General features: G+C 47.5%; 43 protein-coding genes, 1 tRNA gene, 1 pseudogene and 1 CRISPR repeat array (2 of these 46 cut by a window edge). Of the genes and pseudogenes, 34 read left to right on the top strand and 11 right to left on the bottom strand.

Going from position 1 to position 57,671, the window contains the following annotated elements; all coding sequences use genetic code 11:
- Positions 1 to 693, top strand: the 3' portion of a protein-coding gene (locus AYK67_RS15665) for an L-idonate 5-dehydrogenase (RefSeq protein ID WP_162265128.1). The gene continues 348 nt to the left of window position 1, outside the view; 693 of the gene's 1,041 nt are visible here — the last part of the coding sequence; the start codon falls outside the window, past its left edge; its stop codon occupies positions 691 to 693.
- A gap of 463 nt (positions 694 to 1,156) precedes the next feature.
- Here the strand turns inward: AYK67_RS15665 and AYK67_RS15660 are convergent, their stop codons facing one another.
- Positions 1,157 to 2,191 carry an IS110 family RNA-guided transposase gene (locus tag AYK67_RS15660; RefSeq protein WP_068089017.1) on the bottom strand — a complete coding sequence of 345 codons (1,035 nt, stop codon included), beginning with the start codon at positions 2,189 to 2,191 and terminating at the stop codon, positions 1,157 to 1,159.
- Positions 2,192 to 2,280: 89 nt separating this feature from the next.
- On the opposite strand from AYK67_RS15660, the gene AYK67_RS15655 reads away from it, so the two are divergent.
- The 10 genes from AYK67_RS15655 (at position 2,281) to AYK67_RS15610 (ending at position 13,979) form a co-directional block, all read left to right on the top strand.
- Entirely contained in the window at positions 2,281 to 2,526 is a 246-nt protein-coding gene (locus tag AYK67_RS15655) for a hypothetical protein (RefSeq protein ID WP_068089015.1), read from the top strand.
- 593 nt (positions 2,527 to 3,119) lie between these two features.
- Positions 3,120 to 3,380 (top strand): DUF4212 domain-containing protein, encoded by a 261-nt coding sequence (locus AYK67_RS15650; RefSeq protein WP_068089012.1) that lies wholly within the window; start codon positions 3,120 to 3,122, stop codon positions 3,378 to 3,380.
- A gap of 13 nt (positions 3,381 to 3,393) precedes the next feature.
- Positions 3,394 to 5,181, top strand: coding sequence for a sodium:solute symporter family protein (locus AYK67_RS15645; RefSeq protein WP_068089010.1), 1,788 nt, complete (start codon positions 3,394 to 3,396; stop codon positions 5,179 to 5,181).
- A gap of 99 nt (positions 5,182 to 5,280) precedes the next feature.
- The gene (locus AYK67_RS15640; RefSeq protein WP_068089007.1) at positions 5,281 to 7,110 is read left to right on the top strand and encodes a DUF294 nucleotidyltransferase-like domain-containing protein; all 1,830 of its coding nucleotides are present in this window, start codon (positions 5,281 to 5,283) and stop codon (positions 7,108 to 7,110) included.
- 59 nt (positions 7,111 to 7,169) lie between these two features.
- Positions 7,170 to 7,691 carry a hypothetical protein gene (locus AYK67_RS15635; RefSeq protein ID WP_068089005.1) on the top strand — a complete coding sequence of 174 codons (522 nt, stop codon included), beginning with the start codon at positions 7,170 to 7,172 and terminating at the stop codon, positions 7,689 to 7,691.
- Entirely contained in the window at positions 7,691 to 9,103 is a 1,413-nt protein-coding gene (locus AYK67_RS15630; protein ID WP_068089002.1) for a 3'-5' exonuclease, read from the top strand. Before AYK67_RS15635 ends, AYK67_RS15630 begins: the two co-directional genes overlap by 1 nt.
- Positions 9,104 to 9,701: 598 nt before the next feature.
- Positions 9,702 to 12,938, top strand: coding sequence for an autotransporter outer membrane beta-barrel domain-containing protein (locus tag AYK67_RS15625; RefSeq protein WP_208976320.1), 3,237 nt, complete (start codon positions 9,702 to 9,704; stop codon positions 12,936 to 12,938).
- 152 nt (positions 12,939 to 13,090) lie between these two features.
- The gene (vapB, locus tag AYK67_RS15620) at positions 13,091 to 13,321 is read left to right on the top strand and encodes a type II toxin-antitoxin system VapB family antitoxin (protein ID WP_068088999.1); all 231 of its coding nucleotides are present in this window, start codon (positions 13,091 to 13,093) and stop codon (positions 13,319 to 13,321) included.
- Positions 13,321 to 13,746, top strand: a complete 426-nt coding sequence (gene vapC, locus AYK67_RS15615) for a type II toxin-antitoxin system tRNA(fMet)-specific endonuclease VapC (protein WP_068088995.1) — start codon at positions 13,321 to 13,323, stop codon at positions 13,744 to 13,746. The genes vapB and vapC overlap by 1 nt, the downstream gene beginning before the upstream one ends.
- 156 nt (positions 13,747 to 13,902) lie before the next feature.
- A tRNA-Met gene (locus AYK67_RS15610) sits at positions 13,903 to 13,979 on the top strand.
- Positions 13,980 to 14,106: 127 nt separating this feature from the next.
- Here AYK67_RS15610 and AYK67_RS15605 read toward each other — a convergent pair.
- From AYK67_RS15605 to zorA, 4 genes are read right to left on the bottom strand one after another with little or no spacing between them, the layout of a single operon-like run.
- The gene (locus AYK67_RS15605) at positions 14,107 to 17,073 is read right to left on the bottom strand and encodes a DEAD/DEAH box helicase (RefSeq protein ID WP_068088992.1); all 2,967 of its coding nucleotides are present in this window, start codon (positions 17,071 to 17,073) and stop codon (positions 14,107 to 14,109) included.
- Positions 17,073 to 18,509: an EH signature domain-containing protein gene (locus AYK67_RS15600; RefSeq protein WP_068088987.1), complete on the bottom strand. Its 1,437-nt coding sequence runs from the start codon at positions 18,507 to 18,509 to the stop codon at positions 17,073 to 17,075. Before AYK67_RS15600 ends, AYK67_RS15605 begins: the two co-directional genes overlap by 1 nt.
- Positions 18,506 to 19,423, bottom strand: a complete 918-nt coding sequence (locus tag AYK67_RS15595; protein WP_068088983.1) for an OmpA/MotB family protein — start codon at positions 19,421 to 19,423, stop codon at positions 18,506 to 18,508. The genes AYK67_RS15600 and AYK67_RS15595 overlap by 4 nt, the downstream gene beginning before the upstream one ends.
- 8 nt (positions 19,424 to 19,431) lie before the next feature.
- Entirely contained in the window at positions 19,432 to 21,591 is a 2,160-nt protein-coding gene (gene zorA / locus AYK67_RS15590; protein WP_156453190.1) for an anti-phage ZorAB system protein ZorA, read from the bottom strand.
- Positions 21,592 to 22,166: 575 nt separating this feature from the next.
- On the opposite strand from zorA, the gene AYK67_RS15585 reads away from it, so the two are divergent.
- The 7 genes from AYK67_RS15585 (at position 22,167) to cas2 (ending at position 29,896) form a co-directional block, all read left to right on the top strand.
- The gene (locus tag AYK67_RS15585) at positions 22,167 to 24,371 is read left to right on the top strand and encodes a CRISPR-associated helicase/endonuclease Cas3 (RefSeq protein ID WP_082735876.1); all 2,205 of its coding nucleotides are present in this window, start codon (positions 22,167 to 22,169) and stop codon (positions 24,369 to 24,371) included.
- Positions 24,372 to 24,654: 283 nt separating this feature from the next.
- Positions 24,655 to 25,314 carry a type I-C CRISPR-associated protein Cas5c gene (gene cas5c, locus AYK67_RS15580; protein ID WP_068088974.1) on the top strand — a complete coding sequence of 220 codons (660 nt, stop codon included), beginning with the start codon at positions 24,655 to 24,657 and terminating at the stop codon, positions 25,312 to 25,314.
- The gene (gene cas8c / locus AYK67_RS15575; RefSeq protein WP_068088970.1) at positions 25,311 to 27,083 is read left to right on the top strand and encodes a type I-C CRISPR-associated protein Cas8c/Csd1; all 1,773 of its coding nucleotides are present in this window, start codon (positions 25,311 to 25,313) and stop codon (positions 27,081 to 27,083) included. The genes cas5c and cas8c overlap by 4 nt, the downstream gene beginning before the upstream one ends.
- On the top strand, positions 27,076 to 27,978 hold the full coding sequence (cas7c, locus tag AYK67_RS15570) for a type I-C CRISPR-associated protein Cas7/Csd2 (RefSeq protein ID WP_068088967.1): 903 nt from the start codon (positions 27,076 to 27,078) through the stop codon (positions 27,976 to 27,978). The genes cas8c and cas7c overlap by 8 nt, the downstream gene beginning before the upstream one ends.
- The gene (cas4, locus tag AYK67_RS15565) at positions 27,962 to 28,594 is read left to right on the top strand and encodes a CRISPR-associated protein Cas4 (protein ID WP_068088961.1); all 633 of its coding nucleotides are present in this window, start codon (positions 27,962 to 27,964) and stop codon (positions 28,592 to 28,594) included. The genes cas7c and cas4 overlap by 17 nt, the downstream gene beginning before the upstream one ends.
- Positions 28,591 to 29,604, top strand: coding sequence for a type I-C CRISPR-associated endonuclease Cas1c (gene cas1c / locus AYK67_RS15560; protein WP_068088958.1), 1,014 nt, complete (start codon positions 28,591 to 28,593; stop codon positions 29,602 to 29,604). Before cas4 ends, cas1c begins: the two co-directional genes overlap by 4 nt.
- A gap of 1 nt (position 29,605) precedes the next feature.
- Positions 29,606 to 29,896: a CRISPR-associated endonuclease Cas2 gene (gene cas2 / locus AYK67_RS15555; RefSeq protein WP_068088956.1), complete on the top strand. Its 291-nt coding sequence runs from the start codon at positions 29,606 to 29,608 to the stop codon at positions 29,894 to 29,896.
- Positions 29,897 to 30,100: 204 nt separating this feature from the next.
- Positions 30,101 to 31,126: a CRISPR direct-repeat array (repeat unit 32 nt; unit sequence GTCGCCCCTCATACAGGGGCGTGGATTGAAAC).
- Between the two features lie 107 nt (positions 31,127 to 31,233).
- Here cas2 and AYK67_RS15550 read toward each other — a convergent pair.
- A complete protein-coding gene (locus AYK67_RS15550; protein ID WP_082735875.1) occupies positions 31,234 to 31,725 on the bottom strand; it encodes an RrF2 family transcriptional regulator in 492 nt (163 codons plus the stop codon).
- Positions 31,726 to 32,009: 284 nt separating this feature from the next.
- Between AYK67_RS15550 and cydD the strand changes: the two genes are divergently transcribed.
- From cydD to AYK67_RS15515, 7 genes are all read left to right on the top strand, one after another.
- On the top strand, positions 32,010 to 33,833 hold the full coding sequence (gene cydD, locus AYK67_RS15545; protein WP_068088953.1) for a thiol reductant ABC exporter subunit CydD: 1,824 nt from the start codon (positions 32,010 to 32,012) through the stop codon (positions 33,831 to 33,833).
- A complete protein-coding gene (locus tag AYK67_RS15540) occupies positions 33,826 to 35,541 on the top strand; it encodes an amino acid ABC transporter ATP-binding/permease protein (protein ID WP_068088950.1) in 1,716 nt (571 codons plus the stop codon). Before cydD ends, AYK67_RS15540 begins: the two co-directional genes overlap by 8 nt.
- Before the next feature lie 125 nt (positions 35,542 to 35,666).
- The gene (locus AYK67_RS15535; RefSeq protein WP_068088947.1) at positions 35,667 to 37,259 is read left to right on the top strand and encodes a cytochrome ubiquinol oxidase subunit I; all 1,593 of its coding nucleotides are present in this window, start codon (positions 35,667 to 35,669) and stop codon (positions 37,257 to 37,259) included.
- A complete protein-coding gene (gene cydB / locus AYK67_RS15530) occupies positions 37,256 to 38,410 on the top strand; it encodes a cytochrome d ubiquinol oxidase subunit II (RefSeq protein ID WP_068088944.1) in 1,155 nt (384 codons plus the stop codon). Before AYK67_RS15535 ends, cydB begins: the two co-directional genes overlap by 4 nt.
- Positions 38,411 to 38,425: 15 nt before the next feature.
- Positions 38,426 to 38,518, top strand: a complete 93-nt coding sequence (gene cydX, locus AYK67_RS15525) for a cytochrome bd-I oxidase subunit CydX (RefSeq protein WP_068088941.1) — start codon at positions 38,426 to 38,428, stop codon at positions 38,516 to 38,518.
- Positions 38,519 to 38,603: 85 nt separating this feature from the next.
- On the top strand, positions 38,604 to 39,920 hold the full coding sequence (locus AYK67_RS15520) for an NAD(P)/FAD-dependent oxidoreductase (protein WP_068088937.1): 1,317 nt from the start codon (positions 38,604 to 38,606) through the stop codon (positions 39,918 to 39,920).
- Positions 39,921 to 39,931: 11 nt separating this feature from the next.
- Positions 39,932 to 40,291, top strand: coding sequence for a DUF5368 domain-containing protein (locus tag AYK67_RS15515; RefSeq protein ID WP_068088933.1), 360 nt, complete (start codon positions 39,932 to 39,934; stop codon positions 40,289 to 40,291).
- A gap of 94 nt (positions 40,292 to 40,385) precedes the next feature.
- On the opposite strand, the gene AYK67_RS15510 is transcribed toward AYK67_RS15515, so the two are convergent.
- Positions 40,386 to 41,753: a hypothetical protein gene (locus AYK67_RS15510; protein ID WP_068088930.1), complete on the bottom strand. Its 1,368-nt coding sequence runs from the start codon at positions 41,751 to 41,753 to the stop codon at positions 40,386 to 40,388.
- Between the two features lie 229 nt (positions 41,754 to 41,982).
- Between AYK67_RS15510 and AYK67_RS15505 the strand changes: the two genes are divergently transcribed.
- Positions 41,983 to 43,503 (top strand): cryptochrome/photolyase family protein, encoded by a 1,521-nt coding sequence (locus tag AYK67_RS15505; RefSeq protein ID WP_068088926.1) that lies wholly within the window; start codon positions 41,983 to 41,985, stop codon positions 43,501 to 43,503.
- Between the two features lie 144 nt (positions 43,504 to 43,647).
- Here AYK67_RS15505 and AYK67_RS15500 read toward each other — a convergent pair whose 3' ends face one another.
- Positions 43,648 to 45,228, bottom strand: coding sequence for a methyl-accepting chemotaxis protein (locus AYK67_RS15500; RefSeq protein ID WP_162265127.1), 1,581 nt, complete (start codon positions 45,226 to 45,228; stop codon positions 43,648 to 43,650).
- A gap of 820 nt (positions 45,229 to 46,048) precedes the next feature.
- Here AYK67_RS15500 and AYK67_RS15495 point away from each other — a divergent pair.
- The 4 genes from AYK67_RS15495 to AYK67_RS15480 all read left to right on the top strand — a co-directional run bounded on the left by AYK67_RS15495 (position 46,049) and on the right by AYK67_RS15480 (position 52,578).
- Positions 46,049 to 47,416 carry a TolC family outer membrane protein gene (locus AYK67_RS15495; RefSeq protein WP_068088920.1) on the top strand — a complete coding sequence of 456 codons (1,368 nt, stop codon included), beginning with the start codon at positions 46,049 to 46,051 and terminating at the stop codon, positions 47,414 to 47,416.
- A gap of 232 nt (positions 47,417 to 47,648) precedes the next feature.
- Positions 47,649 to 49,919, top strand: a complete 2,271-nt coding sequence (locus AYK67_RS15490) for a type I secretion system permease/ATPase (protein ID WP_208976318.1) — start codon at positions 47,649 to 47,651, stop codon at positions 49,917 to 49,919.
- Positions 49,919 to 51,232 (top strand): HlyD family type I secretion periplasmic adaptor subunit, encoded by a 1,314-nt coding sequence (locus AYK67_RS15485; protein ID WP_068088917.1) that lies wholly within the window; start codon positions 49,919 to 49,921, stop codon positions 51,230 to 51,232. Before AYK67_RS15490 ends, AYK67_RS15485 begins: the two co-directional genes overlap by 1 nt.
- Before the next feature lie 29 nt (positions 51,233 to 51,261).
- Entirely contained in the window at positions 51,262 to 52,578 is a 1,317-nt protein-coding gene (locus AYK67_RS15480; RefSeq protein ID WP_068088914.1) for a transglutaminase-like cysteine peptidase, read from the top strand.
- A gap of 596 nt (positions 52,579 to 53,174) precedes the next feature.
- Here AYK67_RS15480 and AYK67_RS15470 read toward each other — a convergent pair.
- The 3 genes from AYK67_RS15470 to AYK67_RS15460 form a co-directional block, all read right to left on the bottom strand.
- On the bottom strand, positions 53,175 to 53,570 hold the full coding sequence (locus AYK67_RS15470; protein ID WP_068088906.1) for a hypothetical protein: 396 nt from the start codon (positions 53,568 to 53,570) through the stop codon (positions 53,175 to 53,177).
- A 15-nt stretch (positions 53,571 to 53,585) separates the two neighbouring features.
- Positions 53,586 to 53,882, bottom strand: coding sequence for a hypothetical protein (locus tag AYK67_RS15465; protein ID WP_068088902.1), 297 nt, complete (start codon positions 53,880 to 53,882; stop codon positions 53,586 to 53,588).
- An 80-nt stretch (positions 53,883 to 53,962) separates the two neighbouring features.
- Positions 53,963 to 54,538: a hypothetical protein gene (locus tag AYK67_RS15460; RefSeq protein WP_068088899.1), complete on the bottom strand. Its 576-nt coding sequence runs from the start codon at positions 54,536 to 54,538 to the stop codon at positions 53,963 to 53,965.
- A gap of 163 nt (positions 54,539 to 54,701) precedes the next feature.
- Here AYK67_RS15460 and AYK67_RS17630 point away from each other — a divergent pair.
- The 4 genes and pseudogenes from AYK67_RS17630 to AYK67_RS15445 all read left to right on the top strand — a co-directional run.
- Positions 54,702 to 54,824: pseudogene (locus AYK67_RS17630) on the top strand (IS6 family transposase); the annotation flags it as partial.
- 204 nt (positions 54,825 to 55,028) lie between these two features.
- Positions 55,029 to 55,850, top strand: coding sequence for an AraC family transcriptional regulator (locus AYK67_RS15455; RefSeq protein WP_068088896.1), 822 nt, complete (start codon positions 55,029 to 55,031; stop codon positions 55,848 to 55,850).
- 204 nt (positions 55,851 to 56,054) lie between these two features.
- Positions 56,055 to 56,657, top strand: coding sequence for a LysE family translocator (locus AYK67_RS15450; protein ID WP_082735872.1), 603 nt, complete (start codon positions 56,055 to 56,057; stop codon positions 56,655 to 56,657).
- Between the two features lie 168 nt (positions 56,658 to 56,825).
- Positions 56,826 to 57,671, top strand: partial view of a glycoside hydrolase 64/thaumatin family protein gene (locus AYK67_RS15445; RefSeq protein WP_068088886.1) — the 5' portion only. It continues 267 nt past the right edge of the window; 846 of the gene's 1,113 nt are visible here — the first part of the coding sequence; the start codon lies at positions 56,826 to 56,828; its stop codon lies beyond the right edge, outside the window.

Below are 57,671 nucleotides of genomic sequence, written 5' to 3'. Positions count from 1 at the left end.
GGCTCGGCAAGCCGCTTTCCGCACTCGCAAGGTATGATGCGACGTTATTTTAGTGTTGGGGCTTTTCAATGCACCAAAGTGGATAGTCAAGTACAGGTTGAGACACTTGCACTCATCGAGCCCTTTTCTGTTGCATTACATGCTGTGGCACAAGCTGGACCGCTGCTTGGCAAAACAGTTATGGTATCGGGTGGTGGCACCATAGGATTGCTCGTGGCACTGGGGGCACAAAAAGCCGGGGCACTCAAAGTTGTTCTTTCGGACCCAACCCCTCACGCGCGTAACATTGCTAAAAGATTAGGTATCGACGCACAGCTCGATAGTTTTTTATCTTTAGAAAGCAAGCAAGAAGCGCTTGGCCATATTGATGTTTGCTTCGAGGCAGCAGGTGTTGAGGCCTCACTGGCAGATTGTATTGAACTGGTCGCACGCCGTGGTTCCATTGTGCAGGTGGGCACGCTACCGCAAATGCAAGGTAGAGCCAATATCAACGCCATCATGACCAAGGAGCTGAGCTATAAAGGCTCAATGCGCTTTGACAAAGAGTTTGCGACCGCGCTGGATTGGGTTGTTAATAGGAAAGTTGACCTCTCGCCTTTAGTTTCTAAGATCGTGCCGTTGCAAAAGGCCCAAGAGGGTTTCGAGGCCGCATTAGCTTCAAATGTTACAAAAGTAATTGTGACTGCAGAATAGTTCGTAATAATTATGTAACTACCTTCTCATTGAGAATGAATTATCAAAAGTTCTGTAGGGTGATAGCAAAAGCTGCACCCTACAATTTATTTCATTTCTAAAACCAATTTAGTTGATAATAGCGTCAGGTTTCATGCTTGAGAATAGAGTATGCAACCAATAGCAAATGGTGTTGTCGAAAAAACTACCGTGCAAGAGTGATTAACTTGTAACTTATCTATTACCAAATCTAGGACTAGCTACAAGCACCAGTATTCTCCACATCAGATTATCGATCGCGTGGATCGCTTCCTCCTCCGCCTTTCAATAAACCTGCGAGAGTTGGAAGAGATGCTGATGGAACGTGGAAATTTGATCTCATATATTGCCCTATCGGAAGGTTTCTGCGTAGAGCCACGTTAAGAAGTGGTGTTACGCGAACGTGCTGATTTTCCCCGATCTCGTTGACCTTATGTTCAGCGGTCTAGCGATTTTGCGTTCTGCCGCGCCAGAGTGCCAGTCGAAATCGCCCGAAAGAATGATGTGCTCCCATCCGCGCAATTTTGTTCGCCAGGGCAACAGCAGCCACCATAGGCGCTTTCCTTGCCAATATTTCTTCAAGCCACGGATGGCGGGGCGCCCCTTTCTTACGTGCCCACCATATAACAGTCGTTGCTCCAATAATCAGAAGTCTGCGGATATCGCGCTGACCCGCTTTAGATGTTTTACCAAGCCGCTGTTTGCCTCCTGTTGAATGTTGTTTGGGAACCAGACCAAGCCAAGCTGCAAAATCCCGCCCGCGTTTGAAAATCGTCAAGGCCGGGGCAAAAGCCTGAATGGCAATCGCAGTGATCGGACCCAGTCCAGGGATGGTTTGCAAGAGCTTTGCCTCGTCGCTGTTTTTGGCCAAAGTTTGGAGTTTTTTCTCCAGCTCCTTGATCTTTTGAGTATGTCCCGCAATTTGCTCAAAATACAGATCAGCCATATCGTGAACAATCTCCGGTATCTGTTCGGAAGCATCTTCAAGGCGTTGTCTTAACTTCTCCAGATGGACAGCACCATTAGCTACAACCAACCCATGCTCTGCCAGGTGCGCTCGCACCGCGTTGATCATCTGCGTGCGCTGACGCACCAGAAGCTCGCGGGTGCGAAACACCATTGACTGGCTTTGTTGAGCCTCGCTTTTCACTTCCACAAACCGCATGGTTGGACGGGCGGCGGCCTCGGCGATCGCGAAAGCGTCATTGGCGTCATTTTTATGTCGCTTAACAAAAGGTTTGACATAGATTGGCGCGATCAACCGCACTTCGTGACCGAGCTCGCGAATTTCCCTACTCCAGTAATGCGAGCTTGCACAGGCTTCCATGGCAACAATGCAAGAAGGGAAACGGCTAAGAAAACTCAAAAACCTCGTCCGGGACACCTTCTTTGAAAAGACCGTCGCTCCATCCGCACCGGATCCATGCAGTTGAAAGACGTTTTTCGACAGATCTACGCCAATAATTGCAACTTCCATCATCAATCCCCCTATTACCCGCTGGTGCTCAACTCTGCACAGTATTGCAGAAATGCGCCGGGTGAGGCATCCATTCCATCACAACCCTGTATATGGAACAGGGAAGCCTAAACCTACGTCTGCCGCAGGGGCGCAACCTGCAAGGTGAAGTTAATTTTGCTGAAAAGCATGTCGATTTGGCCGATAGCGCCCGTCAATTCCAAGTTGGTTTTGAATACGCCTCACCAGTAACTCCAGCAACCAACTTCCACCTTGGCGGCGCATTAATGCTGAACGAGAGTGGCAAGCAAGGAAAAACTGGGGCAAAACTGTTAAGCTCAATTACACATAGGTTCTGATCGCGATCAGATCATAGTGAGGTTTATTAAATCAACGCGCTGTTGAATAAACTGAGTGGTGATGGCTTACCCGCCATCACCACTTTTCGTGTTAAATCTTATGCCCGCATAGGTTGCTTGCTGCAAATTAAGAGCTTTACGAAGCAATCTTTTAGCTTTGATAAGACGTTTAAGCCTGCTGGTTCCTTAGTGTATGCGGGCTTATACATAAGTATTTCCTACGTAAGTAGGCTTGTACAAGCTGTACAAGTCATATCACACTGCTCTTTGACACTAGTATATCTGAGGGCAAGACAGATGACACAAGACAATCAAATCGTTTTGGCGCGCATATCGCAGAAAAAGCTATTTGATATAGCCTTTTGTTTATCAGCAAGTCTTTCAAAGCATCTCTTGGCCTGTGCAAACGCGCGTTGAGCTTGCTCTAGCGTAATAAAGCATTGCGCTGGCTGGTTTGAGATTATTGAAAGGCGTAGCCCTCACAACTTCACGGCAGGCTGGGAGCGCTTGCCCCTTTGACTATTCATTCGTGCTCTTCGGTGCACGAATGTCAGGCAATAGTTTTAGTTGATCCGGGCTATATGGGAGGAAAAATGTCCGAAAAATCATCCAACAACGCTTATTGGTCTGCCAATATGCGCATTATTTCAATCAGCCTCATTATTTGGGCGCTGGTTTCGTTCGGCTTCGGTATTTTGATGCGTCCAATGCTTAGTGGCATTGCTGTCGGCGGTACCGACCTTGGCTTCTGGTTTGCCCAGCAAGGATCCATCATCGTCTTTCTAGCGATCATTTTTTTCTATGCTTGGTACATGAACCGCTTGGACCGTGAACACGGCGTTGATGAAGAATAAGGGCGTTTGAAATATGGATCAATTTACCATTAACCTGCTGTTTGTTGGTGCTTCATTTGCGCTTTACATCGGCATCGCAATTTGGGCTCGAGCGGGCTCTACCTCCGAGTTTTATGCGGCGGGTCGCGGCGTGCATCCTGTTACCAACGGTATGGCTACAGCCGCCGACTGGATGTCTGCAGCCTCCTTTATTTCCATGGCGGGCTTGATCGCCTTTACCGGCTATGACAACTCATCATTCCTGATGGGCTGGACCGGCGGTTACGTGCTGCTGGCATTGCTGCTTGCGCCTTATTTGCGTAAATTCGGCAAGTTCACCGTTTCCGAGTTTATCGGTGACCGCTTTTACAGCCAAACCGCACGCATTGTGGCCGTGATGTGTTTGATTGTGGCCTCTACCACATATGTTATCGGTCAGATGACCGGCGTGGGCGTGGCTTTCGGCCGCTTCCTGGAGGTTGATAACACAACCGGTTTGCTTATCGGTGCTTGTGTGGTGTTTGCCTATGCGGTGTTTGGCGGCATGAAAGGCGTTACCTACACGCAGGTTGCCCAGTACGTGGTGCTGATTACCGCTTACACCATTCCGGCAATCTTTATTTCCATGCAGCTTACCGGCAACCCTATTCCGGGTCTCGGCCTGTTTGGTGATCACGTTGCTTCTGGTGAACCTTTGCTAACAAAGCTTGACCAAATCGTGACCGAGCTGGGCTTTGCGTCTTACACCGAGAATCACCTTGATATCACAAATATGGTGTTGTTCACGCTCTCCTTGATGATTGGTACTGCTGGTCTGCCACACGTGATTATGCGCTTCTTCACTGTTCCTAAAGTGTCTGATGCGCGTTGGTCTGCCGGTTGGGCATTGGTATTTATTGCGCTGCTTTACATTACTGCGCCTGCAGTTGGTGCCATGGCACGCCTTAACATTACCGAGATGATGTGGCCAAACGGCGGCGTTCAGGGTGGTGCTGTAACTGTTGAGCAAATCCAGAATGATCCGAAGTATGACTGGATGGACACTTGGCAGCAAACCGGCTTGTTGAATTGGGAAGACAAGAACGGCGATGGCAAAATCCAGTACTACAACGATAAAAACGCCGACATGCAAACTATGGCCGCTGAAAAGGGCTGGAGTGGTAACGAGCTGACCAAGTTCAACCGCGATATCCTTGTGCTGGCCAACCCGGAAATTGCCAACCTGCCAGGTTGGGTGATTGGTCTGGTTGCAGCTGGTGGTTTGGCTGCGGCGCTGTCAACGGCTGCGGGTCTGCTATTGGCGATTTCCTCTGCGGTGAGCCACGACTTGATTAAAGGTGCTATTAAACCGACCATTTCGGAAAAAGGCGAGTTGATGTGGGCGCGTGTTGCCATGGCTGTGGCGATTATCGTTGCAACCTATTTGGGCCTTAATCCTCCTGGATTCGCGGCGCAAACGGTGGCACTGGCGTTTGGCCTCGCGGCGGCTTCTATCTTCCCGGCGCTGATGATGGGTATTTTCTCAACCCGCATCAACAATAGCGGTGCAGTATGGGGCATGCTGGCTGGTTTGACAGTCACCTTGATCTACATCTTCTTGCATAAAGGCTGGCTCTTCATTCCTGGAACCAACAGCTTCACAGATGCAGATCCGCTGCTGGGTACCATCAAGTCCACCTCGTTTGGTGCAGTTGGTGCAATGGTGAACTTTGCTGTTGCCTACATTGTGGCAAGCATGACCAAAGCAACACCTGAATCCATTAAGGACCTTGTTGAAAGTGTGCGTATTCCACGCGGTGCTGGTGTCGCACAAGACCACTAATAAAACTGCGGGGATGCTGCTTCGCATTCCCGCTGTATTCTAGCGTGTCCTGTCCGGCAAAACCGGGCAGGGCACTTCCTTCTCGGGGGAGGGGTTCCCATGTCGCTTAATCCTGCTGACATTCTTGGTTTTTTACAGTCGGTTCATCCATACGATACGCTTAAGCTTGCTGAATTAGAGGGCTTGGCCGCGCAAATCGAAACATGGGATGTGAGTGACAATGCTGATATCTACCAGCATGGGGCCGATTTGCCCGGTTTGTTTATTGTTTTCCGCGGAACTGTAGAGATTAGCGATGATAACGGCGCACTGCTCAGTCGCTTGGGACCGCGTAATTCCTTTGGTGAGCGTGGCCTGTTGCAAGACGGCAAGGCCGTAACGGCGGCCAAGGCCAGCGAGGCGGCAACACTGCTTGTTGTCCCGGCTTCTGTTTTCACCCAGCTCTTGCGCAATCACCCGACATTTGCCCGCTTTTTTGACCGTAGCTATAAAGCCCCTTCGCAAGGTAACGACCTTGCCGCAATTACCATTGACAGTTTGATGGCGGCCAACCCACTGACCTGTTCAGCACAAGACAGCGTCTTGAGTGCAGCGCAAAAGATGCGCGATTCGAAAGTTTCCTCGTTGTGTGTGACAGATACTGACGGTGCGCTGACAGGTATTCTCACCTTGCGCGACCTTACCTTCAAAGTGGTCGCCGAAGATATGGGGGCGCAAACATTGGTGGATGCGGTGATGACGCCTGGTCCACTGACCCTTGACCCCTCGGCCATTGGCTCGGATGTGCTGCATTTGATGATGGAAAAGCATATTGGCCATGTGCCGATTGTTGAGAGCGGTCGCTTGTTGGGCATTGTTACGCAAACCGATCTCACCCGCTTTCAAGCGGTTAGCTCGGCAGAGCTGGTCAGCCAGATTGCCAAGGCAAAGGATGCGCAAGAAATTGCACAGGCAACGGCGCGTATTCCGGGCCTATTGGTGCAATTGGTAGCTGGTGGAAGCCGCCATGAAATCGTCACCCGGTTGATTACCGATATTGCCGATGCCACCACCCGGCGCTTGCTGGCACTGGCTCACGAAGCACTGGGGCCAGCACCTGTACCCTACCTTTGGCTTGCCTGCGGCTCACAGGGGCGGCGCGAGCAAACTGGGGTGAGCGATCAGGATAATTGCTTGTTTTTGCATGATGATGTGAGCGAGGAACAAAGAGCCGGTTATTTTGCTCAGCTGGCGAAGTTTGTTTGTGATGGCCTGAATACGGCAGGTTATGTGTATTGTCCGGGGGATATGATGGCCACCAACGCGCGTTGGTGCCAGCCGCTCAGAGTTTGGAAAAGTTACTTTGAGGGCTGGATCGCCAAGCCCGATCCCATGGCGCAAATGCTTGCTTCAGTGATGTTTGACTTGCGACCAATTGGTGGCGATGAAACGCTTTTTGCCAATTTACAGGCGCATACCTTGCAAGCAGCCAGTAAGAACTCGATTTTTGTGGCGCATATGACCAGCAACTCGCTCAAGCATACGCCGCCGCTCAGCCTACTGCGCGGTTTGGCGACTATTCGCTCGGGAGAGCATAAAAACGCGCTGGATATGAAGCATAATGGTGTGGTGCCGGTGGTGGATTTGGCACGTATCTACACCTTGCAAGGGCAAATTACGGCAGTGAACACGCGGGCACGGCTAGAGGAAGCACGCGCCAGTGGCCAGCTCAGCAAATCCGGGGCAGGGGACTTGTTAGATGCCTATGATTTGATTGCTGAAACCCGCTTGCAGCATCAAGCCGCGCTGGTACGTCAGGGGATGGCACCCGATAATTTCCTGGAGCCGTCCACGCTTTCAGATTTTGAACGCTCACATCTACGTGATGCTTTTGTGGTGGTGAAAACAATGCAATCAGCTGTTGGCCAAGGCCGTGGTATGCTGAGCTAATGGAATAGTTTGGGTCACACCAGTTCGCAAATAAGACTGGCAGACCTTGGGAGAGAGAAATGTTTATCGAATTAATCGCCACCTTTGTTGCCGGTGTTGCGGGCGCTGGCCTTGTGTTTTTACTCAACCACCTTTTAAAGGGGCGGCTGCCGCGCTGGCTTGCACCTGTTGCGGCGGGGGTGGCCATGTTGCTGGCGACAATCTCCAGCGAATACGGTTGGTACTCGCGTACAAAAGCGAGCCTTCCTGAAGGGCTCGTGGTTGCCCAAACCATTGAGAGTCAAGCAATTTACCGGCCTTGGACCTATGTAAAGCCTTTTGTTGAGCGGTTTGTGGCCATCGACCAAGCAACTATTCAGCATCATTCAGCACAGCCGGACTTGCGCATTGCACAAGCTTACTTCTTTGGCCGGTGGGCGCCATTAAACAAGCTGCCAATCGCCACAGATTGCGCCAGCGGGCAACGGGCGGCGTTAAGTGATGCGATTACTTTTGAAAATGATGGCACAATAAAAGGCGTGGACTGGGTTAAAGCTCCGGCAAACGACCCGATAATTGAAGCGGTCTGCGGAGCAGGCTAATGATTGTTAAACTCGGCCTGCGTCTACGTATATTTCTTTTGTTTTCCGCGGTCGCTGTTGCAAGCCTTTGTATTGTTGGCGGTGCGCTATATGTTGGTTATACCAAAGCGCTTGCAGATGGTTTGCTGACCGGCTTTTTACAGGCAGGCATTATTGCCGGTTTCGGACTGTTAGCGGTAAGTGTTGTTATATGGCTGTTGTTCGACGAGAACGTGGCAAAACCCCTACAACACATTTCTTCGGCCATACGAACCCGTACCCATGCAGATGTTGATGTGGAAATTGACCTAGGGGCGGCGAAATACCTTGGCGATATTGCCCCTGCTGCCATAGCGGCAACAGGGCGTTTTTTTCAAATGCAAACGGGCAGTGAAAGCGCATCGGCTGATGATAAAGCAAGGATAAGGGAAGAGCGCTCACAGCTGGCGCTTTTGCTCTCGGAAATTCCGCTAGCTATTGTTTTACTTGGACCGAATTTTAAAATTTCGTTGTATGATGGTCAGGCGGCAACTGTCTTGGGGCTAGTTCATGTCCCGCGGCTGGCCGCATCGATATTTGATTATTTTGAAGAAGAGCAATTACGGCCTGCACTGATGACATTGGGTCCTCACAAAAGCGAAACAGTTGCGCAGGTTGCTGGTGTTGGTTGCGAGATGAGTTTTCAATTGCGGCTTAAAAAATTGGGCGATGCGGCGGGTTATATGATTTTAATCGATGAAGCCACAACCACATTGAAGCCCAGTGAATCCCGTGGGCTTATCTATGACTTTTCGGCATTACAAACCGGCACAGAAAAAGCGTTGTATCAGCGCCCGTTAAGAGAGCTGAGCTTTATGGTGTTTGATAGTGAAACCACAGGGTTGATGCCCAGCAAAGACGATATCGTGCAAATTGGTGCCGTACGTGTGGTGGGCGGGCGAATTATACCCGGTGAAGAACTGGATTTACTGGTTAATCCGGGGCGTCCTATTCCGCCATCCTCTACCAAAGTGCATGGTATTAGCGACCTGATGGTTATTGGAGCGCCCGATTGTGTTACGGCCACGAGCTTGCTGCATGGTTTTGCCCGCGATGCGGTGATTGTTGCGCATAATGCACCTTTTGATATGGCTTTCGTGAACCGCTACGCCAAGATTTCCGGCGATCAATGGGACCATCCCATTTTAGATAGTGTTTTGCTATCGGCTGTGGTTTTCGGGGCAGAGCAAGAACATACGCTGGATGCCCTTTGCCAACGCTTGGGCATTACTATCGCCGAAGAGGTACGCCATACTGCTTTGGGCGATGCGCTGGCGACTGGTGAAGCACTATGCAAGCTTTTGCCTATTTTGCAATCTCGCGGTTATGACACACTCGAAAAAGTTATTGAACAAACCCGCAAGTATGGCCGCCTTTTAAAAGATATGAACTAGAGCGTAATCCCGAAAAGTGCTAGCGGTTTTCGGGTAAGAATATGCGCCAAAATAAGAAGTTAAAGCAGTTTGAGTGCTTAAATGTAATAGCAAGCTGCTTTAACTTCTTTAAGGGGAGATATCATAGTGTGCGGTTTTTCGGTGCAGTGCGCATAACTATGCGCTCTGCCAGTGTCTTTTGCCCTTGGCAATTACCAACAGACAGTGCCTTGGCTTAAGGCTCTGTATTTATTCTTAAAAAGCGATAGTCAGTCTTCATTTCATACTAAAGTATTAATTAGATTCATCATGTATCGTTGTTAAATTACTTAACGTAATGTAGCGTACATAAATATGATTATGTACCGCGGAGCAGTTTTTAAAACACAAAATTTCAATCCCACAAAATTGAGCTGCTTTTAAGAATAACGAGGTATTTATGCCTAAGAAGAATAATAGATTATGTTTAATCAAAAAGGCAAAACTTCTTAACTCAACGTCGATTATCTATTTGTTAATTCTAGCTTTTTTAGGAATTACGGCGAATAGCCGTTTTGCGTTTGCCGAGGTTATTGATGGCAAAACAAAGCTTGTCGTTGATAGTTAGGGATAGACGCAGATGCAACGCTTGATCTTTGCATACAAAAACACACCAGCCTTAGTTTCCCATAGGCTTGCCATGTTAATCATTGCAGGCGCGTTGACGGTAACTCCCCAGAATAGTCAGGCAGATGTTGTCTTTACCGGTAAAAAACGCGGCTCTTTTGGCGGTAGTTATATGACCATTGGTAACGGGGGGATTGGCACGCTCACAGTTTCTGGCGTGGATGAACATGGCGTCAGAGAAAATAAAACGATTGTCGGCGATTTGAATCTTGGCTACCGTAGTTCTGTTGGTAGCGGTATCGCCCGCGGTGAGCTATACGTGCTTGACGGTGCGCGCTTGACTGTGAACAAAAGTATTCGTGCTAGCGATTACATCGATGGCCGTCCAGCAGCGAAGGAAGGAGCCCAAATACTGGTTTCCGGCGAAGGGTCTATACTATCAACTTTAAGTCAGCTGAGTTTCTATTATGGAAACAGCTCACTCACCGTTGCGAATGGCGGTACTTTTTCTGCGCCCTATTGGATCAGATTTGGAGATAATCGAAACGCCCGGTTTGCCGTCAATATTGGCGCTGCGAAAGGTGAAGCTGCGCAGGCCCCGGGCATACTGGATATTCCAAGCATCTATTTTCGGTATGCCAAGAGCGAGCTGAATTTCAATCACACGGATGATGCTTATATTTTCGATGTCGACATCGGATCGGTACTAGCCAGTGAGGGACCTAACCACACAATCAATCAAATAGCGGGCACAACGATTTGGACCGGCGGTGTGGGTGAATTCTATGGTGGGGCCAATAGTTTTGCTGGTACGACGAATATCACTGGTGGTGCGCTGATCGTTAATGGCGAGCTGCCTGGGCAAATCAAGTTGACGGGCGGAACACTTGGGGGCACAGGCACTGTCGGCAATGTCGAGGCGACAGATGGTACGCTCTCTCCAGGCTTCAACGGGAGCGGCACTTTGAAGATCGGCGGCAACCTTGTATTGGGCGAAAGCACGAAGCTCGCTTTTGGCCTTGGCGCACCCGATGGCACAGCAGGCGTGAACAGCGACCTCATCACCGTTGGCGGCAATCTGACGTTGGATGGCACACTTGATGTAAGCGATACTGACGCGTTTGGTGCAGGTGTTTATTCATTAATCACCTATGGCGGCGCCCTTACAGATAACGGTCTTACAATCGGGCTTTCCCCGGTTGGCTACGACTATGTTCTGAGCACCACTGTAACGCCCGGTACAGTGTCGCTATTGGCCTCGACGCAGGATTTATTGTTTTGGAACGGCACCTCGGCTGCCAACGGCACCGTGCATGGCGGCGCAGGCACATGGAATACGACAAGCAAGAATTGGACCAATTCCGCCAGCTTCGAAAATCTGGACTATGACCCTAACAGCTCTCTTGTTTTTCAAGGCACTGGAGGGACTGTCACTGTGGATAGCGTCGGTGTCTCGGTTTCATCAGGTCTACAGTTTGCCGCAGATGGCTATCAGGTCAAAGGTGGCGATCTTAAGCTCAACGGCGCGACCTCGGTCCGTGTTGGTGATGGTACAAATACTGGTGCAAACTTCTCTGCGACCATCGCCTCTGACATAAAAGGAGCAGGCTCTCTAAATAAAACCGACTTGGGCACACTTATTCTCGAGGGCAACAATAGCTATTCAGGCGGCACAACTCTGTCAGCAGGTAAACTGCTTGTTAATGGCTCCAATGGTGATGTGACCGTCAATGGCGGTAGCATTGGCGGCTCGGGGACTATTGGGGCTGTCGATGTTAATGCAGGTGCTGTGGTTGCGCCTGGAAACTCCATCGGGACATTGAACGCGACTTCTCTTGTTTTCAATAGTCTCTCAACCTATGAGGTGGAGTTGAACGATGGCGGCAACGCGGCGGGCATCAACAATGATCTGCTTGCCGCCAGCGGTGCGGTGACAATCAATGGTGGCACGGTGCATGTTAAGCCGGAGAATGGAACCGACGACGGGTCAACCTATGCCGCCGACACGCGCTATACGATTATAAACGCAGCTGGGGGTGGGTCAGGTACATTTGACGGACCCGCGCCAACTGATGAATTCGCCTTTCTTGACTTCGAGCTTTCTTATGATGCCAACAGCGTTTTTCTAAATTCCAAAATGGCATCCAGCACATTCTGTGTTGGGGGCATGAGCGCAAATCAGTGCGCGACAGGTGAAGGTGCATTCTCCCTTGGCAGCGGAGGTTTGTTCAATTCAGTCTTGAACCTGTCCAATTCAGATGCACCAGGAGCCCTTGATCAGCTTTCAGGCGAAGCCCACGCCTCAATAAAGACGGCTCTAATTGAAGATAGCCGTTTTGCACGAGATGCAGCGCTTGGTCGTTTGCGTTTTGCAATGGACGACACTGACGTCGCTGAGCATGAACAAACAGAAAAAACTATTGGCGATAACTTTACTGCTTGGGGGCAGGGGTTCGGTTCTTGGGCGAATTGGTCTGCTAATGAAAATAGTGCGGCGCTTGATCGCTCAATTCATGGTTTTTTTATGGGCGGGGATAGTCGTATAGGCGAAAATGGCCGTCTGGGATTTTTTGTGGGTCATGATAACGCCAGTTTGAAGGTTGGCGAGAGAGCGTCATCCGCAAGCACAGAGACAGTACAAATTGGTGCTTACGCTGGTACAAAACTGGGCGCATTAGGGCTACGCGCGGGTGTGAGTTACGCATTGCACGATATTGATACAAATCGCGCGGTTGCTTTTGGCAGTTTTTCCAATGATCTAGCGAGCTCTTATCAATCGCAAACCGCCCAGATATTTGGCGAAGTCGGCTATGGTCTTCGTTACGGCTCAACCACTATGGAGCCTTTTGTAAACGTCGCGCATGTTAATTTGTCCTCGAACGCATATGAGGAAACCGGTGGCTCTGCCGCGCTTTTAGCCCACGCTCAGGCTATGGACACAACCTTTACGTCTGTTGGTTTTCGGCTACAAACAATGGCAAATTTGGGAGGTTTTACCGCAGGTTTAAAAGCAGATGCCGCTTGGCAGCATGCATTTAACGACATTACACCTGTAACCAGCCAGTCCTTTGCCGGGGGCGATGAATTTTCTGTTACAGGAGCACCGGTGAGCAAAGACGCCCTATTGCTCAATGTAGGGGCTAAAGTGGATTTGTCAAAGAACGTTGCAATCGATGTTTCCTACAATGGCAGCTATGCCGCCGGTTTCACAGACCAAGGGGTCAAAGCCAAACTTGCAATGCGGTTTTGAGCCGGTTTCATGGCCAATTATTGGCGGGGAGACGATATGGTGCCTGAGTGCAAGAAGTGTATATCCACTTGACATATCCCGAGATGCGGCGTATTTTGTATATACAATAAGGATATATAAATATCGACAATATGCGGCAAAAGGAGGGTGTTATGTTTGAAGGTGCAATTTTCAAATCCAATCGCTCTCAGGCTGTTCGTTTACCAAAGGCGGCAGCCTTACCTGACACAGTGAAGCGTGTTGAAATCGTGGCTATTGGTAATACACGTATAATCACGCCGGTTGGTGAAAGCTGGGCAGCATGGTTTGATGGCCCCTCGGTGAGCGATGATTGTATGGAGAATAGAGAGCAGCCCCAAATGCAGGAGCGTGAGGATTTTTAATGCTCAAATACCTGTTGGATACCAACATTTGCATTTATACAATCAAAAATCGCCCGCAAAGTGTGCGTGAACAATTCGAACGGTACAGCCAATATTTAGCTATCTCCTCTATTACCCTTATGGAGCTGATATATGGGGCTGAGAAATCTGCACGTCCTGCCCAAAATCTAGAAATTATTGAGGGGTTTGCCGCCCGTTTGGCAGTGCTGGATTATGACAGTTTAGCGGCCGCGCAAACGGGACAAATCCGCGCCGAACTGGCAAAACAGGGGCGAACGATTGGCCCATTCGACGTTATGATTGCCGGGCATGCCCGCGCCAGCGGCCTTATTGTGGTAACCAATAACACCAAGGAGTTTGTCCGCGTGCCCGGCCTCAGGCTTGAGAATTGGGTGCAAGACCAAAACAGGGAAACTAATTCCTGACTTATTAACAGCTAGCCCCTTGTTCGAGCTAGTTTTTTCACAATTTTACAGTTTCCACAAAATCGCTAGTAAATCCGCTTGACGCCAACCGCTAAGCCCCTTATACACCCTCCTCACAGAGCGCGACACTCTCAAGTGTCATATAGCGCAACGGATGGCGGGGTAGCTCAGTTGGTTAGAGCAGCGGAATCATAATCCGCGTGTCGGGGGTTCAAGTCCCTCCCTCGCTACCATCCTCTCTTCAAATTAAGAAACGTAAGGCACCATTTGGTGTCTTTTTTGCTTTCCAGATGCCTAGTCAATCTTCTCAAGTCATTTTCTGGTATCAAACACATTAGTTTTGCTGTGATTTTTATTGAGTTAATTGTTTTTTATGACCTGACTATATAGCGCTTCCGAATCTCCCTCGCAAACCGGCGGGGCAAGCATATTTTGCGAAAGATTCCTCTTTTTCTTCAAAAGTTCATCGAGGCGGATATCAAAGGAAGCCTGGCCATAAGTGGGGTGGACTGCCATTGGCACATGTATGGTGACGTCTTTCTTCTGTCCAATCCGATAGGTACGGTCGTTGCACTGGTCTTCAACGGCTGGATTCCACCAGCGGCTTAGATGAATAACATGATTAGCCGCCGTTATTGTTAAACCAATGCCCGCAGCTTTAGGTGATAAAATCATAACGGCAAAACCTTTAGGCAAATTTTGGAAAGCATCAACGTGTTCTTGCCGCTTCAAACCTGTCATCTCACCATTAATGATAACCGGAGGCGCCGCAAAACAAAAATGCTCGGCCAATGCTGTCGAGAGGCTCTGCTGAATGATTCTATCTTCTAGAAAAACGAGTGCTTTTTCGCCTTTACTCTCAATTTCCTCAAGAATTTGAATGGTTTTCGCAAGGCGGGCTGAAGCCTTTATCCACTCTTCTCGTTGCTTTTTATCGTAGAGATCAGATTGAGAATGACCGTTGGGATGTAAGGAAATACTACGCATTTCATGTAGGGTTTGTAAAATAAATCTTGGACTAGCGTCGCTGGATTTTGCCTTTTGAATGATGCCATCATAAGCACGGGCTTGCTCTGTACTCATGTTAATTTTGTAGGACTTAATATCTTTATTCGGTAAATCAGTGGAGATTTGCTCCTTCATACGCCTTAACATAATTGGTGGAGCGTTGCCTTGTGGTTCATCAAGTTTGGACTTCAAGGCATTGAGAGACTCAGCATTTTCATCGCCATAGGTTTTTGAAAAGCTTTTTAAATCCTCCAAATAACCGGGGGCAATCCTATCCATAATACACCATAGGTCCTCAATACGGTTTTCAATTGGTGTTCCAGTCATCCCAACGACGAAATCAATATTGACTGTTTTTGCCGCATGAGAGTTGATTGAATCTGGAGATTTTATTTTCTGGATCTCATCAAATATCCCTATAGAAAAAGCAATTCGGGCAAAGGATTGGTGGTATAAAGCCAGTGTATCATATGTCGTTAGTACCCACTCTGCTTCGCGTAATTGCTCAATATGGAGCAAATCCTCGCCCTTTGTAATATCACATTGTTTTCTTTTTAAACTCTTCAGCCCTTTACCGTAGACCTCACAGCATTGGCCTAGTGTATCGGGAAGCAAATGTATTTCAGCCTCTTTTCGCCAATTGGCAAGTAGTGCTGTAGGCGCAACAATAAGTATTGGCCCTTTCAAGGCACGGAACGAGTTGTTGGCTCCGAGTTTATTTTGGCGTATCCATGCCAAGAAGGCCAAAGCTTGAAAGGTTTTACCAACCCCCATATCATCAGCAAGTAAAACGCCCGGCCAGCCCTCTTTCCAAGCACGGCATACCCAGTCGAAACCAACCATTTGATGGCTCTTTGGTATTGTACCGTTGATATAATCGTTTGGAAACTCAATCGGGAATATGTGGCTGCGCTTAGAAAAATTCGCTGTATAATCATTCGATTCCAAATTTTCCTGAATGAGTAGGACAGCAGCCTCTTTCTTTTCGTCAGGTTCAAGTTGCACTGACTGTTCTTTTTGCTCTATATCACCGAGTTCTACTATGGTTTGAGGCGAGAGGTTCTCTAGGCACTTCTCTACGTCAGCACACTTGAAGCTTTCTCCTTGGAACTGAACGACATCAAGGTCATTCTCTTTAGCTTGCTCAAAGCTGATACGTAGATTTTCTATAGTTTCCGGAGTTGCCTCTTTTGTCTTTGTACCAATGGTGAAGTAAAACCGTTCGGGTAACCATTGAGTAGACTTGCGAGACAGCCAAGGCAAATTAGGCTTTTCCCAAAGTCCTAATCCCTGAATTCTTTCTGAGTATTGTTCTGTTTCAACGAATATTTCCTGAGCTAGAGAATCGCCCTCAGAACCTAATGCCTGCGATAACACAGTTCTAGGATTGCGTAAGAACTCGCGTCGCCCCGCTAGCGGCAGTGTACGGGCGCTTTTGACGATGTCTATTGCGGTTTGTAAAGGCTTTTCGATTAATAAGTAGGCTCCCTTCTCCAGTACCATAGCAGGCGGTGTTTGACCGCGAAGCTGCGAAAACTGGCTATCAAACTTGTCTTGCAGTAGTGGTGGCAACAGATTGGTAGCTTCTTCATTCTCATGATAATTGGCACTGTCTAATTCAGAGGTGTTCGGTCCATCATCAGTTTCCAGTAGTTCAGCCGGCGCTCCTTTGGGCAGCATCACGGGAATAAAGTCAGGTCCGTTTTGTGTCTCCCTAACATCCAACGTAAGTGCACCAGCTTGATAAATTCGTAAGGAATTTAAATATTTATCTGCATCAACCCCGTGATCAAGTTCATTTAAGTATTGTTGCACCTGAGACCAGTAAGGAAGCCGATCTTCGAAGTTCTGTCCTGCACTCGCATTAAATTCACGTGCTGCATGTTGCAGCTCATACATGAATTTGGAAAGCCTGCGCCATTCTCCATTGCTTTGTAAAAATGGGCCTTTAAAATCTGGGGTAATTGTCCGTGAATTGCTGTCTTGCCACACAAGTATCAAGTTACTATCAGTGCTATCAACCCTGCCGTTCATGGATAGAGACAACGAAAGACCAGCTAAAGGAGGTATGCCTAATCGACTCAATTGATTATCCGGCAGTGAAAGCAGTGTTTTGGTGGGAATTAGTACGCCTTCCTCGTATTTTTCACCGGCCCCTTCAGCGAGCAAGTTCATTAGCAAGCGATAGGTAGGCTTCAGCGCTTTCGAAAGTGATCGATCCCAGTCAGCCAAGTTAATGGTTTTTTTTCTACCTAGAATTTTCGGCTTACATAGTTGAACAATCGCTCCCTGAGGGTGGGGGATACCTAAGAAGCCCATCAGTAACTCCTAACCTTGTATTCCCGTTCTTGTATGCGCGTATTGGTCATTGCTTTAATGCGCTCTGCAACGGCTTTCTGCCAACTGTAAGTTTGAGGTGAGCTGTGAATTTGCACAAAATGTTCTGGCGTATTAATGTTGCCCTGGCCGACATAATAACGGACTTCATCTGTATTATACCAATTTTTGTAGAGTTTCGGTGCTTTTCGAGCATCATAATTGCTCCAAATATTCACTTTTCCGTTATGGCTCCAGTCAGCAACAACGCCATTTCCAATTCTTAATAGGAGTACGGCGTGACTGCTTCTTGCTGCTTTTGAGCCACCTTTAAAAAAGCGCCCGAATTGAACTTCTTTTCCATAGTGGTTACGAGTTGCAGTTGCGCCATCATCTGCAAAAATGACCCAAGCCCCCTTAATTAAGTCTTTCTGGTAGACAGCCTCCCAAAAAGCACGTCTATATTGCCACATAGCTTTCTCAGAGGGTTCGTTGGTAATTCGATCAACAATGTCTAAAAATTGGCGTAAAGATTGCTTCGTTAACCATGATATTATTTCTTCTTTAAGAGGCCCCATCTTAACCCAACGCCCGGGATTGAGGCGAGGATCTTCGAACAAACCTATCAATGTATCTAGGAAGCTATCTTTTACCTCATCATCCGGTTTCTGCTGTGATTTCACGAATGGCTCAATAAGAGCTGTCGCAATCTCTACGTCTTGCCCCGCGAATAATTGGCTCTGACTTTCATCTAGTGCATATTGGCGTACAAGTTCAAGGCGTCTCAAGTGTTCATTGCTTGTGTCAGCAGACAGCGATTTGAGTATTGAGCTGGTCACCGCCTGAGAAAAACCGGAAAGGGCACTTTGATCTGAAAGTCCCAAGTCCCGCATAAGTTGAGGTACTGAATAATTTTGCTGTAAGGCAACTTGCGCGATACGCTTAGGACCATTGTCCCTATCATAAAGCGCGTAGTTCTCTTGTAACTGTTGCCAAGGTTGTCCTATTTGAATTGCTCCGATTTGTAACGCTTTTGAAACCGCTGTTAGGCCGGGTCTATCCTTTCGAAACTGTGAAAGATATACAGTTGCCAGTATTTTAAATAGACGTTTTTTACCTTGAGTTAGTATCGCTAGTATTTTTTGCAAAATGACGGGATCAGAAGAAAGTGCTGGCTTTGTTTCCCATAGGCACCAAGCTGCTTTCCGCAGCTGCTTTTTTGTTAAATCCCTGTCGTTACTGAGCGCTTCGATAATATCATATGATATTTTATTCAAGGTCGGAAGATCTGTCTTATCCTGCTGTGCCCATGTCTCTGATGGAAGTTGTTTTAGTTCCTGTCCCACAAAGGTTATTTCTGGCAAATTTAATTGTACAGTAGCATGTGTGAAGCTGCTGACCGTGTCGCTACAAATTTGTTTGAGAGATGTATTCGTCATTGTGCGCCAAGTGTCTTCTTGAGTACTTCAATTTCGCCTTGCATATCTCGGGTGAGTTTAAGAACTTTGTTCAATCGATCTGTAGGATCGACTTGCATAACAAAGCGAATATCAATGCGGCGATTGCGAAGAAGCGTTTGTGCTCGTGAAGCCCTATCAAGGCTGGCTTTCTCTGTGCCAGGTATGGGTCGGGTTGAAGCATAGCCTGAGACAGATAATATTTGCTTGCGGTCAGGATTCATCAAACTACGTAAAGTCGGCGCAGCAGTAAGTAATGCTCTATAGGTTGAAACAGCTCTTTCAGTAGAAAGTTGCCAATTGCGCTTGTCACCAGCTTCAGTGTCCGACCCCTGGCTATCTGTATGGCCTTCAATAAAAACAGTGTCAATTGCACCACCCGGCGGCAACTCTTTACAGCTTTCTACACCTCCCGTATTGATACAGCTTGTATAACTTGGCAAAACTTTTGCCAAAACACGCGAGACTTTTTCGACATTCTTTTTTGCAACCCGGTCCAGAATTGATTGATTGCTTGCAAAATGGATCGCGTTCTCTGTTAGGCGTAACACGCCATTTTCGGGATCTATTTGAACTTCCAGGCCAACAGCCTTCAATTCTTGTTCTATGTCGACAAGCAATTGAGTTCGCTTTTGTCGTGAGGCATTAAGCGCAGTTAAACGAACATCAATTTCATCTTGTAAATTGCTTAGCTTTTTAGTTACATCCTCAATACGCTCAAGTATTTCAGAAAGCTTAGTCTCTGAAGTATCCGTTTGTTCTTGAAACTGGAGCGCGAATACCATGAGCATAATGATAAAGATGAACAGGATACCAACCATCATATCAGTCATCGAGACAAAGTAGTTTTCACTTTCCTCTTCATGATCATACTGTGTTTCATCAAGGGCTAGCATCGCTCAATTTACTCCGCAGCTGGTCGTAAAACGGAGTGTAACTTTCCAACCTCATCAGCAAATTCTTCAACAGAATCTGCAATATCAGTAACATTACTGTTAAGATGCCTCACAGCTTGCGCAAGCGACTTATCGACCTCACTAGAGTATTTGGTAAGTGTTGCACCTTGCTGGCTTGTTGCTGAGGCTAAACTTTCAACGGCATTCCCAAGTTCCGTATCAATACGTTGGAAGCGAACTTCATAATCTTGCCACATCCTTGTCAGTTTTTGCCCTTCATCCTTCAAAGTTGCTGCGAGCTCGTTTGAACCACTCTGACTTTCTCCAAGAGCGACAACTGCCTTGCTCAGGGATTGTTTAAAGTCAAGCGTAGCATTCTCGATTTTACTTACGGACTGAGTAAAGGGGGTAATTGTTTGACGCAGAGTTGATGCTGTTTGACCAATAACATCAGATACCTGCTTTGTCTGAGATGTGGCATCACCAATAGCCGTCGCTTGCGAACCTAGTGCAACGCTTGAACTACCGAGTGCTTTTTCGAACCTGTCAATTTCACTACGCAGTGTTTGCAAGGTCTCAGTTAGCCCATTTTTAAGGGCATTTGCAGTATTTACTGCAACAGAATTAACTGTTTCAATTGCGTTTTTCTGAGCTAATTCCATTGATTGTTGAGTTTGTTGTACTGAACCTGCCAAGTTCCCTTCCAACTGACTCATACCGCTGCTTAATTGTGTTATTTGCCCCTCAAGGTTCTCCAGGACCCGTCCCATGGCGCGCTCTATCTTGTCAGATGCGCCGGTTGCAGCTTTGGTAAGGTCTTGTTCAATTGCCAGATTTGCTTTCTCAAATGTGGCTTGTAAAGCAGATACAATTTCGTGAAGGCTATCACGGCTACTTGCTGCACCATCATTCATTGATTTTGCAGCTTCACCAACGAGCTGATTTAGATTTTCAGCCGCTTTGCTTAAGCATTGGGCAAAGTCTTCTCCACTAGTTTTCATACCTGCTTGCATGTCGCTCAGAGTTTGCTGCATAGCTGTAAGAGAAACAGCCAATTCTCGTAGTTCAGTCCCGGCACTACTCTGTACATCATGAGAAAATTTCTGAAGCATTTCAGTAATGCCAGTTTGGCTAGATTCAGTCACCTTTTCGAGTGCGTTTGAAATACTTTGATTGACAGGTGCCATAGCATGCGTAAATGCAGAATGGATCTGTGGAGCAAGCGACTGCCCCATTTGATTAAAGAACTGCTCGGAGCCGATGTCTTTTAACTGATCCCGTTGCTCCTCCATAATGCTATTCATTTGTACAGCAAGAGCTTGTGGGGCAACATAAAGTAACTTCTTTTCTATCGTCTCGCAAAGAGAGGAGAAGTCGCTTTCAATCCAAATCATATACATTTTGAAAACAATAGAAAGCAGTAGTGAGCAGCCTAACCCAGCAATTGATGTGGCAAATTTAAATGAAGCAATTTGCAGTAGCTCCGTCATCGCCTCTTGCATTTTTGTAACATCATTTGCGCTCGAAGCTGCTCCGGCCTTGTAAAGCGCTAATACAATACCTGCAAAAGTTAATAGTAAGCCTACAGCCACAAAATAACCTGGGATTGATGGCATCATTTTGATGCCTGCAAGTTTATCTCGCACCAGCCCCATATTGAGAAATGTATGGGGACGCACAGTATTTCTTATAACTTGCCGTTCACCTTCTCTCGGGTGAACAAGTGTTTCATCGAACTCACGCCAGACATTACCGATTAGTCTATGAGAACGTAATACGGGATCGATTTGGTTCTCATAGGCTCTTTTAAAATCTTCGGGTCTATCAAATTTATTGATTTTTCTTTTAACCAAATAAACAGACAATTTAATGATTAGAACATGAAGAATAAAAAAGGAAATCGCAAATGATATCGCAACAACTGCTATACCATATGCTAGAGACAGAATAAATTTTGTTTCACTTAGTTGAAAAAGGGCTACTTTTGCCTCTAAAGCATTTAGTTGATTGGCGGCAAGCTTAATTGCCAAAGACATTCTTTCAAGTAATTGCGAGTAATTTATATCTTTAAATGTATTATCAAACCCATACAATACGGCTGCTACAATTACCCAAAATATCAAGAAACGTACCCAACCGTTCCAGATTATTCTTCCTAATAAATACATTTTTCTCTGCCGTTATATAAAATATCTTACACCCACCCTACAGTAAAATCTGAATTATACTATTGTATAATAAATTATATACTGAATACTAGAGATTATATTTCATCGCATTTTGCCGTTGATTTGTGTATTATTGAATAATTACTCTAGGAGATATCAATAGCATTTTTAACTAAATCAAACCTTTAAGGTAATCCCCTCATTTCAGGGGGAGCTCCTTAACATGAAAAACTCAGTGTGTATGATAAGCAAGGACGGACGATCGCCTGAGTAGATGAAAGTGGCTTTGCCACTCATATGCTTGGCACTCTTAGCTATGCCTGCATTGGAGAACGGTATTTTGGGGTCCTCAACTGGCATTCTCTCGAGTTTCTGCCCCCATATTCAACAGATCGATATCTTATTAGACAACTTTATCATACATTGCTGACACTGAGATGAAATTGCATTTGGGTTTATTTAATAGGGGGAATTAGGGGCTTGGCTAAAATAATATTAGCAATATACATTATACCTGCTAGACTAATATACTAGTAAATATTTACATTAATTTTGTAGTTTTTTGTTGAGGATTTGTGGTGATTTATGCGCATTCACTCGAAAACACTGCTGCTGATGAATGGGAGTTACTATCTGACCATTTATCAGCTGTTGCGAGAAAATCTGCCGAAAATGCTGCAGCTTTTGATGCCTCATCACTAGGTGAAGTGGCAGGCTTGCTACACGATTTAGGTAAAATAAAACCGGCTTTTCAGGCAAAACTCAAAGGGGAAAAGAACAGTGTTGGTCACAGTGGTGAAGGTGCTTGTTATGCTGCTGAAAACTTTGGGGTCTTTGGAAAAATGCTGGCCTACTGTATTGCCGGTCACCATGCGGGTTTGGCCAATGGTCTTTTAACGGGTTCAGATAGACCGGTTACCCCGCTCAACGAGCGGCTCAAACAGGCAGAGTTACTTAAAAAACCTGAATGGTTGACGCTGGCTCCTTTGAGATTACCTAAATTATTTGAAGAACTTGACAGTCAAAACAGTTTATTTGAAATCCAGTTTTTTATACGTATGTTGTTTTCAGCTCTCGTGGATGCCGATTTTATTCAAACGGAAGCTTTTTACAGCCCCGAGGTTGAGCGCGGTTATAAGGGCACACTAGAGAACCTCAACCAGCACCTAAAACAAAAGCTAGCCGAATTTCCTCCCGTTCAAGATGGTGATGTAGTGAATGGATTGCGGGCTCAGGTGTTGGCAGCTGCTCTCAAACGGGCCAAAGATCAGCCAGGCCTGTTTTCTCTAACAGTGCCTACCGGTGGCGGTAAAACGTTATCTTCGCTTCAGTTTGCGATTGAGCATGCTGTTCAACACAAAAAGAGACGCGTTATTTATGTTGCCCCCTATACATCCATTATCGAGCAAACTTCGGATGTTTTTCGCAGCTTTCTTGGGGACACAGATGCGATACTTGAGCACCACAGCGCTTTTGATAGTGATACGATAGAAGATGAAAGCAAAGCGGAGAAAATTAAAAATGCGGCTCAGAACTGGGACTCACCGATCATTGTAACAACAGCTGTACAGTTGTTTGAAAGCCTCTATGCAAACCGACCCTCAAAGTGCCGTAAGCTTCATAATATTGCAGATTCGGTGATTATACTGGATGAGGCGCAAAACCTGCCTGTTCATTTATTACGCCCGTGTTTGGCAGCACTAAAAGAGTTGGTGCGAGGCTATGGCTGCTCACTGGTGTTGTGCACCGCAACACAGCCGGCAATCTACAAGGAATGCGGTTTTTCTGCTGCCGAGGCGCTGTCGCAAGAAAATACGCGTGAGATAGCCCCTAATCCTCCTGAATTATTTAACCGCTTGAAACGCGTTCAAGCAAAATTTGTCGGCTTACAAACCAACCGTCAGTTAGTGGCGCAGTTAAGCGGTAAAACCGCACTCATTATTGTAAACAATAAAAAACAGGCACGCGATCTATACAACGCTTTACAGGACGAGGGGGTTTTTCATCTCTCTACCAACATGAGCGCCACGCATCGTCGTCATGTCTTGGATCAGGTGAAACAACAGCTGAATAAACGGCCAACGCTCTTAATTGCAACTGCATTGGTTGAAGCAGGCGTTGATTTGGATTTTCCCGAGGTTTGGCGGGCTGTAGCCGGTCTTGATTCAATAGCACAAGCGGCGGGACGTTGTAACCGGGAAGGTAAATTGGCTTCTGGCCAGTTACATATTTTTGAAGCTGAGGAAACTTACGGGGCGCCTCCGGAAATAAAACTCAATGCCGAAAAAGCGCTGACTATATTGACACAGTTTGACGACCCGCTTTCATTGGAGGCCGTAGAAGCTTATTTCAGGGAAATTTACTGGAGCCGGTCAACCGCTATGGATCAAGGCGGAACACTGATTGAAATTGCCGATGCCGGTTCGGAGCTGAATTTCAACTTCGCCAAGATGGCAGCAACTGTTCGGCTCATAGAAGATACCAGTAAGCCACTCATCATAGGCGGGGGGACTTATGGTCTTACCGAAGAGGCACGCGAACTGCTCAAGCACTGCCAGCACGCTGGGGTGATCGCCCGCAAAATGCAGAACTACTCAATCCAAGTGTCTCCATGGGTTCTCAGTGGTTTAATTGCCAGCGGAGATGCGAAAATCTGCCGACCCAATGATTTTGGGGCGCAATTTGTCATTCTGGAAAATTCAACGCTTTACAGTGAGCAAGCTGGTTTCTCCGAGGAGAAGCAGGGAGAAATGGATATTTTTTATAGGAAGGCTACATGAAGTATTGAAAAAGTAACATAAGGTTGTATATAGTCAATGTACTCATATTTAAGGAGAGCAATATGCAATATCCTAATGAGCATTTTAAGCTATATCGCAGAATAAGTGCTATTTTGCGCCTTGCTCTAGGTGTTCTGCGCTTAATTATGATGCTGAGATTTATTTTGTAATTACTTGTCGCCTATTTGTAGGCGTGGATTGAAACATGTAACCTTCCTAGATTGTTATCAAGCAATGCCTCCCATTTATTTGTGGGGGGCATTCAAAATAGTTGGAGGAGCCAGTGAGTTACGGCGTTAAGCTGAAGGTATGGGGGGACTATGCCTGTTTTACCCGACCGGAAATGAAGGTGGAGCGGGTCTCCTACGATGTATTGACACCATCGGCCGCCCGGGGGGTTTTGGAGGCGATTCATTGGAAGCCGGCAATTAAGTGGGTGATTGACAAGATTCACGTCCTTGAACCTATCCGTTTTGAGAATATCCGCCGCAATGAAGTTGGCTCGAAAATTTCTGCAAGGAATGTCAAGACAGCCATGAATGCAGGAAGCTTAAAGGGCTTGCATATGTGCGTGGACGAAAAACGGCAACAGCGGGCAACAATGGCCCTGAGAGACGTCGCTTATGTGATTGAAGCGCATTTCGAGATGACAGAAAAAGCTGGCAAAGATGAAACCGTAGCAAAGCATCTGGATACCTTTCGCCGTCGTGCCTCAAAAGGGCAATGCTTTCATCGCCCTTGCTTAGGTCTTCGTGAATTTGTGGCCGATTTCGAGCTGTTGGAAGAGTTGCCGGAACAAACATCAGGGCTTTCTCGCGATTTGGGGTGGATGCTCTATGACATCGACTTTGCACGGGATAAAACACCAATGTTTTTCCGTGCCCAAATGGTGGACGGCGTAATAGATGTTGCCGGCGCCCATGCTGCGGGGATGGTACGATGACGGTCTTGCAAAGTCTGGCGCAACTACATGTACGCATGCTGGAAGTTGGCGAGGCACCAAGGCCGGGCTTTTCTTTTGAAAAAATCAGCTTCGAGCTGGTTATTGACAGGGAAGGAAAACCACTTGGGCTCAGTAGCCTACAAGAAATCGTAGGCAATAAAACCAGTGCGCGGGTTATGGCAGTGCCTCAAGCTGTCAAAAGAACAGCTGGCATTAAACCCAACCTGTTTTGGGATAAAACCTCATACGTACTAGGTATGACTGCTATTGAAGATGCAGAGGGAAAAATCCACCCCGGCCAAGGGAAGCGGACGCTCGAAGAACATAATGCTTTTGTGACGGCGCATCGAGAGTTGTTATCCTCCACTGAAGATGAGGGGTTACAAGCACTCTTCAAGTTCTATGGGAATTGGCAGCCTACGCAATTTTCAGAGCTTGGTTTTCCTAATGATGCGCTCGACCAGAATATTGTGTTTCGGTTGGTTGATGACAAAGGGCCGGATAATGGCTTTCGTTTTTTACATGAGCGCCCAGCTGTCTTGGAGTATTTACAAAACAGCCACGAGGATGGTGCCAATGGCTTGTGTCTGGTCAGCGGCGAAGAGGCTCCAATTGCCCGTCTTCACCCGCCGATAAAAGGTGTCATGGGTGCACAAAGCTCAGGCGCTGCTTTGGTGTCATTTAATGGTGAACCCTATGAATCCTATGGAAAAAAGCAAGGGGAGAATGCACCGGTATCAGAAGCAGCCTCGCTTGCTTATGGAACGGCGCTTAACATATTACTGGCGAAAGGCTCGCGGCGAAGTTTGCGTGTAGGTGATACAACGGTGGTCTTTTGGGCAGAAGCTGCCAGCCAAAAAGCCGCTAGTTTTGCCGAACTGCTAATAGGGCAGGCTTTAAACCCGCCAACCGAGGCTGATGAAACCAACAAATTACAAGCCAGTTTGATGAATATTTCGCAGGGGCGTTATGCTGATGCGCCTGAATTTGATGAAAATACCAAAATTTTTGTGCTGGGTTTAGCCCCCAATGCGGCTCGGCTATCTATTCGTTTTTGGCAGCAATCGGGCTTGCAAACTTTTGCGCAAAATATCGCCCGCTTTTGGCAAGACCTTAGCTTGGAACCTTCAGGTTTTAATGGGCCTCCCGCTGCTTGGGCTTTATTATACGAAATCGCTTTGCAACGTAAAGCAGAAAACATCCCGCCACTACTTGGGGGGGAGGTGATGCGTGCTGTGCTGGCTGGCCAACCGCTACCGAGCACACTGTTAAGTGCTGTCATGACCCGTATCCGCGCCGAAAAAGATATTAGCGGGCGCAGAGTTGCCATTTTGAAAGCTGTTATAAATCGAAGAACACAGGAGGAGATTTCGGTGAGTTTGGATAGTGAAACAACCAACTCGGCGTATAGGTTAGGACGCTTGTTTGCATTGCTGGAGCGCTCTCAATCTGCGGCATTGCCTGGGCTAAACGCCACGATTAAAGATCGCTATTTTTCAGCGGCCTCAGCAACACCGGCGCGTATTTTCCCCTTGCTGTTACGCAATAGCAATCATCATTTAGCCAATTTAAAGAAAGCAGAAAACAAGGGGCTTGGCCACTGGTTGGAAAAAGAAATTGGGCAGGTCTGGCTGGGGCTGGATGCGGAACTACCGCGTTCTTTAACCCTTGAAGATCAGGGTCGTTTTTGTGCTGGCTACTACCATCAGCGTTGGACAAAAAACGATGCGAAACAATCCATTGAAGAAAAAGAGATGATCGATGTCTAATTTACAGAACCGCTACGATTTTGTTATGTTTTTTGATGTGAGCAATGGCAATCCGAATGGCGACCCGGATGCCGGTAACCTGCCGCGCATGGACCCGGAAACCAATCAGGGATTGGTGTCGGATGTTTGCCTGAAACGCAAAATCCGCAATTATGTTGCAATGGCCCATGAAGGCGAGCAGCGTCACGAGATTTATATGAGTGAGCGCGCAGTGCTCAATGAAAATAACGCCAAAGCTTATACTGCTTTAGAATTGAAGTCAGAAAAAAAGAAACTTCCTAAAAAGGATGAGGAAGCAAAAGCACTGACCAAGTGGATGTGCGATAACTACTTCGACATTCGCAGCTTTGGCGCGGTTATGACAACCGAGGTTAATTGCGGTCAGGTGCGCGGGCCAGTTCAGCTGTCGTTTGCCCGTTCTGAAGAGGCCGTCTTACCGCTTGAAATCTCTATCACCCGCTCCTCTGTGACCAACGAAAAGGACAGGGATAAAGAACGGACCATGGGCCGCAAACACATTGTGCCCTACGGGCTTTATCGTGTTCATGGCTTCATCAACCCGAAATTGGCGGAAAAAACCGGCTTCTCAGAAGGTGATCTAGACACCTTGTGGGCGGCCCTGCGTGATATGTTTGATTTTGACCGCTCAGCCGCGCGTGGAGAAATGGCTTCCCGCCGGTTGATTGCATTTAAACACGAAAGTGCACTGGGAAATGCACAGGCCCATAAACTGTTTGACCGTGTTAGTGTAGCCAGAGTGTTGAATGGTGAGGAGGTGCCGCTTGGGGATCAACGCAGCCATAACTTACCGGCTGCGCGGCGCTTCAGTGATTACAAAATCAATTTGGATGCGTTGAACCTGCCGCAAGGTATTGAAATTGTCGAGCCGTTCTGATGCCATAGCAATTTCTGCGCTGCAGCATTGGCAGTTCTGCCCGCGTCAATACGGTTTAATTCATCTCGATCAGATTTGGGAAGAAAACCGTTTTACTGCCGAGGGCAGGCTGCTGCATGAGAACGTCGACCAAAGAAGCTCGGAAAATCGGTCGGGACTACGCTTATTGCGTTCGGTTGAGCTGACTTCCGCGCGCTATGGGCTTTACGGTGTGGCCGATATGGTGGAATTACACGGTGGGCTGCCCTTTCCCGTTGAGTATAAGCGCGGTAAGCCGAAAGCCCACCGGGCAGACGAAGTGCAATTGTGCGCGCAAGCCTTGTGCCTTGAGGAACAGTTTGGGTGTAACTTGCCAGAAGGGGCGTTGTATTATGGCAAAACCCGTCGGCGCATGACTGTTATGCTGGATGTGGAGCTACGCAATTTAACCCTTGCGACAATTGAAGACATTCGTAATTGCCGCAAGCATGGCGTTGTACCGCCACCCCACTATGAAAAGCAGCGCTGTGATAATTGTTCGCTTCTGCAACAATGCCTTCCCAGAGTTTTGAGCAAAAAGCGCAACATCAAAGCGTGGCTAAAAGCTCAAATACAAGCTGAAGATGTGCCCGAATGAAGAAGTTTCTTAATACATTATATATTACCAGTGATGGCGCTTGGGCACGTAAAGAAGGTGCCAATATTGTTGTTCAGCTAGACGGAACCGTTAAAGGCCGTGCCCCGTTGCATTTATTAAGCGCGGTTGTTTGTTTTGGAAATGTAGGGCTTTCACCGCAGCTTATGTATGCATGTGCCGAAAGTGGAGTTTCGATTTGCTATCTAAATACCTATGGCAAATTTCTGGCAAGAGTAGAGGGCCCGCTAAGCGGGAATATACTGCTGCGACGGGCACAGCACCTACGCAGCCTACAAGCCCCGCATGAGGTTGCAGGGGCTATAGTGTCAGCCAAAATAGCTAATCAGCGTAGCGTGTTACGGCGCTACCTGCGTGATTATAAAGATGATGACGGGGCCGTTAACACAGCGGAGCAGAACTTAACGCGTATTTGCAATGGTGCACTAGAAACCTGCAACGTGGAGGAACTACGCGGGCATGAGGGAGATGCCGCCCGTATTTACTTTTCTGTATTCGGGAAACTGATAGGTCAAGAGAGTTTTGGTTTTGCAGGTAGATCGCGCCGCCCACCGCGCGATGAAGTGAACGCGCTGCTTTCGTTTCTCTATGTATTGCTCACAGCAGATTGTCGCTCGGCATTGGAAACTGTGGGGCTGGATCCACAAATGGGTTTTCTCCATGCAGACCGACCGGGAAGGCCCTCGCTGGCACTTGATTTAATGGAGGAGTTTCGTGCACCACTGGCCGATCGGGTGTGTTTATCGCTTATCAACAGGCGTCAGCTGAGTCCTAAAGATTTTTCGCGCGAAAGCAGCGGTGCTGTCTATTTAAAAGAGGAGAGCCGGAAAACCGTCCTTGAGGCTTGGCAAGAGCGTAAGCGTGCTGAAATAAAACATCCATTTATTGGCGAGAAAGTGGCGTTTGGCTTATTCCCATTAATTCAGGCGCAGTTAATGGCACGTTTCCTGCGAGATGAGTTGGAAGGTTATCCGCCCTTTGTTTGGAGATAACATGCTGGTTTTGATTACTTATGATGTTAAAACCGATAGTGCTGGTGGTGCAAGGCGGTTGCGGCGCTTGGCAAAGGCCTGTCTGGATTATGGCCAACGTGTGCAGTATTCTGTTTTCGAATGCGATGTTAACCCGGCTCAATGGACTGAGCTAAAAGCGCGGCTTCTTTCGATTTATAACGAAGATAAGGACAGCTTGCGGTTCTACTATTTAGGAACAAACTGGCAGCGGCGGGTTGAGCACTGCGGCGCGAAAGCAACGATAGATTTTGATGGTACGCTGATAATGTGAGTAGTCAACCAACTTAAGATGTATTGTGTGCGAACCCTAAGTGCCCATTAATTAACTGTTAGGTTCGCGCAGGTTCTTTCTCATTGTTAATATAATAGTTTTCTTGTTTGCAACCTTTGGGTACTGAATATTTGACTTATAAAAAGTTAGGTTCGCGCAAACGTCGCTATTTTCTCAGTTGTTAGTGTGTGCTAGCCTCCAGCTGTCGCCCCTCATACAGGGGCGTGGATTGAAACGACGACAATATTAATCACGTAATCACAAGCTATATGTCGCCCCTCATACAGGGGCGTGGATTGAAACCACCTCGTTGCCTAAAGCATAAGCGTTTTTGGTCGTCGCCCCTCATACAGGGGCGTGGATTGAAACCATGGTGTAGCGGCCCGGGCCGTTATTTTCCACGTCGCCCCTCATACAGGGGCGTGGATTGAAACGGCTCCAAGGCTGAACTGAATGCAGAAAACTATGAGGTCGCCCCTCATACAGGGGCGTGGATTGAAACGTGTGTCAGGTAGAGGCGCACGGGGTAGAGCTGGGTCGCCCCTCATACAGGGGCGTGGATTGAAACAGGCAGAAAAACAGCCATAGCGCCAAAGGCCGCCGGTCGCCCCTCATACAGGGGCGTGGATTGAAACATGATCGTATCTATGACAAACTTGCCAATATCATTGTCGCCCCTCATACAGGGGCGTGGATTGAAACAAAAAAGGGCTTGTCTGTGCGCTCTATGGCGCGGGTCGCCCCTCATACAGGGGCGTGGATTGAAACATGTTCCGGCCCCACGGTTTCAACGATTGTTTGTCGCCCCTCATACAGGGGCGTGGATTGAAACGGGGACGAAGCGAGAGCACTAGCACCGCTGATTGGTCGCCCCTCATACAGGGGCGTGGATTGAAACGAACAAGTCAGCCTGACTTACTCGGCAAGTGCGCGTCGCCCCTCATACAGGGGCGTGGATTGAAACTAGAGCCAATTCCGCAGCGCGAGCTGTTAAGTTGCGGTCGCCCCTCATACAGGGGCGTGGATTGAAACTCCCAAGGTCACGATCTGGATATTGCTGCAGCCAAGTCGCCCCTCATACAGGGGCGTGGATTGAAACGTGCATGATATCGCTGCCGGGCAGTCAATCGGAGTCGCCCCTCATGCAGGGGCGTGGATTGAAACACCGTATAAGCTGCCGCTAAAATAGCCGCACCGAGTCGCCCCTCATACAGGGGCGTGGATTGAAACTACGTAAGCTGTATTGTATTGCTTGCTTTCAGCGGTCGCCCCTCGTGTAGGGGCGACAATTTGAGACTAAATCTGCGGATAATCAAGATTATGGAATATAATCGCCATCAGACATTGCAAGAAATCTGCGGGCTGTTTTGTCTTAGTGCTTGTTCGTTGAGTGAATTGCCCATGGACAGTAAGCTATGCAGACCAATATTATCATCCACCAGATCGTCCAGTGTAATTGCATCAAGCGCGCCATAAAATGCCGCTAGGGCCGTTTTTAGTGCGCCACGTAATCGGCAGCAAGGCTCTATCGGGCACTGGTTGGCACCACCGGCAAAGCACTCGGCAAACGGCAATCCTGCTTCAAACAAGCGCAGGATTTTGCCCACACTTATTTGCGAGCTTTCTTGCGCCAAGCAAATGCCGCCGCTGCGGCCTCTTGTTGTGGTTATAATACCGTGCTGTGCCAGCGTGTTAACGACCTGCGCCAGATGATTTTCCGAAGCATTACAAGCTTGGGCAATATCACTTTTTCGTACAAGCCTGTTGCTATTTACGGCGCAATACATCAGCGTTCGCATGGCTAGGTTTGTTCTTGTTGTCAGGCGCATTCCGGTTTCAAAAGCCTTCCTTATTCTTCTAGTTAATTACACTTACACTCAGATTAAGGCAGCTATTTGCGCAAGAACACATTGACAAGTCCAGCAAAATATAAAAGGTAAATCCAATATCTACCTTTTAGTGCCCATGAAACGAAATTCTGTGACAATTTCGGCACATCTGCTATAGGACTAAAGGCGAATTTTATAACAACATACATTTGGCAGCTACCTGAGATTGCGTAAAACGCTCTTATAGCCGCCGCTTTTTTGTTGTTTTTAAAAGAAAGTGAGCCATGGCTGAGCTGCAAAACAATTCATCGACCACGCAAGACGCCCGCCATAAACACCAAAAGAAAACAAATAGCACGAAAACAAACATCACCAATGTCGGTAATAGGCCGAATGAAACGCAAGTGTACACTGGCAAAAAGATGTTGGCGCAACTAGAGAGCATTGCGAAAAAGAGCATTCAAATTGCTGGAGCATTCAGTGTGGCCAGCGCTTTATTATGGTTGTTTCAAGCGGCAATAGTTGCAGACCAATTTGCAGCGCTTATTCACTCTAAACCATCTCTACTTCCGCTTTTATGGGCATTTATCGTATTTTTGGCTCTTGGTGCCGCGCGCAGTCTGCTGGACTTTCAATCTTCCGGCTTTGCACAACAAGCGGGCGAGCGTGTTGTCGCGCATATTCGCAAAGAAGTACTTGCCGGTGAAATTTGCCGCTCACCCTATGATAGCCAAGCGCCGACAACTGCAGCATTAACCAGCCTTTTGGCCGAAAAGGCAGCTATGTTGCACCCTTACCTGCTAGCTTACAAACCCGCGCATATGCGGGCAATGGTAATGCCGCTTGCTATTCTATGCTGTGCCTTTGCTTTTTCTTGGGTGGTGGGGGTAATTTTGCTCATTGCAGGGCCTTTAATACCTCTATTTATGGCCTTGGTTGGCTATGCTGCCCAAGCTACCAGCGAGAAACAACTGAAAGAAGTTGCCTCTCTAAATACAATGCTGTTAGAGCGGCTGCGTGCCTTGACCGACATTAAAGTATTGGGCGCGCGCGAAAGTACGATTGACGCTTTTGAACGCGATGCGCAGTCATTGCAGCGGCGTACCATGGCGGTATTGCGGGTGGCATTTTTATCTTCCACTGTGCTGGAGTTGTTTGCAGCCCTTGGTGTTGCCATGACAGCGGTTTATGTGGGCTTTGCCCTATTGGGAGAATTGAATTTTGGGGCCTATGGCGGCCCCCCCTCTGTTTTTGCAGGTATTTTCCTATTGCTGTTGGCCCCTGATTTTTTCCAGCCTCTTCGTGATTTGGCAACAGCATGGCATGATAGAGCCAATGCATTGGCTGTGGCGGGCGAGCTGGAAGAAATGGCTGCCCGCGCCAAACAAACGATGCTTGGAAACGGTGCCCATGTGCCGCACACTTTGGAGAACGCTAAAGAAGCAAGCCGCAACTGGTTTCCCCTTACCGTTCAAAACCTTTGCTACGAAACGCCGGCAGCGAAGGTTATCCGCTACCCCGATTTTACAGTTCATAGCTCTGGCTCGCTCGCCATTACTGGGCCTAGCGGTAGCGGTAAATCAACACTACTGGCATTGCTTGCCGGCTTTATGCGCCCACAAGCAGGGACAATTTCGCTCAACGGCACCTTATTACAAGAAAGCAATGTGGATGACTGGCGACGCAATTTGCGCTGGGTGCCACAACACTTGCATTTTCAGGAAATAAGTTTGCGTGAGTTGTTGTTAGTGGGGCAGCCCGAGGGTGTGAGTGACTATCAACTGTGGCGGGCATTACAACAAGCCCATGCCAAGCAGGTGGTGCGCCATTTGCCCGAGGGCTTGGAAAGCCGTCTTGGAGAAACCGGAACCGGAGTTTCTGGCGGTGAGGCGCGGCGGCTGTTGCTGGCACGTGCTGCTGTTGGTACGCCTGCCGTGATATTGGCCGATGAGCCAACGGCTGACTTAGATGAACAAACCGCTCAGGAAATACGTCAATCTCTGGTGAGTTTGGCAACGCAAGGGTGCTGTGTCATCGTTGCCACTCATGATGCGGCAATGGCCAGTATGATGGCGCAGTCAATCCGCTTGGAGGGCGAGCATGTATAATATCTGGCGTATTTTCATCGTCTCGCTCAAAGGTAATTACAAGTTCTTTTTACTGGGGCTTTTGCTTAGTTTTCTGGTGCTTCTCGCCGGCTTTGCTCTGCTGGGTGTGTCGGGGTGGTTTATCACTGCCACCGGCATTGCCGGTTTGGCAGGTATTGGCATTGGATTTGACGTTTTTCGTCCCAGTGCAGCCATACGTTTTCTTGCCTTGGGCCGCACTGCCGCCCGTTATGGCGAGCGGGTGCTAACCCATGAAGCTACGTTAAAAGCACTTGCCAAAATCCGTGTTGATTTGCTTGATAAGTTACTCCAAAAGCCATTCATCAAGCTACAGAAAGTCAGGGGAAGCGAGGTCTTAAACCGCCTGACTGCTGATGTGGATGCGCTTGATGGCATTATGTTACGATTGTTTTTGCCGCTACTGGCCGCGCTCGGGTTTTACTTATCGACAACCGCTTTTATGTGGTGGCTCACAACAGCACAAATTGCATTTACCTTATTGGCTATTCACTTGGTTGGGGCCGGCTTGGGCCTCTATTATAGCTATAAGGCGGCTTATTCACCTTCGGCTCGTATGGAGCAAAGCAACCAGCAATACCGGCGCGCCTTGCTGGAACTGCAAGACGCCAAAGTAGAGCTGACAATCGCCGGGGTTTTGCAACAACGCCTTCAAGAGGTGGATGCAATTGCCAAAAGGTTAGAGCATGCGCAAGCAAATGCTGCCAATGTTGAGCGCAAAGCCGGTGTTATACTGGGCTTTACCAGCATGTTGGGCTCGGCCACAACACTTTACCTTGCCGTCTCAGCTGCAAAAGCAGGAATAATCTCCCCTGCATTAGCCGCTTTTGCGTTTTTTGCCAGCTTGGCGCTTAGCGAAGCCTTAGGGCCCCTTCGCAAAGGCATGGCTGCACTTGGGCGCATTCATTACAGCGCAAAACGCGTTGGCACGTTGATGCAAGCAGACAAAGAAACACCCGCGATAAGTAATGGAGTTAAAGCCCCTGCTCAGTGCAAAGTTATTACCCCAAATACGGAGAGTGATGCACAATTGCCTATGCTACGGCTGGAGAACGTGCATTATGCCCTACCAGCACCTGCGGGTTGCCCGGGAGGGGGGAGCACGACGGTAATTGATGATTTTAGCATGCGTGTTAATAGGGGTCAGTCGGTTGCCTTAACAGGATTAAGCGGTGCAGGGAAATCAACTATATTACATCTTTGTGCCGGACTGCTTGCACCTACTAGCGGAAAAATATATCTGAAAGATACATCTTTAGATGGCTTATCTTCGTCACAGCGCACCGATTCAATAGGTTATTTGCCCCAGAGAAGCCATATAATTTGCGGCAGCGTGCGCGAAAGCCTTGTGTTTGGAAATACAAAAATCGCAGATTCTCAGTTGTGGCAGGCTATCGAATCCGTTCAGCTACACAACGTCCTTCACAAGCTGGGTGGGCTAGACGCAAAGCTGGAAGAATCAGCAAAAAACCTTTCTGGTGGTGAAAAGCGCCGCTTCTGTTTGGCACGTGTTATCGTTAGAAACACGTCAATTCTATTGCTCGATGAACCTACAGAGGGCCTTGATCGAGACACGGCGACAAAAGTATTAGAGGGGATCGGAAACGCGCTGCCTGACGCAGCGATTGTTATGGCTTCGCACCGTGCTGCCGAGGCGGAATGGTGTGATTTAAGAATTAGAATGATTTAAATAATTAAGTGGAGTTTCTTTAAATTTGACATAGATCAAAGAATAGTACCTTTGTCCCGTCCACTACTCTAAAACAGGTATTTTATATACACCTTTTATCATACGGGCACAAAGGAGTAGCCACTATGGAACTGGGTATCGTTGAACTCTCGCGTCTCCAGTTTGCCATGACAGCCCTCTACCACTTTCTATTTGTACCGCTAACACTGGGGCTATCTGTCCTCGTAGCGATTATGGAAACTGTGTATGTCATGACCAACCGTCCCATCTGGCGGCAAATGACGAAATTTTGGGGCACACTTTTTGGCATCAATTTCGCTATCGGTGTTGCAACCGGTATCACCATGGAATTCCAGTTCGGTATGAACTGGAGTTATTATAGCCATTATGTGGGCGATATTTTTGGCGCTCCACTCGCCATTGAAGGGCTTATGGCCTTTTTTCTGGAAGCAACTTTCGTTGGTTTGTTCTTCTTTGGCTGGGATAAGCTTTCCAAAGTAAAGCACCTCATTGTTGCATGGCTGGTTGCGATTGGTTCGAACTTTTCGGCCCTCTGGATTTTGATCGCCAATGGCTGGATGCAAAACCCGGTTGGTGCCGAGTTCAACCCCATTACCATGCGCATGGAAATGACCAACTTCTTTGATGTTGTTTTCAATGAGGTTGCGCAGGCGAAGTTTGTTCATACCGTTTCTGCCGGCTATGTAACCGCTTCTGTATTCGTAATGGGTGTTTCTGCCTGGTTCTTGCTCAAGGGCCGCCACTATGAATTAGCCCGCCGTTCGCTCACCGTTGGTGCCAGTTTCGGCCTTGCTGCAGCGCTTTCTGTTGTTGTGCTGGGTGATGAGTCTGGTTACTCTGCAGCCCACTCACAAAAAATGAAAATGGCAGCCATTGAAGTCATGTGGGAAACAGAGGCAGCGCCAGCTTCCTTTACTCTTGTTGGAATTCCCGATACGCAAGCGCGTGAGACCCATTACGCATTGCACATACCCTATGTGATGGGGTTGATTGGCACGCGATCATTACAAACCGAAATTCCTGGCATTAACGAGTTGGTCGCCGAAGCCGATGCCCGCATTCGTTCGGGGCTTGTTGCTTATGATGCGTTAATGACCATTCGCAAAGAGAAGAAAAATACACCGCAAGAGGTGACAAAAAGGTTTGAAGCGCACAGCAATGATTTGGGTTTTGCCCTGCTGTTGAAGCGATATGTGGATGATCCAAGACAGGCAACCGAAGCACAAATCAAACTGGCTGCAGAAGACACTATTCCTCCTGTGGGTCTGTTGTTCTGGTCATTTAGAATTATGGTTGGTCTTGGCTTCCTGTTCATTGCTACTATGGCCTACTTCTTCATTCACGCCTCGGTACGCGGCATGAAATTCCCAAGATGGGCGCTGCGCTTTGCCGTGATTATGATCCCGGCACCGTGGATAGCGGCGGAAATGGGCTGGATTGTTGCCGAAATGGGGCGTCAGCCGTGGACAGTTGATGGCATTTTGCCAACAGCGCTTTCTGTTTCCAAACTCGGTGTCACGGACCTTGTTATCACCCTTGCCGGTTTCGTTATTTTCTATTCGGTGCTGTTCGTCATCGAAATGGGCTTGATGATTAAATACATCAAGAAAGGCCCTTACATGGATGTGGCTGAAACGGAAGCATGGTTCGCCAAGCGTAAAGCACTAAAAGCGCAGCAAGTGGAGGCATTATCATGATTTTGCATCAATTGATTGATTTGGAAACACTGCGCATCATCTGGTGGGCCTTGCTAGGTGTGTTGCTCATTGGCTTTGCCGTTACCGACGGCTTTGATCTGGGCGTTGGTACACTGCTGCCATTTGTTGCCAAAACCGATGTGGAACGGCGTATTGCCATCAACACCATTGGCCCAGTTTGGGAAGGCAACCAAGTCTGGTTTATTCTTGGTGGCGGTGCCATTTTCGCCGCTTGGCCGCCCCTCTATGCTGTCAGCTTCTCCGGCTTTTATTTGGCCATGTTTGTGGTGCTGGCTGCACTGATTTTACGCCCTGTAGCTTTTAAATACCGCTCCAAACGCGACAGTGCTACATGGCGGCGCAACTGGGACTATGCCTTGTTCATTGGCGGCTTTGTACCAGCGCTGATTTTTGGCGTCGCCGTTGGTAATGTTTTGCAAGGTGTGCCGTTTTATCTAACCGAAGACCTGCTGATACCCGTTTATGAGGGGAGTTTCTTTGGTCTGTTGAACCCCTTTGCATTGCTTGTCGGCCTTGTTTCGGTTGCCATGCTTATCATGCATGGGGGGGCATGGTTGTGCCTGAAAACGGAAGGCGTTGTGGCACAACGTGCAAAAACCTACGGTACTATCGGTGCTCTCGCACTTATTGTGCTTTACGCGCTTGCCGGCCTCTGGTTGAGCCTTGGCATAAATGCATTTAGCTTCGCCGCGCCTGCGGTGACAGACGGCCCCTCCAACCCGCTCCTTTCACACGTGGTTCACGAAGGCAGCTGGCTTGCTGCATATAGCGTCCGCCCCTGGATTATTCTTGCCCCAATCCTTGGGTTTGCCGGTGCGCTGGTTGCACTCTTTGCCATGCGTTCGGGTAAGGAGGGGCTAACTTTTATCGCCTCAAAACTTTCGATTGTAGGTGTCATTTCCTCGGTAGGGCTGACCATGTTCCCGTTCATCCTGCCCTCAAGTACCCATCCCGACGCCTCTCTCACTGTTTGGGATTCTTCATCATCGCATCTTACATTATTTGTGATGTTGGTTTCGGCAGTAATTTTTGTGCCAATTATTATTGCCTATACGTCCTGGGTTTACAAAGTACTTTGGGGTAAGGTAACCGAAAAAGACGTAACGGAAAATAACGAAGTTGTTTATTAAGAAGGAGAACAACTTATGTGGTATTTTGCTTGGGTTCTTGGACTTCCTTTGGCCGCTCTATTTGCAGTAGTCAATGCCATGTGGCTAGAATTACAAGAGGAAGACTAAAGACTATATTGCCTGCCAGCTTGCTGGCAGGCATATATTAGGCTAATGTAATAAAGTTAGCCGTTACATATTCTAAGGCAAGGTAATGAGTATAAATTTAAACCGTCGTGGCTTTATGGGCCTCGCCGCAGGGGCGACTGCGCTCGCAGTGTCACATATATCACAAAGCGCAAAAGCTGATCCAATTAAAACCAAGGCAAAAATTGTTATCCTTGGTGCAGGGGCAGCCGGAACAGGACTAGCTAACCGCCTATCCCAACGTCTTGATGGCGCAGAAATAACAATTATTGATGGTCGTAAGCGCCATTTGTATCAACCAGGTTTTACCCTAATCGCAGCAGGTTTAAAGCCCTCTGATTATTCTGTTACCAGTACAAGTGAGTGGTTATCCGGCTCAGTGAACTGGTTACAAGAAGCTGCAGCCGAAATTGATCCGGAAGCCAAAAAAGTAACCACTGACAGCGGTAAAACCGTTGCCTATGATTACTTGATCCTTGCCACCGGCCTAAAGCTTGATTTCGATGCTATTGAGGGTATGTCGCTTGATCTTGTGGGTAAAGATGGCATAGGTGCCGTTTATGCTGGCCCTGAATATGCTGCCAAAACCTGGCAGGCCATGGACAAATTTACTTCTGAAGGGGGGATTGGCTTGTTCACTCGTCCCGCCACAGAAATGAAGTGTGCGGGCGCACCACTGAAATATACTTTCTTGACCGATGATTACGCCCGACGCAAGGGCACTCGCGGTAAAGTAAAAATCCACTATGCTGCCCATTCCAAGTCTTTGTTCTCGGTGCCTATCGTTAACGAAAAAGTACGCATGCTGTTTGACGAGCGCGGTTTTGATACCCAGTACAATCATGTCATGCGGGCGATTGACCCAGGCAAGAAGATTGCTTTCTTTGAGACCAAAGATGGCTTGAAAGAAATGCCCTACGACTTCACCAACGTTATTCCGCCAATGGTCGCACCAGATGTGGTACGTAACTCTGCCCTTCCATGGCAAAGCGGTAAGTGGGTAAACCAAGGTTGGGCCGAGGTAGATAAATACACCTTGCAACATGCGCGCTACCCGGAGATTTATGCGGCCGGTGATATTGCCGGTGTGCCTAAGGGTAAAACCGCTGCCAGTGCCAAGTGGCAAGTGCCAGTGGTAGAAGACCAGCTTATTGCGCAGATTTCGGGTAAAGAAAAAGGCGAGCTTTTGTACAATGGCTACACCTCTTGCCCGCTCATTACCCGCATTGGCCGTGCCATGTTGGTTGAGTTCGATTACAACAATAACCTCACCCCGTCGTTCCCGGGGGTCATTGCCCCGCTAGAGGAGCTTTGGGTTTCTTGGCTCATGAAGGAAATTGCCCTTAAGGCAACCTATAACGCCATGCTGCGCGGACGTGCCTAAGGAGAATAGCTATGAAAGACCTTACATTCAGCACATTATTGGCCGTGTTTGAAGAGATTTTTGGCACGGGTTTATTCTGGGCTCTTATGGCAGGTGCTGTGTTCATCGCGGTCAGCTTTGTCTATATCTTGCTCCGTGATAAAAAAATGAACTCCACACGCTTTCTCTATGCCGAACTTTTGGCACCTGTCGGGGCAATAGCGGCAATTTTGATAGTGCAAATCATGACATCCTCGGGCTTTTCCGATATTGGCGGGCCAATTGATGTGATTATGCTTATCCTCATTGGCCTTGCAGGTGCAGTGGGCCTGACTATTTTGGGCTATGTGGTGTTTTCATTTTTTGCCAAAGGAAAAAGGTCAAGGGCTTGATCTCTTGTCCCTAAAGGCAATACGAAACATCAAATCTAGGCTTTAGATTGAACTGATAGCAGCACCCACACCTAAAATTAGTGTGGGTGTTTTCTTAGGGGCAAGTCGTTGCGCCCTGGAATTGTGTTGCCATGTTCTCAAAGGAACGGACTTGAGCCTCTGACCCTTCAAAAGAGTAGCCCTTGACCTTTTCCGCTATCTGCTTTTTTTCTTCGGGTGATAATAGACAAATACTTTCGCTCAGGAGCGATAATGTTTTGAGCGCAAGAGCACTATCTTTGGGTGAATGAAAAATAAAGTCTGCTGAAGTTTGCTGCTGAAATACATCCAACGCAGATGTGAGCAGTTTACTTCTGGCGTCCTTTCCTCCTACCGGATCAAGACTGGTAGATTCAAGCGTGGATTTTATCAGTCCGCTTGCGATATAACTGACTGAGCGGTCTGGATGCGCGGATAATTGAAAAACGTATTGAAGCTGCTCTGCCTCTAGCACCTCTGTAAATGAGATAGAAAGCTCAGGCTTGACTTTTATCGCCCCCCTCCAAGCTGTCAGATTGCCAAAATCGGCATTGTAATCATTCCTTTTAACATCCCATGATTGGGCAAAGGCTTCTTGAACAGAAGGTTTATTCAGATTCTTACTTAAGGTATCTCGTGCAATATTACGAGTTGCCAAGTCGCCATGTTCCAAAGCGCCTATAGCCGCTTCAATCTCTAAAGGGTTACTGAGCGTTTTCAAACCATCGGCATAGGCATGGTTCATAACGGCTAGATGACTATAAGCTGTATTGATAGCCCCCTTAAGCCCTCCAAGTAAATCTGCTTGCTGTTGTGGGCAAGCTTGATTAGTTTCACTCCATAAACCATAGCTTTTTTGCTCGCTCGTGCTCCAAAGATAAGGAATACCATCGTCTTTAAATGCCAATTGCAGCGTCACCGGTTTTTGCTTATGCATGTGGGCTTTTAGCAAACGGGTAGGAATACAACCCAATGAATAAATCCGCATCGGATGGTCTTTATCGTTTTCGATAGAAATATAAAAGACTTCTGCATCTAGCTGTTGCGGGAAAGCGACAAACTCAAAATTGCCATTACTTTCCGAACGACCGCTTAAAACCGGTCCTTCCGCAAATATAAATAGGTTCTTCACCTCTTTGGTCTGGTGGATTTTACCGCGAACATATTCTAGTTTATTATAGGTATACCCCTGTAATACCGTGAATAAGATGTAGGTTATGCCCGCTGAACCGGTAATAGTTGCGCCTTTAATCCAGTTCACATGAACCGTTGAGCCGTAAACAGCAAAAACAAGGCCCAGTCCGCTACAGATAAGCAAATTAGCTTGTGTATTAAGCCCCTGTTCGCGCCATAGAAAAGCAAAGCCGAAACCAAGAATTATTAGGCTAAACACAACCGCGATAAAAGTTTGCAAAGGTTTTAAATTGCCCAAACCCTCTGACATGGCCTACCTCAATCCAGTTATGCCTAGTAAATACAAATAGTTTACCCAAATATTAATTCCTGAACCCACACATATACAATAATTAGTTTTTATCTATTATTTATAATAGAATTAACCATAGATACTGCATAGATTATCAGAATAAATTCTATAGTGATTATATAAATATCCTAGCGCATATATTTATAATCGACACTTTTTACTAGTTCGAGCCTTGGCGGGTGGTTACATGAAAACACTGCGCTTGATATTGGGCGATCAGCTGTCGCGACAAATCTCCAGCCTGCGCGATATAAGTGCAGACACCGATTGTGTTTTGATCTGCGAAGTATGGGAGGAAGCACGTTACGTACAGCACCATAAAAAGAAAATCGCATTTTTGTTCTCTGCCATGCGCCACTTTGCCCAAGAACTACGCCAAGCCGGCATTACGGTACTCTACACCAAGCTGGATGATGCCGAAAATACCGGATCGCTGCAAAGGGAGGTGCAACGAGCCCTGCAACAGCATCCTTTCGAGCGTGTTATTGTCACGATGCCAGGGGAGTACCGCCTAAGCGATATAATAAGCAGCTGGCAAGATAACTTTGGTGTGGCGGTTGAGCAGCGCGAAGATGACCGGTTTCTATGCACCCCACAAGAATTTGCAGATTGGAGCAAGGAACGAAAACAACTGCGAATGGAGTATTTCTACCGCGATATGCGTCGTAGATATAACGTTTTGATGAATGGCAACAAGCCTGTAGGCGGCAAATGGAATTATGACCAACAAAACCGCAACCCAGCCAAACCGGATTTGACCATTCCGCAAGCTTTTTCAGCACCAATCGATGCTATCACCCAAGAAGTACTCAAACTGGTCGAGCAAAAATTTAGCGCCCATTTTGGCGATCTTCAGCCGTTTTATTTTGCTGTTACCCGAGATGATGCCATAAAGGTTTTGCATCAGTTTATTCAAGAACGGCTGGTTTCGTTTGGCGATTATCAAGATGCTATGGTGCAAGGCGAACCATGGTTGTTTCACGCCCATATCAGCTTTTATCTAAACTGTGGCCTATTGCTACCGCTGGAATGTGTTCATGCCGCTGAGCAGGCCTTTTATAATAACCAAGCACCGTTAAATGCAGTTGAAGGGTTTATTCGTCAAATACTTGGGTGGCGTGAATTTATTAGGGGTATTTATTGGCTCAAAATGCCTGAGTATGCACACTGCAACCACCTGAATGCCAAAGCCCCACTGCCAGATTTTTACTGGACAGGCAAAACAAGTATGAACTGTTTGCGTCAATGTGTGTTGGAAACCAAGCAAAACGCTTATGCCCATCATATTCAGCGGCTTATGGTACTCGGGAATTTCGCATTGCTGACCGGGGTCGCTCCCAAGCATGTCAATAATTGGTTTCTAAGTGTCTATGCCGATGCCTATGAATGGGTAGAACTGCCCAATGTTAACGGTATGGTTTTATTTGCAGATGGTGGCCTTGTGGCCAGCAAACCTTACGCGGCTGGTGGCAGTTATATCAATAAAATGTCCAATTACTGTAAAGAGTGCGCGTACAAGGTTGCACAAAAAAGTGGTGAGCATGCTTGCCCCTTCAACTATCTCTATTGGGATTTCCTTGCGCGAAATCGCACGAAACTAGAGAACAACCCCCGTATCAATATGATGTACAAGAGCTACGACCGCATGGGTGAGGAAAAGCACAAAAATATTGCTAAGATGAGCAGCCGCTTTTTGCAGAACCTGTAAACAAAACACCAACTCTCATATTACTATTAATTACTGACTTTTCTAATCATTTACACCTTATTTTGCTAAGAAAATCAGAAAATAAGGTGTAAACGAAGTTACTAAAGGCAGCCTTCCTAATGTAAATAAGTAATCTGGAATAGGCTATGCTGCCTGTTGCTCTGCGACATTGCTTAAAAATGCCTCTGTCTTGCGCTGAAGCTCTTCAACACTTGCTGCAATATTATCTGCGCTAAGCAGCATTTGCTCGGCAATTGCGCTGGTTTCTTGCGCGCTTGAAGTAACATGCTCAATATTTGTGGTCACGTTCTCTGAACCTTGCGCAGATTCTTGCGAACTAAGGCTGATCTCGGAGGTTGCAGATTGCTGTTGCTCTACAGAAGTACTCACAGCCGTCATGAATTCAACGATCTGGTCAACTTCTTTTGCAATAACCTCTAGCGCCGTTGCATTGTTATTGGTGTGATCCGCAGCCGTTACTACATGCTCTTCAAGTGAAGCTGCCGCTTTTTCTGTTTGCTCTGCCAAGTCTTTGACCTCGCTCGCCACCACGGCAAAGCCAGTACCATGTTGGCCAGCTCTTGCGGCCTCAATTGTAGCATTCAACGCCAGAAGCTTGGTTTTCTCTGCAATGCTCTTGATAAGCTGCAAAAACTCCGAGATTTCGTCATTTAACGAAATCAACTCGGTTGCGTTTTTATGGCAGATATTAGCGCTATTTTTGGTAGAGCCAACAACTTTTACAGTGCCTTCTACCTGGCGGCTAATCTCGACAATCGACGCGGAGAGTTCTTCAGAAGCAGCAGCAACATTTTGCACCGATGCACTGGCCCTTTGTGCACCGTTAAACGCCTCTTGCGCTCCGGTTGAAGCCTTTTGAGCAAAGCCGCTGAAATCATTCGCATTACTTCGCATCGTCTCTGACATACCATTCAGCTCTTTCAACGCCACATCAGAAGTTTCCCGGAATAATGCAATCAGCTCATTAATCGATTTCTCGCGGGCGACGTTCTTTTCAAAGTTTTCGCGAACTTCCGCCTCCAGCTGTGCCTGCTTTTGCGCATCTTCCCGGAATTGAACGAGTGAACGGCCCACCTCGCCCAGCTCATCTTCACGCTCGGCATTTTTGGTATCAAAGTTATAATCACCGGTAGAAATTTTAGTAATACAGGCGCAAAGCCAATGCACTGCCTCGCCTATCCATCGTGCAGCAAAAATACCAAGACCTAATATAATCAGAAGTATAGGCGAAATAATAAGAGCCGGTTTCACTATAACAGCTTTAATAGCCGCATAAGATTCTATTTGCTTGACACCGCTGCCAACAGCCCAGCCCCATGGCTCGAAATGTTTAACATAGCTGAACTTCAGGTATTCTTTGCCATCATCTTCTAGCCAGTTATAAGATATAAATGCCTCACCCTCTCTTATGGATGTGTCCACCAGCTCTTTTAGAAAGCGCACGCCATTAGTGTCGGTAATATTAGAAGTATCAGCACCAATCAGCTCTGGCTTCATTGGGTGAGCTACACCTTTATAATCATCCGAAAAAATAAATAAATATTCATCGCCCTGATAACGCATTGCAGAAACAGCTTTTATTGCCAATACTTTGGCTTCTTCAGTTGTTATTAGCCCTGCTTGAGCATCGCGATAGGCGGAATCTATAGTTGTATATGCAGCTGACACAACAGATTCTATTTCAACCCGTTTATTGTATGTCATTGTATTCACTAGCATAAATACGCAAAAAGCAATAATTGCTATAAACGTAACACATAATATGCCAATAGCACCGTAAACTCTTAGGCGCATGGACTTTGGTAGAAATGACTGCATTACAACGTCTCGTTTTGGGATTCCAGAGCATGAAAAAGTAATAACTACCCTTGAAAAATAATTGATAAAGATCGTGTTATTACCTATATTCAAATAGAATTGTAACAAAATGTAATTTTCTCATTATTTTTTTTTCAGCAAACAAAGACAACTTATACAATATACTAATATTACAAAATTAAATATTTTATATTGGTAACAATATTACAATAATAATAGAATTAATACAAATGGAATATAGTGAATACATTGTTTTTAACGTATAGGCGGAAAAGACTTAATCAGTAATTGAATTGTTCGAAAGAAAATAAGAACTGCTTAATATTTAAAATTTATCACAATATTAACAGGATTAGCAGCAAAGCAATGAATGAATAATTATCATGTATCGCTTGCATATATGACCTTTTATTTGAGTGACGGGATTAGTGAACCTAATAATAACAAGCAACTACTATTTTTAGTAAGTAATATAATTTAATATTCCTAATCTCACTATATTGATCAATTAAAACTGCAAAATATCAATGTAAAATAATATCATTCATCCAATAAATATTAGTATTGTAATTAGTACAGACTCATGATTTTACTATCAATACGTTGGGTAATGAAATGCAGGGCAAGTTACATTAGTGCTTTAAATTGCAAATCTTAATGTTGCTTACATATATATCTCTGCGCAAGAAGCTTAGGGGTTTGCGGAATGATATTGAAATGCTTAGCCGTAATTTCAACAATTACGCTACTGGGTAGTGTCTCAGCCACAGCAATGACATTAAAAGAAGCTGTTGATTACGCTGTGAATACGAACCCCTCAATTCTAGAAGCTGCAGCAAACAGGCGTGCAAGAGGCCAGGATTTGCGCGCTTCGCAGGCCGCTTACATGCCAACACTGGATGTTTCTGGTCATATTGGCGCCGAACGGCGCGAACGCGATAACAATACAAAAGACGATTCGAAATGGCGAAACGGAAAACAAATTGAAGTCCGCGTTGAGCAGTTGTTATTCGATGGCTTAAAATCTACCAATGAAATTTACCGTGAAGGAGCGCGGGTAGATGGCGCTGCACTACGCGTATTGGAGCGCAGTGAGGCAATCGCGCTTGATGCGATTGAAGCATATATTGATGTTATTCGCCATCAACGGGTGCTGCGCTTGTCCAAACAAAATACCGCAAAACATCGTGAGTTATACAAGGATGTCCGCGCCAAGTATGATGGTGGCAATGTAGGTGCTGCGGATTTGGCGCAGGCCGAAGAGCGAGTTGCTGCGACTAAAATTGTAACAGCAACAGTGCGCAAGTCGCTGCTGGACACTATGGCAAAATTTCGCCGGGTGATTGGTAAAGAGCCAACACACTTAAAACCGGTGGGCGCAGTCAAATCTCCGGCACAAAACTTGTCAGCCGCTATCGCCATGGCCGGACACGATAACCCGTTTGTTTTGGCAGCTGATGCCGATGTGGATGCGGCAGGCTTTAAGGCCGAAAGCTCAAAAGGTGTGTTTATGCCTCGCTTTAGCCTAGAAGGGCGTGCCGCTTATGGTCATGATGTTGATGGGCGTGATGGCCGCCAGGATGATTATCGTTTGATGCTGCGCATGCGCTGGAACTTATATAGCGGCGGGCGTGATAGCGCCCTCTACGCCCGCTCCTACGAGCAGCTGGCCCAAGCCCAAGCCCACGCCGATACTGCACGCCGCGAAACAACCGAAGCGGTGGAGCGCTCGTGGGCAGCGCTACAAACAACACGCGAACGTATCAGTGCCCTGCGCGAAACTGTGGCAGCCAATGAAAAGGTCGTTGCTGGGTATCGCGATGAGTACAATGTGGGGCAGCGCACTTTGCTTGACCTGCTGAACGCTGAAAATGCCCTCTTCAAGAGTAGGATAGACCTCATTTCGGCAAGGTCTGTGCTTACATTCAGCTCTTACCAGCTGCATGGCACCACCGGAAACCTGCTTGCGATGATGGATATTGAAGCACCGGCAGAAAGCCTTGCCAATACCCGTGATACGGTGAGCATTTTACCACAAAAACCGGCATTCGAGCTGGAACCGCTACGCCAATAAATGGTGAGCTGTGTAACTGGTGAATATTATGGAATGTACTTGTGGCGTTGCCCGGCACAAGTACTTGCTAACAGGTGCCACCATTGAGCCCCAAAGGTGGCACCTGTTATTAGTAGATGTAACCTACATTTCATAGTGACTATAAAATACTGGTTTCAGCACGAGAGAAACACCCTATTGTTTTATCAGCGCCTAGCCATTGCATGACTGCCCTTGCTTTAAAGGCTCACCTGTGACCAAACCCGACACATCAATGCCTGAGACTCAAAGTCTATCAAAACCCAAAGACCCGCTTGTTGAAGCGCTACGCTACATTGCCAGGTGCTATGGTAATTACGCCACCCGCGCGGTGCTGCTCTCCGGTTTACCTATTGAAGACAATTGTCCTTTACCCATTGAGCTATTGCAGCGGGCTGCAAAGAATGTTGCATTAAAAACCACCCGCGAAACCACAAAACTAAAAGATATTCGTGCTAACGCGCTCCCGGCGCTGCTTGTCCTTGCCAATGGCGAGCTGCGTATTCTTTGCGAAATCAACACCACGCTTGGTTTGGCGAAAACTCTAGATCCTCTGGCAACTGACAAGCCACAAACACTTAGCATTCAGGCGCTTGAGGCGCTCTACGATAACTTGGCCATTTTCTTTCGCCCCTTTGCAATTGATGGTGATAACAGCGGCCATGTGAGCGAGGAAGGCCATTGGTTTTGGTCGGTATTAAGCCAGTATTGGCGTGAGTATGTTCATATTGCCCTTGCAGCTCTGCTGATTAATGCCCTGGCTCTGGCCTCACCCATGTTTGTTATGAATGTTTATGATCGGGTTCTGCCCAACTACGCCTTACCAACCCTATGGGCTTTAGCGGGCGGCGTTATACTGGCATTGGTTTTTGACGGCATTTTCAAGGCGGCCCGCTCAACCATTTTAAATGTTACCGGCAAACAGGCAGATTTGGCGCTGGCTTCAAAAATATTTGCCAGAGCAATGGCCGTAGATATGAGCAAAAGGCCCGGTTCTACCGGGCAAATTGTCAACCACATCAAAGAGTTCGAAACCGTACGCGAATTCTTTACCTCGGCCTCACTCGTGGCATTGATTGACCTTTGCTTTATTGGCCTTTTTGTGCTGGTTTTGTTTTTAATTGTCGGGCCACTTGCTTATGTGCCACTGGCGGCGGTGCCTATTGTCATTGCCATCAATTTGCTGGTGCAAGCCCCCTTAAAAGGCTCGGTTGACAATGCCAGCCGGGAGAGTGCCAACCGCCATGCGGTGCTGGTTGAAAGCATTGCCAATATGGATACGGTGCGTGCGCTGAATGCCGAGGGGCATATGCAGGGGAAATGGGAGCGCTCGGTCGCTGCATCTTCAACCGCTCTGCTGCGCGGGCGGCGCTGGTCTACCGCGGCGCAATCGCTTACCGGACTGGCTCAGGCTCTGGTATCGGTGGTCATTGTAATTTGGGGCGTTTATCTGGTGAATGAAGGCATGGTGAACATGGGCGGGTTGATTGCCGCCATGATGCTTTCTGGCCGGGTGCTGGCCCCGCTGGCATCGGTTGCCGGTGCGCTTACCCGCTTGCGTCAGACCATGCAATCCTACAGTACCCTCAACACACTTATGCAAACGCCTACCGAGCGCGATAGTGAAAAAACCTATGTAAACCGGAGTGTTGGCCGTGGGCGGCTTGAATTTCGCCATGTGGATTTTCGTTATCCTGAAAGCGAGACCGACAGTTTAAGCCAGATAAACCTAAGTATTGCGCCTGGCGAAAAAGTGGGCGTTATTGGCCGCGTGGGCGCAGGCAAAACAACGCTTGGCCGCCTCATGTGTGGCCTGCATTACCCCAGTGCCGGAATGGTATTGGTCGACGGCGTTGATACGCGCCAGTTCGACCCCACGGACTTGCGGGCCGGCGTTGGTTTTCTATCGCAAGATAACGTGCTGTTTTCTGGCAGTTTACGAGAGAATATTGCCTTTGGCCGCCCTCATGCCAGCAATGACGATATTTTACGTGCGGCGCATTTGGCCGGATTGGAAGAGGTGGTTCACAGCCACCCCAAGGGCTTTGACCGCCCGGTTGGCGAAGGCGGGCGCTTGCTCTCCGGTGGCCAAAAGCAAAGTGTGGCGTTAGCCCGTTTGTTGCTGCGTCAACCCAAAATTATGTTTTTGGATGAACCCTCTAGCCATTTAGACACCAGTGCCGAAGAGCGCCTTCTCACCCGTCTTTCAGCCTTTAACGCCTCTGGAATGACGTTATTTATCAGCACCCATAGGCTCTCGCTGTTAAAACTCACGGACCGGCTGATTGCACTGGATGGCGGGCGTATTGTGGCCGATGGACCGCGCGAGCAAGTGCTTGCCGAGTTGCAAAAGCGCGGCGAAAACCGCCCTTCCCCTAAAAACAGTGCGGCTCCCCAAAACAGCGCGGCGTTCCAAAACAGCGCGGCGTCTCCTCCCCCCGAAAAAGCTGCAAAGCGCTCCCTAGCAACCACGGGGGGCAAGTAATGGCTAATTATAACAATGATTTGCGTGAGAGCCTTCGCACACGCCCGCCCCGTAAGGCGGCAATGATTGTTTATCTTGGGCTGTTGTTGATTGGCCTCGCCGCTATTTGGGCCTATTTTGCACGGCTGGAAGAAGTGACCCGCGGTGATGGCCGGGTGATCCCCTCACGGCAAATCCAAGTCGTACAAGCGCCCGAGCGCGGCATTGTGCGGGCCCAGTTTGCGCGTGAAGGCGATGTGGTAGACAAAGGCCAAGTCCTTGTAAGACTTGAAGATACCGGCTTTGCCGCCCAGCTTGGCGAGGTGCAGCAACGCCATGCGGTTTTATATGTGCGCGCACAGCGCCTTTTTGCCGAGGCCACCGGCGAACCGCTTGATTTTACAGGGTTTAAAGGTGATCAAACCAGCCAAAGCTTTAGGGGGCTGGTGAGCGAAGCGCGTTTGGTGTTTGATGCCCGCAAAAAACAGCTGAAAGGGGAAGTGGGCCTCTTGCAAGCGCAAAGCAAACAGCGCGACCACGAGCACCTGCAGCTTCTTGCGGAGAAAAACAAACTGGAAGCCAGTATAAAGCTGCTGGCACGAGAGGTGGAAATAAACCAGGCGCTTTTCAAACGTAAGGTATTGCCCGAAATAGAGTTTTTGCGCCTGCAACGGCAACTGAGCGATTTACAAGGCACATTGGCTGTTACCAATGCCAATATTTTACGGGCAGAATCAGCCCACCTGGAGGCACAGGCCCGCGTGGACAATGCCCGCCAAACCTTTGTAACCAGAGCCCAAGAAGAGTTAACACTTACGCTTTCTGAGCTGGCGGTGACCCGCGAAACGCTGCTTGCGGCGCAAAATCGCGCGAAACGTACAGATTTACGTGCACCTGTTAAAGGTATAGTTAATAATATAAAAATTAGCACAATTGGGGCTGTGGTGCAGCCGGGCGAGACCATTATGGAGCTGGTGCCCCTGGAAGACACACTGCTGATTGAAGCACAAATACGCCCGCAGGACATTGCTTTTTTGCGTCCGGGACAAGCAGTTACTGTAAAAATTACTGCCTATGACTTTTCCATATATGGCGGGCTTGAAGGTAAATTGGAGCGTATTAGTGCCGATACCACCAAAGATGAGCAAGGCAATAGTTTTTTTAAGGTTACCGTAAGAACAACCAAGAATTACCTTGAAAGTGAAACCAAACATTTACCAATAATACCGGGAATGGTGGCAAGCATCGATATTTTAACCGGTGATAAAACTGTCCTGGAATATTTATTAAAGCCAATCAACAAGGTGCGGACAGAGGCTTTACGGGAGAGATAAGCCGCGCACCATATTCATGGGCGTTGGCGATGTTACGACTGCAAATACTTTTACCTCGTTTTTTGTGTTGGGCACTTGTTGTGTTGCGGGCTGGTGCTGGCTATAAAACCAAGCTTCAAACGCCATTACATACGTTTGTTGTAAAAGTGTGCAAACCGGCTGCAAACCGGTTCAATATGTGTTCAAAAAGGCTCATTTTTGCTGCAATTGGCCTGCTCTGGGTGCAAGCCTTTTTCTTGCCTAGCTGCGTCCACGCTTTTGTGCCCGAATTACATGCGCAAGGCATATTAACGCCCCCAAAACACAGCGCGCTAAAGCACACAGAAAATAACAGGTCCACGCGCCATGCGCAGGCGCGTCATGACACGGCACAAGCTCGAAACCCCGATGAAGCAAGGGGGCCTTATAATAGTGCTCCCCATGATTTGCTGTTTACATATCTGATCGAAGATTTTTATCGGGCGGCCAAAACTGAGTTTCAAGCACTCCGCCATATTTTACGGGCAGATTTGCAAAGCTATAAAGCCGCCATTGCGTGGGTGCGCTTGGAAGCAAAAACACACATGGCCTACAAGGCCCGCAAAGCCCACAAAGAGCGCAGGATTGCCATTAGCCGCGCCGCCAGCAAAGCGGCGTGGCAACAGAAGCTGGCAGATGCTCGTGTGCCCCCCCTGCCCCAAAGCAAACCGGCACTCGAGCTGCGCACCGCGCTGGCACCAAACCCGCCCTTAACGCCCGAACGCAAGCACAGTATTTTTCAAAAACCGATGCTTAGCATACGCCAGCGATTGCAGCTGAACCAGATGGCCACAACGCAACAACAGCACAGCTCGACCAAGGCCGAACTGGATAGACGCTGGCAGGAAATACAACGCCGCCAATACAAAACTCTAGAGTACACCCGTGTATCACTGCAACAACCAACAGCGGGCAAACTTATGCCCCTGCCCGCCCCTGCCCGTAAGTTGACGGATAAGCTGCGCGAAATGCCAAGAGGTTGGCAACTGGCTGCCATAAACAAGCGGGTCAACCAGATGATACTATATGAAAGCGACCAGAAAGTTTGGGGCATAGAGGATTACTGGGCAGCGCCACGTGAAGTACTGCAAACACTACGCGGCGATTGCGAGGATTATGCTATTTTAAAATACTGGCTGCTGGTGCATTTGGGTTTTGATCGCGATAAAATGCAAGTCGTGGCGGTTTATGACCGGAAGCTCAAAGAGTTCCATGCCATATTGCAGGTAACTTTTAACGGAGCGCAATACATACTCGATAACCGCAGCCAGCGCTTGCGCCGCCGCGAAGATGTGGGCACCTACCAATGGCTGCATCAGGTGGGGTGAGTTTGAGTTCGCTTGATATTGCCGAAGAGTTGCACCAGAATTATTCAATCAGTGCATCAGCTTGACGAGTTAGCGGTTGGCTCATAACTTTTGCTATCCTATCAGTCTGGCACGAAAGTTAACGTGACAACACCCTTTCGCACCATAATAACCTGCGATAAAGACCAAAAATCAGTCCAGATACGCTTTGAAAGCCTAATCCCCGCCCATAGCAAAAGCCCTATAACCTTATTAAGTGGCACAAAGGCAATCCAGTGGCGCTACGCCAAAACATTAAAGAAAACTGGTATTTTAAAAGGAGAGGATAATTTTGAGTGGTCACAATATTGGCCAGCCCAACTTAAAATGCCCGATATAATTGCGCTAACCATAACAAATACCCACAATAAGCAGGGCCCGATAGACTTAAGTATCAGACCCGCTTTGTTATAGAACAAGCAGCTCGTCAACGGCCAGAAAAAGCGCCGCTGATTATTGTGAGTTTACCTAGTACTCGCAGCCCTTTTTTCCTCAAAATAAGCCAAGCCTCAAACCAACAACACGCTATATAGTAAGATTTTTGCTACGATTTATCTTACCTTAACGTTATTTTATAATCAGCCGTTTCTTTCAAATTCGAAAGATATATCTTGGGGCTTTGCGCCAATCAACTTATAATCGCCACCTTCGTAAGCAAACTTTACACTATCTTCAGATAGCCAGATTACATCCACGTAGGTTTCTGGATCAAAAACTAAATAGTTAGCAGGTAGCGAGCTGAACCAGAAGAAGTACTTCTCCCAAACTATGGTGGTGGTGGTTGTATAGTCAACTCCGGACGTACTTTCTTTTAGTACTTTAAGACAGGTATTGCCTTGAGGAGAACAGCTGGTTTCGACCCAAGTATTTGATATATTTAAAACTCCAATATCGACAACAACTAGAGCCAAACCTAGAAAAATACCTATAAAAAGAACGAGAGGAAATATTAAATATTTCATTTTCCCAATCATATTATGAGTTCCCTATTATTTGTTGAAGTTTTTATTTTGTAAACAGATTTCAACGCCTTTTAAATAACCGTATTCACTACGTGTTCTTTGGTAATCTATTTCGCCCCAATTAGGGTATGTCCCAAATGTGACCCCATCAGACTTGGGTATTATCATATCCCTCAAGGGGAAATTACGCCTGAGTGACTTATGCACTAACGCTACAGCTTCAGGAAATATAGCTAAATAGTCTGCCTGATGAACTCTTCCTGCTTTCTGCTGAAATTCTTTATATGTCTTTCTAAGCGCAGCAGCATTTTGTCCTGCGAGCATATAACCGGCCTCACGTAGCGTTGTATATTTTCCATCCAACAAGAAGCCATGAACAGAAAACGTTGCAAAATCGTTCGGTTTTAAGACGGAAGGGGCATACCAAATTGAATTGAATTCAATGCAGCCTCATCGAGGAACGCCCGTCTTTGCGAGCTAGTAATCCATTTTTCGCCTGTTGCGGCATACAGTGCTTTGTCTGTTAAGACTTTAGCCTGCATTCGTTCTCCAGCAATTAAACTCTTTTTTGCAAGGGATACTAGATACGCGAGCAATTCTTCAGAGTGGTTAGCTCTAGCAACTGTCGACACGCAAGTCACAGCAGTAATGGCGGATTCTTGAAATATGCTTTCGTCATCCACGTCCAGCACTTTTCGAGAAATTTGGCAAAATTTTTCGGAAGTATCCCAGTAAATGCATCCAGTTATCAAACAAGCTTTTAGTAGATCGTCATCTTCCTTCAAGAAACAAATATCGGCAATATCTGCAACTCTTTCTAGGTTTCGTTTTGAGGGGTCTTCACAAAGGCCGAAAGCCAGCATTGCGTGATATGGAATATTTTCATTTTGCGAAAAGATTGCAGATTTAACTGCACCCGCATCATCCTTTAGTAGTCCTCCAGCTTTTGCCCTGAAATAGATTTCACAATAGTCGATCATTCAAATATCTCTTTTGCTTTTTTCGCAACATCCCGCGCAGTGTCTAATGTTTTTTCAACTCGATCAATGTGGTTTGGTAATCCCCCAGCAATTGATCGGATAGCAAAGGGGTATGACTTCAGCTCCGATCAGTTACAAGCACCACTGTTTCCTTCTTTAGACTATCGCTCACGTGGTTTGGCTTTGCCACCACTTTTCGCTCAGCCTGCGCGTGGTCGACGAGATGCTGTTGGAACGCGGGATTATGCTCTCCTATGAAACCATAGAGCGCTGGGGGATTACGTTTGAGTTCGCTTGATATTGCCTATGAGTTGCACCAGAATTATTCAATCAGCGTACCCGATTTTCACCCTATGATGGTACTGGAGAACCACGTGCAGCTGTTTTGTGTGTGGTTGTTTTTGAATTGACGCTTTAGTCAAACCGGGGCGAGATGTCCTAGGGGCGAAGTAGCCTTGGGGCAGCACATGTCGAGGTACTGCGAATTTTGGTGGCAACTGATAAAAACAAGCTGCACCTTTTAAGCTGGCTACAGGGAATTGAGCTGTTTGAAGCCAACTTTGATGATATGGTATTTAGCCGTCACGCCCACGCCGGTTTTGCTGTTGGTGCTATCACCAAAGGTGTGGGGGGCTATATGTGCCGGGGCAGCAACCACCTATGCCCGCCGCGCACATTATCCTTGATGAATCCCGAGGAGCCTCATACCGGCCATGCTGTGGACGGGGCGCTGCATTACAAGATGCTTTATATCAGCGAAAGTACCGTCAGGCACCTGTTGGAGGTGGGCACACCAACCGGCTTTCACCAAATTAACCCCATGGATCATGATGGCTTGATAACCAGGCATTTTTTGCAATTAGCCCGGCAACTTAACCGGCCCGACGCAACCGGCCGACTTGGCATAGAAGAAACGCTCGTAACGCTGCTTGCTTGTGTCTTCTCCCGCCATGGAGGCAGCAGCATACGAGCTGCAGGCAAAGAGAATAAGGCCATTCGCCGCGCCATAGAGATGATGCACGACCATGTGAACACCCAGCCAACAGCGCCCTTAAGCATTAGCGATATTGCCGGTGAAGTTGGCTTGAATGGCAATTACTTCATTCAAAGCTTTTCCAAACAACGGGGCATTTCACCCCGCCAATACCTGATTTTGACTAAAATCCACCGTGCCAAGCAAATGATAGCAAGCGGGGGAAGCCCCTTGCAGGTGGCACTTGATTTGGGTTTTTACGACCAATCGCACTTTATTCGCCACTTTCGGAAAATAAATGGCATTACCCCGCAAAGGCTGGTGGTTCATCACCCCTAAATCCCCATTCTTGGCAAATATAAGTTTTGTACAATTATTCCATGTAGTTGTGAGCTAGGCTGTGCGCTTTGAAACGTAGTGGGCCCGAAAATATTAAGCCGTGCAACTTGAATGCACCAATAAAGCGGGCCGATTGCTTATTCGTTTTCATCTGCACCCCATTTTACATAGGTGCCAAACCCTTTGATACAGAGAGTTAAGGCGATGTCATTCAGCTCTGCTATTCTTCCCATGGCGCTATTTGCGCTTGCTACCTCTGCCTCACCCGGCCCGGTAAATGTTATTCTTGCCATGTCCGGGGCACGCTTTGGCACACTCGGCAGCTTGCCCTATGTTCTTGGCGCAACAACCAGTTTTGTGGCCATTTTGTTGTTACTGGGGTTTGGTGTTCACTCTATTCTGGCGCTGGTTGAGCAATTTACCATACCTCTTACCCTCGCCGGTTCTTTGTATATGCTTTACCTTGCCTATAAGATTGCTGCCGATAACGGTAAGCTTGCCCTTAACAGCACTGACGCCAAGCGGGTTGGCTTTGTATCAGGCTTTGTGACACAGGCTCTCAACCCCAAAGCCTGGATTGTTTCACTCTCAGCCATAACAATTTATGTAGCGCCGCACGTGGATTACAACATCCGTTTGCTAGGCTTTGCCATCATCTTTTTTGTTATTTGCAGTTTATCGCTTACTTCGTGGGCTCTTATTGGTGCCAAACTGGCCCGAATGACGGGCAATTTAGCAGCTTTTAACCGGGTCATGGCCGCAGTTCTGGTGCTGGCAATTGTGCTCATTCTCTACGATTTACTTTAGGGTCATGGCAAAAGCCAAATTTTAAAACAACCTCCATTTACGGGTGTGCTTTAAGATTAAATTTACATAGATGCAAAAACCACACCGCGCCCCTTCACGCATAGTGCCCTCGCTGGTCTTCATTAGGATACACGCGCCAAACCTGAAAGAAACAACTGGGAGGGCATTTTGACCACAATCTCGATAGATAACCACCGCAAAAACCAACAGCTTTATGCGCTACTAACCGCCAACAGCATGTTCCCACCAGACCCCAAAGAACCCGGTGCCTTGGTGCCAGGAGCATGCCAGCCACTCACGCAAAACAGCAAAATATGCTTTGATACAATTGACGCCGCCCGCCTTTATATTGCAACATCGCCCATGACCGCCGCACCGCAAGTAACGGACATTACCCACTACTTTGGGTGGGTTGAATTTAGCAGGCTCAGTGCAAAAGACGAACTTTGGATTAACCTCAGCAACGTCGATATGCTGGGCTTACCATTGGCGCTTTCGGGCACACAAAACCATATGCCAAAGTCGCTTGGCTACAAGCTGCCCATGCAGGCAAACCCCGATCAACTGCCCGCATCTGGCGCGAAATCTTTAATCAACGCTCTAGAGCCGCTTTTTGTGGGGGTGGCACCGCCTGTTATTGGCTTGGCTGATGGTGGCAAGAAAGTGGTTGCGCCCAACATATGGCCGCAAGCCTACCCAAGCTTTGCCCCTTATGTTGAAAAACTGAGCCTGGCGCACGGTGGTGACGGGGTGCCCCTTTTAATAAAATCGGACATGGTTGCACAAGAACAACTGATATTTAAAGGAAAACTACAAGAGCCTGCAAGCAATGACGGCATGCTTATTGCTATGCACGACCAAAATGGCAATAAGCTGGAAATTGCACGAAGCCAGCTTGAAACCAAGTATATTTACCAGTCGGGCGGCGGAACCTACCACTATAACAACCAGTTATTTGCGCAAAATATCCAGGTTATTAAGGGCAGCCCGAGCGAGACACGCGACATTATGCTA

The organism is Polycladidibacter stylochi (genome assembly GCF_001562055.1).
GTDB lineage: Bacteria > Pseudomonadota > Alphaproteobacteria > Rhizobiales > Stappiaceae > Pseudovibrio > Pseudovibrio stylochi.
The sequence above is the reverse complement of the archived record's forward strand: the minus strand, read 5'-3'. Positions and strand labels throughout refer to the sequence as shown.

What these genes read in the sequence shown, in the direction of transcription:
- AYK67_RS15450 (WP_082735872.1), top strand. Translation starts at nt 56,055, where the DNA reads ATGTCATTCAGCTCTGCTATTCTTCCCATGGCGCTATTTGCGCTTGCT.
- AYK67_RS15605 (WP_068088992.1), bottom strand. Translation starts at nt 17,073, where the DNA reads ATGGGCTTCTTAGGTATCCCCCACCCTCAGGGAGCGATTGTTCAACTA.
- AYK67_RS15460 (WP_068088899.1), bottom strand. Translation starts at nt 54,538, where the DNA reads ATGATCGACTATTGTGAAATCTATTTCAGGGCAAAAGCTGGAGGACTA.
- cydB (WP_068088944.1), top strand. Translation starts at nt 37,256, where the DNA reads ATGATTTTGCATCAATTGATTGATTTGGAAACACTGCGCATCATCTGG.
- AYK67_RS15540 (WP_068088950.1), top strand. Translation starts at nt 33,826, where the DNA reads ATGTATAATATCTGGCGTATTTTCATCGTCTCGCTCAAAGGTAATTAC.
- vapB (WP_068088999.1), top strand. Translation starts at nt 13,091, where the DNA reads ATGTTTGAAGGTGCAATTTTCAAATCCAATCGCTCTCAGGCTGTTCGT.
- zorA (WP_156453190.1), bottom strand. Translation starts at nt 21,591, where the DNA reads ATGTATTTATTAGGAAGAATAATCTGGAACGGTTGGGTACGTTTCTTG.
- AYK67_RS15505 (WP_068088926.1), top strand. Translation starts at nt 41,983, where the DNA reads ATGAAAACACTGCGCTTGATATTGGGCGATCAGCTGTCGCGACAAATC.
- AYK67_RS15520 (WP_068088937.1), top strand. Translation starts at nt 38,604, where the DNA reads ATGAGTATAAATTTAAACCGTCGTGGCTTTATGGGCCTCGCCGCAGGG.
- cas8c (WP_068088970.1), top strand. Translation starts at nt 25,311, where the DNA reads ATGACGGTCTTGCAAAGTCTGGCGCAACTACATGTACGCATGCTGGAA.
- cas1c (WP_068088958.1), top strand. Translation starts at nt 28,591, where the DNA reads ATGAAGAAGTTTCTTAATACATTATATATTACCAGTGATGGCGCTTGG.
- AYK67_RS15650 (WP_068089012.1), top strand. Translation starts at nt 3,120, where the DNA reads ATGTCCGAAAAATCATCCAACAACGCTTATTGGTCTGCCAATATGCGC.
- AYK67_RS15595 (WP_068088983.1), bottom strand. Translation starts at nt 19,423, where the DNA reads ATGCTAGCCCTTGATGAAACACAGTATGATCATGAAGAGGAAAGTGAA.
- AYK67_RS15550 (WP_082735875.1), bottom strand. Translation starts at nt 31,725, where the DNA reads ATGCGCCTGACAACAAGAACAAACCTAGCCATGCGAACGCTGATGTAT.
- AYK67_RS15500 (WP_162265127.1), bottom strand. Translation starts at nt 45,228, where the DNA reads ATGACATACAATAAACGGGTTGAAATAGAATCTGTTGTGTCAGCTGCA.
- AYK67_RS15645 (WP_068089010.1), top strand. Translation starts at nt 3,394, where the DNA reads ATGGATCAATTTACCATTAACCTGCTGTTTGTTGGTGCTTCATTTGCG.
- AYK67_RS15480 (WP_068088914.1), top strand. Translation starts at nt 51,262, where the DNA reads ATGTTACGACTGCAAATACTTTTACCTCGTTTTTTGTGTTGGGCACTT.
- cas7c (WP_068088967.1), top strand. Translation starts at nt 27,076, where the DNA reads ATGTCTAATTTACAGAACCGCTACGATTTTGTTATGTTTTTTGATGTG.
- cas2 (WP_068088956.1), top strand. Translation starts at nt 29,606, where the DNA reads ATGCTGGTTTTGATTACTTATGATGTTAAAACCGATAGTGCTGGTGGT.
- AYK67_RS15485 (WP_068088917.1), top strand. Translation starts at nt 49,919, where the DNA reads ATGGCTAATTATAACAATGATTTGCGTGAGAGCCTTCGCACACGCCCG.
- AYK67_RS15465 (WP_068088902.1), bottom strand. Translation starts at nt 53,882, where the DNA reads ATGCTCGCAGGACAAAATGCTGCTGCGCTTAGAAAGACATATAAAGAA.
- cydX (WP_068088941.1), top strand. Translation starts at nt 38,426, where the DNA reads ATGTGGTATTTTGCTTGGGTTCTTGGACTTCCTTTGGCCGCTCTATTT.
- AYK67_RS15660 (WP_068089017.1), bottom strand. Translation starts at nt 2,191, where the DNA reads ATGATGGAAGTTGCAATTATTGGCGTAGATCTGTCGAAAAACGTCTTT.
- AYK67_RS15655 (WP_068089015.1), top strand. Translation starts at nt 2,281, where the DNA reads ATGGAACAGGGAAGCCTAAACCTACGTCTGCCGCAGGGGCGCAACCTG.
- AYK67_RS15495 (WP_068088920.1), top strand. Translation starts at nt 46,049, where the DNA reads ATGATATTGAAATGCTTAGCCGTAATTTCAACAATTACGCTACTGGGT.
- AYK67_RS15510 (WP_068088930.1), bottom strand. Translation starts at nt 41,753, where the DNA reads ATGTCAGAGGGTTTGGGCAATTTAAAACCTTTGCAAACTTTTATCGCG.
- AYK67_RS15625 (WP_208976320.1), top strand. Translation starts at nt 9,702, where the DNA reads ATGCAACGCTTGATCTTTGCATACAAAAACACACCAGCCTTAGTTTCC.
- vapC (WP_068088995.1), top strand. Translation starts at nt 13,321, where the DNA reads ATGCTCAAATACCTGTTGGATACCAACATTTGCATTTATACAATCAAA.
- AYK67_RS15600 (WP_068088987.1), bottom strand. Translation starts at nt 18,509, where the DNA reads ATGACGAATACATCTCTCAAACAAATTTGTAGCGACACGGTCAGCAGC.
- AYK67_RS15515 (WP_068088933.1), top strand. Translation starts at nt 39,932, where the DNA reads ATGAAAGACCTTACATTCAGCACATTATTGGCCGTGTTTGAAGAGATT.
- AYK67_RS15635 (WP_068089005.1), top strand. Translation starts at nt 7,170, where the DNA reads ATGTTTATCGAATTAATCGCCACCTTTGTTGCCGGTGTTGCGGGCGCT.
- cydD (WP_068088953.1), top strand. Translation starts at nt 32,010, where the DNA reads ATGGCTGAGCTGCAAAACAATTCATCGACCACGCAAGACGCCCGCCAT.
- AYK67_RS15640 (WP_068089007.1), top strand. Translation starts at nt 5,281, where the DNA reads ATGTCGCTTAATCCTGCTGACATTCTTGGTTTTTTACAGTCGGTTCAT.
- AYK67_RS15630 (WP_068089002.1), top strand. Translation starts at nt 7,691, where the DNA reads ATGATTGTTAAACTCGGCCTGCGTCTACGTATATTTCTTTTGTTTTCC.
- AYK67_RS15535 (WP_068088947.1), top strand. Translation starts at nt 35,667, where the DNA reads ATGGAACTGGGTATCGTTGAACTCTCGCGTCTCCAGTTTGCCATGACA.
- AYK67_RS15470 (WP_068088906.1), bottom strand. Translation starts at nt 53,570, where the DNA reads ATGATTGGGAAAATGAAATATTTAATATTTCCTCTCGTTCTTTTTATA.